Source organism: Janthinobacterium sp. FT14W (assembly GCF_009208755.1).
In the GTDB taxonomy this organism is placed as follows: domain Bacteria; phylum Pseudomonadota; class Gammaproteobacteria; order Burkholderiales; family Burkholderiaceae_D; genus Janthinobacterium; species Janthinobacterium violaceinigrum.
Genome location: NZ_WFLL01000017.1, coordinates 55,937 through 113,607, shown reverse-complemented (window position 1 = coordinate 113,607; position 57,671 = coordinate 55,937). Strand labels below are relative to the sequence as shown.

The window sequence follows — 57,671 nt, the reverse complement described above, 5'->3', positions numbered from 1 at the left end:
CGGCCAACATCAGCAAGGCCACCATCGCCAGCGTTGGCGGCATCGTGGCTGGAAATAAAGTGTATGACGGCAGCGCCGCCGCCAGCCTGAACACGGCGGGTGCCACGTTTGCCGGCATGCTTGGCGGCGACAGCTTGACGGTCTCGGGCGCCAGCGGCAGCTTTGCCGACAAGAACGCGGGCAACGGCAAGACGGTCAGCATCAGCGGCATCGCGCTGGGCGGCGCGGATGCGGGCAACTATAACCTGAGCAGCAGCACGGCCAGCAGCACAGCCGATATCAGCAAGGCCACCATCAGCGGCGTGGCTGGCATCGTCGCCGGCAACAAGGTGTATGACGGCAGCGCCGCCGCCAGCCTGAACACGGCAGGCGCCACGTTTACGGGCATGGTGGGCGGCGACAGCCTGACGGTGTCGGGCGCCAGCGGCAGCTTTGCCGACAAAAATGCCGCCAACGGCAAGACGGTCAATATCAGCGGCATTACCTTGGGCGGCACGGATGCCGGCAACTACAACCTGAGCAGCAGCATGGCCAGCAGCAGTGCGAATATCAGCAAGGCCACCATCAATAGCGTGACCGGCATCGTTGCTGAAAATAAAGTGTATGACGGCAGCGCCGCCGCCAGCCTGAATACGGCGGGCGCTGCATTTGCCGGCATGGTGGCCGGCGACAGCTTGACGGTCTCGGGCGCCAGCGGCAGCTTTGCCGACAAGAATGCGGGCAATGGCAAGACGGTCAGCATCAGCGGCATCGCGCTGGGCGGCACGGATGCGGGCAACTACAACCTGACCGGCACCACGGCCAGCAGCAGTGCCGATATCGGCAAGGCCACCATCGCCAGCGTGAGTGGTTTGGTGGCCGGCAACAAGGTGTATGACGGGAACATGACCGCCAGCCTGAACACGGCAGGCGCCGCTTTCAGCGGCATGGCGGGCGGCGACAATCTGACGGTGTCCAATGCGGTCGGCACGTTCGGCGACAAGAACGCCGGCAATGGCAAAGTCGTCAATGTCAGCGGCATCGTGCTGGGCGGCACGGACGCGGGCAATTACAACCTGGCCAGCGACACGGCCACCAGCAGTGCGAATATCAGCGCCAAGGCATTGACATTGACGGGCTTGAGTGGCGGCAATAAAGTCTACGACGGCACGGTCAATGCGAACCTGACCGGCGGTACCTTGAATGGCCTGGTCAACTCGGAAACCCTGGCCTTTATCGTCCAGGGCGCAAGCTACAGCGACAAGAACGCGGGCATCAGCAAGACCATTACGGTTGGCGGCGTGACCTTGAACGATGGCACTGGCCTGGCCAGCAACTATACGCTGAGTGCGCCTGCCAGCCTGACGGGCGATATCACGAAGGCGACGATTTCCGGTATTAGCGGTTTGACTGCCCTGGACAAGGTCTATAACGGCAACGTCAACGTCAGCCTCAGTCCCAGCCTGGCTGTCATCAATGGCAAGATTGCGGGCGACGACGTGCAATTGTTCAGTGCGAACGGGGCGTTCACGGATAAGAACGTGGGAAGCAACAAGACCGTCAATATCACCAATATCGCCCTGTCTGGTAGCGATCTTGGAAATTATAACTTCACCAACAACACGGCCAGCGCCACGGCCAGTATCACGCCCAAGGCTGTCACGCTCTCCGGTGTGACGGCGGGCAATAAGGTCTACGATGGCACGACGGCCGCCGTGTTGTCGGGCGGGACCTTGAGCGGCATGGTCGCGGGTGAAACGCTGGGCTTCAGCGGCGGCGTCGGGACGTTCAGCGACAAGAACGCGGGCACGGGCAAGCTGGTCACGATCAGCGGTACTGTCTTGCAGGATGGCACTGGCCTGGCCAGCAATTACACCTTCACCAGCCCAGGCAATGTGAGCGCCAACATCGGCAAGGCGACCATCAGCAGTGTGACGAACGTGGGCGTCAATAACAAGACTTACGACGGCCTGGCGGATGCCACGCTCACCGGTGCGGCCACCTTCAATGGCAAGATTGGCAACGACAGCCTGACGTTGTCCGGCAACGGCGCCTTCAGCGACAAGAACGCGGGCAATGGCAAGACTGTCAATGTCAGCGGCATCACCCTCGGTGGCGGGGACGCGGGCAACTACATTCTGGGCAGCAATACCGCCAGCGGCACGGCCGATATCACGCCGAAAGCCCTGACGGTCGTGGGCCAGGTGGCGGGCAACAAGGTCTACGACGGCAATGCGGTGGCGCAACTCACCGGCGGCAGCCTGAGCGGCCTGGTGGGCGACGAAACCCTGGCCATCGGCGGCCAGACGGCAGCGTTCAGCGACAAGAATGCGGGCAGTGCGAAGGCCGTGACGGTCAGCGGTACAACCTTGCTCGACGGCTCCGGTTCGGCCAGCAATTACACGGTCAGCAACCCGACGGGCTTGACGGCCAGCATCACGCCGAAAGCCCTGACGGTCGTGGGCCAGGTGGCGGGCAACAAGGTCTACGACGGCAATGCGGTGGCGCAACTTATTGGCGGCAGCCTGAGCGGCCTGGTGGGCGACGAAACCCTGGCCATTGGCGGCCAGACGGCAGCGTTCAGCGACAAGAACGCGGGCAATGCGAAGGCCGTGACGGTCAGCGGCACCACCTTGCTCGACGGCTCCGGCTGGGCCAGCAATTACACGGTCAGCAACCCGACGGGCTTGACGGCCAGCATCACGCCGAAAGCCCTGACGGTGACAGGCCAGATGGCGGGCAACAAGGTCTACGACGGCAATGCGGTGGCGCAACTCACCGGCGGCAGCCTGAGCGGCTTGGTGGGCGACGAAACCCTGGCCATCGGCGGCCAGACGGCAGCGTTCAGCGACAAGAACGCGGGCAGTGCGAAGGCCGTGACGGTCAGCGGCACCACCTTGCTCGACGGTTCCGGCTTGGCCAGCAATTACACGGTCAGCAACCCGACGGGCTTGACGGCCAGCATCACGCCGAAAGCGCTGACGGTCGTGGGCCAGGTGGCGGGCAACAAGGTCTACGACGGCAATGCGGTGGCGCAACTTATTGGCGGCAGCCTGAGCGGCCTGGTGGGCGACGAAACCCTGGCCATCGGCGGCCAGACGGCAGCGTTCAGCGATAAGAACGCGGGCAGTGCGAAGGCCGTGACGGTCAGCGGCACCACCTTGCTCGACGGCTCCGGCTCGGCCAGCAATTACACGGTCAGCAACCCGACGGGCTTGACGGCCAGCATCACGCCGAAAGCCCTGACGGTCGTGGGCCAGGTGGCGGGCAACAAGGTCTACGACGGCAATGCGGTGGCGCAACTCATCGGCGGCAGCCTGAGCGGCCTGGTGGGCGACGAAACCCTGGCCATCGGCGGCCAGACGGCAGCGTTCAGCGACAAGAACGCGGGCAATGCGAAGGCCGTGACGGTCAGCGGCACCACCTTGCTCGACGGTTCCGGCTCGGCCAGCAACTACACGGTCAGCAACCCGACGGGCTTGACGGCCAGCATCACGCCGAAAGCCCTGACGGTCGTGGGCCTGGTGGCGGGCAACAAGGTCTACGACGGCAATGCGGTGGCGCAACTCATCGGCGGCAGCCTGAGCGGCCTGGTGGGCGACGAAACCCTGGCCATCGGCGGCCAGACGGCAGCGTTCAGCGACAAGAACGCGGGCAATGCGAAGGCCGTGACGGTCAGCGGCACCACCTTGCTCGACGGCTCCGGTTCGGCCAGCAATTACACGGTCAGCAACCCGACGGGCTTGACGGCCAGCATCACGCCAGCGTCCATCAGCGCCATTGCCGGTATCGTGGCAGCGAACAAGGTGTACGACGGCAGCACGACGGCCAGCCTGAACCTGGCGGGCGCCAGCTTCAATGGCATGGTGGCCGGCGATGCCTTGAGCCTGGCCAGCGGCCCCGTCGTTGGCACATTCGGCGACAAGAATGCCGCAGCGGGCAAGACCGTGACCATCAGCGGTCTGGGCCTGGGTGGCGCCGATGCGGGCAACTATGTACTGGCCAGCAACCTGGCCAGTACCACGGCGGATATCACGCCAGCCACCCTGACGGTCAGCGCCAGCGCCCTCAACAAGGTGTATGACGCCACGACGAATGCCGTGGTCACGCTGCGCGACAACCGCATCGGCAATGATCAGCTGAGCATTGCCAGCAATGGCGCCAGCTTCGGCGACAAGAATGCGGGCGTGGGCAAGACGGTGACGGTGGCCGGCATACGCTTGAGCGGCGCGGACGCGGGCAATTACGTGGTCAACAGCACTGCCAGCAGCACGGCCACGATTGCACAGGCGGCGCTGACGGTGAAGGTCGATAACGCTGAAAAAGACCAGGGACGCGCCAATCCCGACTTCAGTGCCGGCTACAGCGGCCTGCTCGGTGGCGACACGCTGGCCGCTGAAGTGAGCGGCAAGCTGGCGTTCAGCACGCCGGCGACGACGGCTTCCGCGGCCGGCAATTATCTGGTATCGGCATCGGGCCAGACGTCGAACAACTACGCACTGAACTATGTTGACGGCGTGCTGAAAGTCAAGCCGACGGAAGCGCTGCAAAGCGCTGTCGCGAACGTGATTGCGGCTGTCGCCGTGGCGCCGTCGCAAGGCAATATGGTGCAGGCCGACATGATCGCCAGTGGCGAGGCGGCGCCAGGCAAGTCCGCCGCCACGCAGGATGCGCCGCGCGAGGCAGAGCAGCGCGCGGCAGGCAGCGCACCGGTGGTGCAGCTGGCGGGCAATGTGGTCGGCAACGTCTTGCCGGGCCTGCGCCTGAGCGTGGTCGACAGCGGGCTGCGCTTGCCGGCCGAAGCTGGTGGCAACACGCGCCAGGACAGCCAGTAAGGCACGCTGCGTCTCCCTGCGGGGATGCGGGAAATGCCGCTTCGTGTTTCGAAGCGGCATTTTTTTATGCCGCCGCGCCGTTGCAACACTCATATAATTGCTGCACCATCCTGTTTTCCTTCAGAAGCGCAGCGCTGAACAGAAAGTACATCGCATGACATCCAATTTCATCGGCGTAGCCGGCCTGCCGCGCGCCGGCTCCACCTTGCTGTGCCAGTTGCTGGCGCAGCATCCCGACCTGCATTGCGAAGGCAATAGTTCCCCCCTGTGCAATGCCTTGCTGGGCATGCGGCGCATGGTCAGCGACGATGCCTTCTTCCTGTCGCAACTCGATACGACGTTCGAGACCAGCTACGGCCACCTGAAGACGGCCATGCAGGGTTTCTTGCGCGGCTGGTACCGGGACTGCGGCAAGCAGGGCGTGGTCGACAAGAACCGTGCCTGGCTGCACTGCGTGGAAATGCTGCTGCAACTGGCGCCGGAAGCGAAAATCATCGTCTGCGTGCGCGAACTGGGGCAAGTCTACGGGTCCATCGAGGCGCAGCACCAGCGCACCATCCTGCTCGACTTCGTCGATCACCTGGCCGACTTCGACCGCCTGGGACGGGCCGACATGCTGTTTGCCAAGGACCGCACCATCGGTGCCCCCTTGAGTTCGCTGCAGGCCGTGCTGGACCTGCCCGTCGAGGTGCAGCAGAAACTGTATTTCGTGCGCTTCGAAGACTTGATGGCGCGGCCCGTGGAATGCATGTCGCACCTGTACGCATGGCTGGGGCTGGCACCATTCCAGATCGACCCGCAGGCGCTGGCGGTGGGCATCCAGGAAAGCGACAGCCACTACCGCATGAAATACACGCACCGCCAGCAAGCCACCATCAGTGCGCCCAAGCAGCATGCGATTCCGCCGCGCATCCAGGCACAAATCGAAAGTGCGTACGGCTGGTTTTATGAGCTGTATTACCCGGAAATAGGGCAATCGGCGCCGAAACCGGCCTGATTCTGGCGCGGCAGTGCTAATACCACTTGCCGCGCCGTCGCCTGCGCGGTATTGCCGGTAGCGCTCGCGGAAGCTTCCTTTTTTTCTTTCCCCATTCTTCGCCTGTCATGGCGTGGCAAGACCGCCTGAAGTCACTGGTATTGTAAATAACAGCGTTATGCAAAACCACTTGACTACCAATTTTTAGCGTCGCATTCTCTGTGCAGAAAGCCGACGCTTCGCTGTGCTTTCTTTACGTACAACATAAAAAGCTACTTCGATAGTTTTCGTATAACGTTCAGGAGACATTGTGAAGACACGGCAAATTAGCCGGCTGGCCTCGCCTTTGATGGCTGGCCTGCTGGGCAGCGCGCTGCTCGCTTGCGGCGGCAATTCCACCACCGAACCCCCATCGACCCTGCTGGCCGCCACGGCCGCCAGCGACAGTTGCGCGGCCTGGAGCGCCAGCGCCGTCTACACGGCAGGGCAGTGCGCCGTCTACGACGGCAAGGTGTACCGGGCCAAATGGTGGGTGCAGGGCACGGCGCCGAACAACGACCAATGGGGACCGTGGAGCCTCGATACCACCACGCCCACTCCAACACCGACGCCGACACCCACTCCGACGCCGACGCCCACTCCAACGCCGACACCGACGCCAGGCGTGCCCACCAAGGCCCAGGCCGAGGCCAACGAGGCGGCGCTGACGAACAACGATTTCTTCCGCAAGGTCAAGGCGTCGATCCGCACCCTGGGCAATGCGGCCGTCGAGGCCGTGCAGCCTGGCCTGGCCAGCAACCCCCTCAACGTCAGGCGCGTCGAACGCCTGCTGCCGGCGGCGAAGTGGGATTACTATTTTGCCGCGCGCGACGCCAGCTACACCTACCAGCGCTTCCTGCAGGCAGTGGCCAAGTTCCCCGCCGTGTGCGACGACTACAGCGACGGGCGCAATGCGGACGCCATCTGCCGCCACAGCCTGGCCACCATGTTTGCCCACTTCGGGCAGGAAACGGGCGACCACAACGCCAGCAGCCCGCTGCCGCAATGGCGCCAGGGCTTGAAGTATTTGCGCGAGCTGGGCTGCGACGAAACGGGCGCCGGCTGCGGCTACAACGTCGAGTGCGCCGACCCCGTCTTCAACAAGGTCTGGACCTGCGGCACGAATGCGGACGGCAGCTTCAAGAAATACTTTGGCCGCGGCGCCAAGCAGCTGTCGTACAACTACAACTACGGCCCCTTCTCGCAAGCCATGCACGACGGCGACCAGTCCGTGCTGCTGAAAAACCCGGACCTGGTGGCCTCGACCTGGCTGAACCTGGCTTCGGCCACGTTCTTCTTTGTCTATCCGCAACCGCCGAAGCCGTCGATGCTGCACGTGCTCGACGGCACGTGGGTGCCGAACGCGGCCGATACGGCGGCCGGCGCGGGCAATAACTTTGCCACCACGATCATGATCATCAATGCCGAATGCGGGCAGGGTACGGAAAAGCAGGCCGCGCAAAACCGCATCGATTACTACAAGCAATTTGCCACGGACATGGGCTGGAATTACTCCGGCGAACAATTGTCGTGCGCCAATATGCAGCGTTTCACCCCGGCCAGTTCCGCTTCCTACAACATCTATTGGGAAAAGAACTGGAGCGCCGGCGGCGACAACCAATGCCAGCTGGTCAGCTATCAAACCCCGTACAGCGCCTTGCAGGCGGGGAACTACGTGAAATGCGTGGAAGCCAACTGGAATGTGAAGTTGCAGTAGCAGTAACGCAGCAAATGCCGGCCAGGGATAACAGTTGACAAGAGCCCCACGAGGGGCCTGCAACAAGCTCGCAATGTACTAGTTGTACAAACCATAATGGAGACAGACACCACATGAAATCGAATGCATTATTGATGGCCCTGCTCAGCGGCGTGCTCGTCGCTTGCGGCGGGGGCCAGGATGGCACCACCGCCACGCCGAGCAGCCTGCACGCCACCGTCGACGCTTGCGCCGTCTGGGATGCCGCCACCGTCTACACGGGCGGCCAGTGCGTGACTTATCAGGGCGTCACCTACAAGGCCAAGTGGTGGACGCAGGGCAATGTCCCCAGCGCCAACGACCAGTGGGGGCCTTGGGCCGTGACGGACACGCCTACACCGACGCCGACGCCGACACCAACACCGACACCGACACCAACACCGACACCGACACCGACACCGACACCGACACCGACACCGACACCGACACCAACGCCGACGCCAACGCCAACGCCAACGCCGACACCGACGCCAACGCCAACGCCCACGGCTTGCCGTCCCGACGGCCTGATCTCGGCCGTGCCGAATGTGCCTTATTGCAAGGTGTACGACACGAATGGCCGCGAAGTGCTGGGCAATGGCTTGAACCGGCGCATCGTCGGCTATTTCGCCAGCTGGCGCACGGGCGTCGATGGCAGTCCCACGTATCTGGTGAATAACCTGCCATGGGACAAGATCACCCACCTGAACTATGCGTTCGCCACCGTCGATGCGGCCACGTCGAAGATCGCCATCGGCAGCGGCGCGGCCAATCCCGACACGGGCCTCACGTGGCCGAACGTGCCGGCCGCCGCCATGGACCCGTCCTTGCCGTACAAGGGCCACTTCAACTTGCTGTCGCAATACAAGAAGAAGTATCCGGGCGTGAAACTGATGATCTCCGTGGGCGGCTGGGCCGGCAGCGGCGGCTTCTACACGGCCACGACGAATGCGGACGGCAGCGTGAACACGGCCGGCATCAATACCCTGGCCGATTCCATGGTGGCGTTCGTGCGCCAATACAACTTCTTCGATGGCGTCGATGTCGATTACGAGCATCCGACCACCAACAATGAAGCGGGCAATCCGAACGACTTCGCCGTCTCGAAACCGCGCCTGGCGGGCCTGATGACGAGCTACAACGTGCTGCTGAAAGTGCTGCGCCAGAAGCTCGACGAAGCGGCCGTGCAGGACAATAAGTATTACCTGCTGACCATCGCCGGTTCCGCCTCGGGCTGGGTCTTGCGGGGCGAGGAAAACATGTCGGGACTGAAATATCTCGATTACGCCAGCCTGATGTCGTATGACTTGCACGGCGCGTGGAACCAGTACGTGGGACCGAACGCGGCGCTGTTTGACGACGGCAACGACGGTGAGTTGCGTGCCGGTAATGCCTACCAGTTCCAGAACATCGGCTACCTGAATACGGACTGGGCCTACCGCTACTACCGTGGCGCCATGCAGGCGGGGCGCATCAATATCGGCGTACCGTTCTATACGCGGGGCTGGAAGGATGTGACGGGCGGCACCAACGGCCTGTGGGGCACGACGCCGTTGATCAGCTCCACGGTCACGTGCGCCGGCACCAAGACGTGCGGCACGGGCGCCACCGGCATCGACAACGTGTGGTTCGACCTGGACTCGCAGGGCAAACCGACGCCCGGCGGCGGCAACCCCATCTGGCATGCGCTGAACTTGCAGAACGGCATCGTGCCGAGCTACCTGGATGCGTATAAAGTCACGGACAAGGCGCTGGTGGGCACCTATGTGCCGTACTACAGCAGCACCATGGTGGCGCCGTGGCTGTGGAATGTGACCAAAAAAGTGTTCATTTCCACGGAAACCACGCAATCGATCGCGGCCAAGGCCCAGTACATCGTCAACAACAACATCGGCGGCGTGATGATCTGGGAAATGGCGGGCGACTATGCCTGGGATGCCACGCGCAATGGCGGCAAGGGCGAGTATTTCATGGGCACCACCCTGACGGACGTACTGTACCAGGCCTTCCGCACGGCTGGCGTGTATGGCAACAAGCGCGCCGAAATCGCCATGCCGGGCACGGCGGCCAATGTCAGCATCACCCTCGGTGGCTGGAAGCTGGGCGATAACAACTTCCCCATCAATCCGGTGATGACGGTGAAGAACAACACGACGACGACCTTGCCGGGCGGCACCGTGGTGGAATTCGACTATCCCGTCTCCGCGCCGTCGGACATGGGCGACCAGTCGGGCTTCGGCTTGACGGTGATCAATGCCGGCTACACGGGGCCGAACAATATCGGCGGCTTCACGAAGAACTACAACCGGGCCCGCTTTGCGATTCCCGCCTGGCAATCGCTGGCGCCGGGCGGTTCCGTGGCGCTGACCCTGAACTATCGTTTGCCGATCTCGGGACCGGCCAACTACACGGTCACCGTGGGCGGCACGAAGTATGCGCTGACGCAGGAGTATCCGGAATTGCCGGTGGCGCTGCCGTAAGGTTGCTGATGTCGTAAAGTAAAAAGGGCGGAACCGCGGTTCCGCCCTTTTTTTGACCCTGATGCAAGTACTGGGGGCGGACTCTCCGGGGCCGCCCCCGGCGTGTTTTTGGGCTCAGCTTAAAACCATGTCTCCACCTGGAAGCCATAGGACGTGCCGCTGGTATTGTTGTTGTAGATCGGGCCGCCGTTGTTCGACGCGTTGACCGAGGCGGTGGCCGCATCGTTCCATTTGCCGTAGGTGACAAAGGCGCGCAGTTCAGGACGCGACCACAGGCCAGGACCGGCCGAGATCGTCGGCGCGATGGTCAGCTTGGTCAGGCGCTTGGCCGGCAGGCCGCCCGCTTGCGTCACGCGGTCCGTGCCCAGTTCGCCCACCAGCTTGAAGTTGTTGGTGAAGGCGTAGACGGGACGCACGCCGACCGAGGTCCAGGTCGAGGAACCGGTGGCGTTGGACTCATCTTTTTGCCACAGGGCAACGAATTCCATGCCGAAATTTTCCATCGGCTGGATCGCCATGTCATTGAAGACGCGGGTGCGCTTGCGGTCCGAACCGAAAGCCGTGTTGCCCGAGGCGCCGAACTGGCCGTTGCCGTCGCCGCCGATACCGGGGCCGACGCCGTACTGCACGCCGAAGGTATTGCCGCCGCCAAACACCTTGCCTTGACGGTGGAAGGCCGACAGTTGCCAGCCGTTATGTTTCGGGCCGTAGATGTCGTTGTCCTTGCCTTCGGCCGTGATGATGGTGGCGGCCAGGTCCAGGGTGCCGTTTTCATTCACGGGAATTTCGCCGTAGATGAAGTTCTGGCGCACGGCCGAACGGGTGCCGAGGATGGCGCCCGTGACGGGATCGCGGGCATTGATGTCGTTATCCTTGAAGAAGGCGTACGAGAATTTGCCCGGGCCGGCGGGAATGCGGTCCAGGCCGGCGCCCGTGCCGTTCATATTGATGTACTGCATATCCAGCATGTGGATGTCGGGACGGTAGTAGAAACGCTTGCCGACCCAGGCCGTGCCGCCGTTCAGGAAGTCGAGTCCCTGTGCTTCGACGTAGGCCTTGACGATGCCCAGCTTGTGGTCGCCGAAGTCGGAATTCGGCGCGTAGGCGTTGACCCAGATGGTGGCCAGGTAGTTCACACCGCCGGACTTGGCGATGGACTTGGTGTAGCCGAACTCCGTGTAGGCGTCGCACTCATTGCCCAGACGGTATTTCATGGTATTGCCGCCCAGGCCGAAGCAGCCTTGCGAGCCGCCATCGCCCGAGGTATTGCTGCCGGCGCCGGCGCGCAGGTAGCCGTGGAAACCTTCGGCATCGGATGGGTACATGGGGTCGGCAAGGGCGGAAGCGCTGGCGATGGCCAGGAGCAGGGCGGGCAAGGTTTTCAATGCTGTGCGGTTCATGCGGTCTCCAGAAGGATGTAGGTGGTAGCGGCGGCGCCTGAGGTCGCCACCGCGCACGGTCTAATGCCGAAAACCAAGTCTAGCAGCGCTTTTTTAACCAGCCTGATACAAAATGAGCAAGTCGCGATACTTTCTTTCAGAGTGTTGTTTTTGCCTCATGTCGATACTCTTGCGCATAGCGGGCCTGCAAAAGAGTATCGAATTGCGGTTTCGGAGTATCAGAAAGTATCAAAGTCCGGTGCTACATTGTGGTCGTGGTGCTAAGTACCTGAGCATTGCCAACGACAAAAAACACTGGAGACACACAATGAAACGTACCGCCATTGCCGCGCTGTGCGCCGGCGCCTTCTGCTTCGCCTCGTCCGCCTGGGCCGCAACCGACCTCGTCATCGCCACCGTCAACAACGGCCACATGATCGAAATGCAAAAGCTCAGCAAGTTTTTCGAGCAAGCCAATCCCGACATCAAGCTCAAGTGGGTGACCCTGGAAGAGGGCGTCCTGCGCCAGCGCATGACGACCGATATCGCCACCAAGGGCGGCCAGTTCGACGTGATGACCATCGGCCTGTATGAAACCCCCATCTGGGGCAAGAAAAACTGGCTGATTCCCATCAAGCCGGACGCCAAGTACGACATCGACGACCTGTTGCCCGCCATCCGCGAAGGCCTGTCCGGCGACGGCAAGCTGTACGCGTCGCCGTTCTACGGCGAAAGTTCGATGATCATGTATCGCAGCGACCTGGTCAAAAAGGCGGGCGTGACGATCGAGGACCGCCCCACCTGGAACCAGCTGCGCGACGTGGCGGCCAAGCTGCACGATCCGGCCAATGGCGTGTACGGCATCTGCCTGCGCGGCAAGCCGGGCTGGGGCGACAACATGGCCCTGATCACCACCATGGCCAATTCCTATGGCGGCCAGCTGTTCGACATGCAATGGAAGCCGCAATTCACGAGCAAGCCGTGGAAAGACGCCGTCACCATGTATGTGGACCTGATGAAGAAATACGGCCCGCCGGGCGCGGCCGCCAACAGCTTCAATGAAAACCTCGCGCTGTTCAACCAGGGCAAGTGCGGTATCTGGATCGACGCGACGATTGCCGCCTCCTTCATCACGGACCCCAAGCAAAGCAAGGTGGCCGACAAGGTGGCGTTCGCCCAGTCGCCCATCGGCATGACGGAGCGGGGCGCCAACTGGCTGTGGATCTGGTCGCTGGCCATTCCCTCGAGCTCCAAGCATCCGAATGAGGCGCAGCGCTTCATCAACTGGGCCACGTCGCCCGACTACGTGAAACTGGTGGCCAAGGAAACGAGCTGGGCCAACGTGCCGACGGGCACGCGCAAGTCGACCTATGCGAGCCCCGAATTCCAGAAAGTGGCGAAATTTGCCGCCGCCGAAGGCAAGGCCCTGGCCACCACGCGCGCCGTGCAGAGCACCTTGCCGCCATCGCCATATGTAGGCGTGCAATTCGCCTCGATCCCCGAATTCCAGGTGATCGGCGTGGCGGCCGGCCAGCAGATGGCGGCTGCGTTGCTGGGCAAGGTGACGGTGGAGCAGGCGCTGGAATTGTCGCAGCAGACGGCTGAGCGGGAAATGCGCAAAGGCGGGTACTACAAGTAAGAGGATAGCCTGACCAAACCTACTGCGCGTCGCGCTTTGCGGCCGGCGATGCTCACCGTACTAAAGTACGGCTGCGCTTCTCGGGCACAAGGGGGCGCCGAGCCTCACTGCCGCTCGCTACGGTTTTGTCAGGCATCTTTGCTGTGCTGTTTGGTTTGTAATACAGGTGATGTGACTGGCCTTGCTATTGCGCTAGATCACTCACCTCACGCCCCAAGAGAAATCCTATGAAACGCATTATCCCCCGGACTTTGCTGACGCCGGCCGTGGTCGCCGTCTCCGTCATTTCCGTGATCCCGTTGTTGATCACCTTGTATTACTCGTTCGTGCGTTATTCGATGCTCGATCCCAGCGGCCATCCTTTCCATGGCCTGGCCAATTTCCACTTTTTCTTTACCGATGCCTCGTTCCTGCCGGCATTGCAGAATACTTTTACTTTGCTGTTTTCCGTCATGCTGGTCACAGTCATGCTGGGCACGGCGCTGGGCTTGCTGATCAATGAAGCGTTTCCGGGGCGCGCCGTCGTGCGCGTGCTGCTGATCTCGCCGTTTCTTGTCATGCCGGCCGTCAATGCCCTGATGTGGAAGAACATGCTGCTCAACCCGATATACGGCCTGTTCGCGCAGATCAGCATCTTCTTTGGCAGCACGCCCGTCGACTGGCTGTCGGCCCACCCCCTGTTTTCCATCATCATGATGGTCTCCTGGCAATGGCTGCCGTTTGCCTGCCTGATCTTCATGACGGCCCTGCAATCGATGGACCGCGAGCAGCTGGAAGCGGCCCGCATGGATGGCGCCACGTATGTGCAGCAGTTGCGCTACCTCTACATTCCCCACCTGGGCCGCGCCGTCTCGGTGGTGCTGATGATCGAGATGATCTTTTTGCTGTCGATCTTTGCGGAAATCTTTACCACCACGGGCGGCGGTCCCGGCTTCGACACGACCACCATCACCTTCATGATCTATCAGCAGGCACTGCTGTCCTATGACGTGGGAGCGGCCTCGGCCGGCGCCCTGTTCGCCGTGCTCATCGCCAACATCGCCGCCTTCTTCCTGATGCGCGTCATCGGCAAGAATCTGTCGAAATAAGGAGACCTTGATGCATAGCAAACTCAATCTGTATGGCCGCACGGCCGCCGCCTGGCTGTGCGCGCTGCTGCTGTTCTTCCCCATCTTCTGGCTGGGCCTGATGGCCTTCAAGACGGAAGGGCAAGCCATTTCCACGCCGCCCCTGCTGTTTTTCACGCCCACCCTGGACAGCTTCCGCGAAGTGCTGGCGCGCGACAATTACTTCGGCTACGCGTGGAATTCGCTGTTTACCAGCGTCGTCTCGACGGCCATCGGCCTGTTGATCGCCATCCCGGCCGCGTATTCGATGGCCTTCTTTCCCACGGGCGGCACCATCGGCTTGCTGAAATTCATGCTCAGCTCGCGCTATATGCCGGGCGTGGGCGCCCTGATGCCCATCTATATCTGCTACCAGTACTTCGGCCTGCTCGATACGCGCATCGGCCTGACCATCATGTTCATGCTGATGAATTTGCCCATCATGATCTGGCTGCTGTACACGAGCATGAAGGAGCTGCCGCGCGAAATCCTGGAAGCGTCGCGCATGGATGGCGCCACCGTGTGGGACGAATTCCGCCATGTGGTGCTGCCCCTGTCCGTGGGCGGCATCGCGTCCACGGCCCTCGTGTGCATGGTGTGGTCGTGGAATGAATCGTTCTGGTCGCTGAACCTGGGCGCTTCCAACGCGGGCACCCTGGCCTGGCTGATCGCCTCGTATTCGAGCCCGGAAGGCTTGTTCTGGGCCAAATTGTCGGCCGCGTCGCTGATGGCGATCGCGCCCATCATGGCGCTGGGCTGGTTCTGCCAGAAACAATTGGTCCAGGGTATGACCTTTGGCGCAGTCAAGTAAATGATGCCTCCATAAACCTACTGCGCGGCCCAATTTCGGCACTCCGTTGCTCACTGTGCATGCGCACAGCTCCGCTACTCAAACCGAACTTGAACCGCTCGCTACGGTTTCTGGAAGCATCGAAAACAAATTAGAAATGAGACTATCATGGCTTACCTTCAACTGAGCAATATCGAGAAATTCTTTGGCGAGCACCGCGCCATCAAGGGCATCGACCTGGAGATCCGGCAGGGCGAATTCGTCGTCTTCGTGGGGCCGTCGGGCTGCGGCAAGTCCACTTTGCTGCGCCTGATCGCGGGCCTGGAACCGATCGACGGCGGCAAGCTGTCGCTCGACGGGCGCGACATCACGGCCCTGCCATCGTCCAAGCGCGACCTGGCGATGGTGTTCCAGTCGTATGCGCTGTACCCGCACATGACGGTGTTCCAGAACATGTCGTTCGCGCTGAAACTGGCCGGCGTCGATCCGGCCATCATCCGCGAGAAAGTCGACAAGGCGGCCGCCATCCTCGACCTGGGGAAATACCTGGAACGCACGCCGAAGGAACTGTCGGGCGGCCAGCGCCAGCGCGTGGCCATCGGCCGCGCCATCGTGCGCGACCCGAAGGTGTTTCTGTTCGATGAACCGCTGTCGAACCTCGATGCGGCCCTGCGCGTGCAGACGCGCATCGAGATCGCCAAGCTGCACCGCGAGCTGGGCGCCACCACCATCTATGTCACGCACGACCAGGTCGAGGCGATGACCCTGGCCGACCGCGTGGTGGTGCTGCGCGACGGGCAGATCGAGCAGCATGGCTCGCCATTGGAACTGTATGACCGTCCCGCCAACCGCTTTGTCGCGCAATTCATCGGCACGCCCAGCATGAACGTGGTGCCCGCCGACGCGGCGCCGCAGCTGCTGGCGCAGGCGGGCAGCGCGGCGCAGGCCGACGGCTTTGTCGGCATCCGTCCCGAACACGTGCACCTGGGCGCGGCGCAGGCGGGCAGCGTGCCCGTCACCGTCGACCTGGTCGAATCCCTGGGCGTGGAAACCCTCACCTACGTGCGCCTGCCGAACAATGTGCAGGTGGTGTCGCGCGGTGCGGAACGCAGCAGCCTGCAGCCTGGCCAGCAGACGCACCTGACGTTCGAGCCGGGCTTCGTCCATTATTTCGACCGCGCCGGCAAGACCTATGCGGCCGCGAAAGGAGCGCTGTAATGGAAGCCATCGCATTGAACCAGGCGAACCTGGCACGCCTGCCCGCAAGCGTTGCCGTGCCCGCGTATGCGCGCGGCGCGCTCGTGGCCAGCATCGTGCATATCGGCGTGGGCGGTTTTTTCCGCGCCCACCAGGCCGTGTACCTCGACGATTTGCTGGCCTTGTCCGGCCATGAGCACGCGCAGTGGGGCTATTGCGGCGTGGGCCTGCTGGCGCATGACGCGGCCATGCGCGACGCCATGCAGGCGCAGGATGGCTTGTACACGGTGGTCGAGCGCAGCGCCGCCGGCGATAGCGCGCGCATCATCGGCAGCATCGCCGAATACCTGTATGCGCCCGACGAGCCGCAGGCCGTGCTGGAAAAACTGGCCGACCCCGGCACGCGCATCGTCGCGCTCACCATTACCGAGGGCGGCTACTACGTGAACCAGGGCACGGGCGAGTTTGACGCCGGCCATGCCGACATCGTCTACGAACTGGCGCACCCCGAGGCGCCGCGCTGCTCGTTCGGCTACCTGGCCGCCGCCCTGGCCCTGCGCCACCAGCGTGGCCTGGCGCCGTTTACCATCATGTCCTGCGATAACCTGCAAAACAACGGCGACGTGACGCGCAAGATGCTGCTGGCCTTTGTCGCCCTGCGCGACGGGGAGCTGGCGCGCTGGCTGGCCATGCATGGCAGCTTCCCCAACAGCATGGTCGACCGCATCACGCCGGCCACCACGGACGAACACCGGGCACTGGTGCGCGAGCGTTTCGGCATCGTCGACGCCTGGCCCGTCGTGTGCGAACCGTTCCGCCAGTGGGTCATCGAAGATGAATTCCCGCAGGGCCGGCCGGCCTGGGAAAAGGTGGGAGCGCAGATGACGCACGACGTGCTGCCATATGAAAAGATGAAGCTGCGCCTCTTGAATGCCAGCCACCAGGCGCTGTGCTATATCGGCATGCAGCTCGGTTACACGTTTGCGCATGAAGCGATGGGCGATCCCGGCATCCGCCGGCTGGTGCGGCGCATGATGGATGAGGAAGTGACGCCGCTGCTGGGCGCGGTGGACGGCATCGACCCGACGCAGTACAAGGACACCTTGATCGAGCGCTTCTCGAATCCGGCCGTGCGCGACCAGCTGGCGCGCATCGGCACGGAGGGTTCCGCGCGCATCCCGAAATTCGTGCTGCCGTCCGTGCGCGAAGCGCTTGCCCAGGGCGGCGCGATCAAGCTGCTGGCCTTCACGGTGGCGTGCTGGTTCCGCTACCTGGAAGGCCATGACGAGCAGGGGCGCGAGATGCCATTGAACGATCCGTATGCGGCGCGCCTGCGCGCGCTGGCGCTGCAGGGCGGCGCGGATGCCGCGGCGCTGCTGTCCCTGCGCGAGCTGTTCGGCGACTTGAGCGACACGCCGGCGTTCACGCAGGCGGTGGGCGAGGCGCTGGCCAGCCTGTACGGGCTGGGGGCGCGCGCGGCGCTGGAACAGCGCGTCGCCTGACGGGGAGGGCGCGCCATGCCACGCAAGGCCGATGCCGCATTGCCGCAGATGGAGCTGGAACAGCAGCGCGACGCCACGCCCGGCTTCGAGCCGAAAGGCAGTTTCGGCTTCATCCGCTATCTGGAGCACGGCTTTCCGAATTCGCTGGTGCGCTGGCACTATCACGACGAGTACGAACTGCACCTGATCGTCGAGACGAGCGGCAAGGTCTTCGTGGGCGACTACATCGGCCAGTTCACGCCCGGCCACCTGGTGCTGACGGGGCCGCGCGTGCCGCACAACTGGGTGTCGCTGGACACGCCGGCTGAAGGCGTGGCCCTGCGCGACATGGTGATCCAGTTTTCGCACCCGCCGCTGGCCTCGATGGCGGCCGTCATCCCGGAATTGAAGGGGATTTTCCCGCTGCTGCAGCGCGCGCTGCACGGCGTGGAATTCTTCGGCGTCAGCGAGCTGTCGCTGCGGCGCTTCCAGCGCATCCGCGACAGCAGCGGCCTGCCGCGCTTCATCGAGTTCCTCACCCTGCTGGGCGAACTGGCGCAGACCAGCGACTACCAGCTGCTGTCGACGGTGCCCATGCAGTCGAGCGACGACGACGTGGCCCTGGCGCGCATCAGCTCGGCCATCAACTTCATCGTGCACAATTACAGCAGCCAGTTTTCGCTGAAACAGCTGGCCGAACAGGTGGACATGCCGGAGCGGACGTTTTCGCGCTTCTTCCGCAGTGCCACGGGCAACAGCTTCACGGACTTCGTCAACCGCCTGCGCATCAACAAGGCGTGCCAGCTGCTGATGGAGACGGAGCGCTATGTCAGCAACATCTGCTATGAGGCGGGATTCAACAACGTGGCCAATTTCAACCGGCGCTTCCTGGAATTGAAGGGCATGACGCCGAAGGAATTCCGCCAGCAGGCACTGGGACGTTTTGGCGCATGAGGCTTTTTGAGGTACATTGGATGGCACAGGCGGGGACAGCCTGGGAGAGACGAACATGGAATACCTGTGGCAGAAGGACAGCGAGCGCAAGGCGCCCGAACTGGAACGCGAAAGCTACGACGGCATCATCAATTACCTGGAACATGGCTATCCCAGCTCGCGCGTGCGCTGGCACTGCCATGAAGAGTACGAGCTGCACCTGATCGTCGCCACCAGCGGACGATTGTTCGTGGGCGACTATATCGGCGAGTTCTCGCCCGGCCACCTGGTGCTGACGGGGCCGCGCCTGCCGCACAACTGGATTTCCAACGTGATGCCGGAAGGGGGCGTGGCCCTGCGCGACATGATCGTGCAGTTCGCCCATGCGCCGCTGGCGGGCGCCGCGCGCGCCATCCCCGAACTGCGCGAACTGCTGCCGCTGCTGGAGCGCTCCAGCTACGGCGTGGAGTTTTTCGAGATGGGCGCGGAAGCGGAGCAGCACCTGGCGCGCATCCGCGCCACGCATGGCGCCGAGCGCTTCGCCGAATTCGTCCAGCTGATGAGCAAGCTGGCGCGCACGGCCAACTACCGTTTGCTGTCGAGCGCTTCCCTGCGCTCGTACGACGATGACGCCACCCTGGCCAAGGTCAATTCCGTCCTCAACTACATCACGGACAATTACCGCGAGCCGATTTCGGCGGAAATGCTGGCCGAGCAGGTGGGCATGTCGCTGAGCAAGTTCTCGCGCTTCTTCCGCAAGGCCACGGGCAACAGTTTTACGGATTTCATCAGCCGGCTGCGCATCAACAAGGCGTGCCAGCTGCTGATGGATACCGATCACTATGTGTCGAACGTCTGCTATGACGTGGGTTTCCAGAACGTGGCCAACTTCAACCGCCGCTTCCTGCAGGTGAAGGGCGTCACGCCCAAGGAGTTCCGGCGCCAGGCCGACGGCCGCTTTGGCGGCATCGGCGGCCCCGTGGCGGATGCGCCACAGGCCTAGCCGCTGTCATTGCCTTGTCACTTTGATTAGTTATGCTCCACGGCTGACCCCACCCACCTTAGCCGAGGAATGCATGAAGATTGCCGTAACGCCCATCCCGAAATTGACCCTGCTGGCCCTGGCCGCCGGCCTGACCCTGGCTGCCTGCGGCGGCAGCGATAATGCGCCGGCGGAGCCTTCCAAGCCCGTGGCGCAGACGGGCGTGTTCCTGGACGGCGCGGTGGAAGGCCTCGATTACGTGGCCGGCAGCGCGGCCAAGGCCAGCACCAATGCCAAGGGCGAATTCATTTGCAATCCCGGCGACACGGTGGCCTTCAGCGTGGGCGGCCTGGCCCTGGGCTCGGCGCCATGCGGCGCCATCGTCACGCCGCTGGCCCTGGCCGCCAGCACGAACGTGGCGGACGACAAGGTCGTCAACCGCCTGCTGGCGCTGCAACTGCTCGACGACGACAGCGATCCGTCGAACGGCATCAGGCTGACGGCCGAAGTGAAGGCGGCGCTGGCCGGCAAGACCCTGGACTTTGCCGGCGCCCCGGCCGTCTTCAACGCGGCCCTGGCCGCGCACCTGGGCAGCGTGGGCGGCAAGTTCGCCGGCCGCACGGTCGATGCCGAGCGCCGCGCCCTCGTGCGCGAGCATTTCGAAGATACCCTCGCTTCCAAGGCGGGCGCCCCCGTCAACGAGGCGCTGACGCAGGCCAATCCCGTGGGCGAAGTGAAAGTCACGGTGACCCGTTACCAGATCCAGGCGGCCGACAAATACTACGTGCCGTATGAAGGCGCGAATGCCAAGATCAAGGGTGAATTCCCGAACGGCTTTTTGCCGTCGTACGGTTCCGGCCTGGCCTACAAGGGCAAGAACGCGGCCGGCGACCTGGAATTCTACGGCTTGACGGACCGCGGCCCGAACGGCGACGGCCCGCTGGTGCCCGATCCATCGGGCAAGGGCACCATCGGCAGCAAGATCTTCCCGTCGCCCAGTTTTACCCCGTCGTTTGGCGTGATCACGGTGGGCAAGAATGGCGCCGTGCTGGCATCGAGCACGCCGATCAAGGTGTCCGCCACGGTCAACAGCTCGGGCTTGCCCGTGCCCGTGGGCTCGGTCGGCAACTCGGCCGAGATTCCCGTCATGGATGCGATGAAGTTCGACGCAAGCGGCAAGGCCGTCTTCAATGCGGGTGGCCTCGATTCGGAAGCCATCGTTGTCGATGCCAAGCGCAATGCGCTGTGGGTGTCGGATGAATACGGCCCCTTCATCGTCAAGCTCGACGCCGCCACGGGCGTCATCCAGGCCAAGTACGAGCCGGGCAAGGGCTTGCCGGCGCTGTTCGCCAAGCGCCGCGCGAACCGCGGCATGGAAGGCATGACCCTGGACGCGAGCAACGACAAGCTGTACGCCTTCCTGCAAAGCCCCCTGTCCGACGGCACGGCCATGTATTCGGTGACGAAGAAGGCCGAGCAGGTCGAGCGCTTTGCCCGTTTCACGCGCTGGATCGAATTCGACCCGACCACGGGCACCAGCGGCAAGATGTATGCGTATCCGCTCAATGCCGCCGACTACCAGGATGGCCGCACGGGCAACGCCAAGCTGGGCGACATGGTGGCGCTGGGCGGCGGCAAGTTCCTCGTCATCGAGCAGGGCGCCGCGCCGTCGGGCAAGGTATTCAACAAGCTGATGCTGGTCGAATTGAAGGGCGCCACCGATATTGCGGCCGCCGCCTTCAACGCGACGACGTCCGACCTGGAAAAGAGCAGCATGGGCGGCGCGGCCGTCAATGGCGCCGACTGGGCGGCTGTCACGCCGCTGAAGAAAACCCTGCTGCTGGACTTGAACGCCATCGGCTGGGCAGCGGAAAAGGCGGAAGGCCTGACCCTGGTCGACGACTCCACCATCGCGCTGGCCAACGACAATGACTTCGGCCTGAAAACCAAGATCTTTGACGCGAATGGCGTGGAAGTGGCGGACGCCGACGTGACCAAGTGCACGGTCGACGCCAACGGTGCCATCGTCACCAGCAGCGCTGTCGGTTGCACCGCGGGCAACACCATCCGCGTGGCGCGCGGCGACGACCGCGAACGCCCAAGCCGGCTGTGGATCGTGAAGTTCGCCAAGGCGCTCACTGCGTATTGAACGATGGTGGATGTGTCGGATTACGCGGCGCGCGCGCCGCTAATCCGACCTACGCATGGAAAAAGCCGCGCGGTGCTGGGATGCACCGTGCGGCTTTTTTGTCATGAAGAGCGAACGTAGGTCGGATTGGGCGGGGCCGCCGAGGCCAAAGGCCGTAATCCGACATTCATCCGATTACTTCTTGGTGTAGGTATTGAGCCAATCGAGCACCGTGTGATGCCACAGCAGCGAATTGGCCGGTTTCAGCACCCAGTGGTTTTCGTCCGGGAAGACCAGCAGCTTGCTCGGGATGCCCCGGCGCTGCAGCGCCGTGAAGGTGCCCAGGCCCTGTGCGGTGGGGATGCGGAAGTCCAGGTCGCCCTGTACCACCAGCATCGGCGTCTTCCAGTTCTTCACGAAGTTCACGGGATTGAACTGCTCGTACTTGGCCGGCGCATCGTAGTAGGTGCCGCCGTTTTCCCACTCGGTGAACCACAGTTCTTCCGTCGCGTAAGCCATGCCGCGGTTGTCGAACACGCCGTCGTGGTTGACCAGGCATTTGAAGCCGTCCGGCCAGTTACCGGCGATCCAGTTCATCATGTAGCCGCCGTAGGACGCGCCCAGCGCGCAGCTGCGCTCGCGGTCCAGCCATGGGAACTTCCTGGTGGCCGCTTCCAGGCCTTTTTGCAGGTCGACCAGCGGCTTGCCGCCCCAGTCGCCGCTGATGGCGTCCGTGAATTTCTGGCCATAGCCGGTGGAGCCGTGGAAGTCGATGAAGACGGTGGCGTAGCCGGCGCCCGCATACACTTGCGGATTCCAGCGGTAGCTCCAGCTGTTGCCGAAGCTGCCCTGCGGGCCGCCGTGCACGAGGAAGGCGATCGGATATTTTTCGCCGGCCTTGGCATTCCATGGCTTCATCACGTGGCCGTAGACGGTTTCGCCATCGGCGCCCGCGAACGAAAACTGCTCGTATTCGCCGAAACGCACGTCGGCCAGGGCCGCCGCATTCTGTTTCGTCAGCTGCACCATCGGCGCCGTTTCCGACTTCGCATCGAGCTTGCGCGTGTACAGCTGCGCGCCCGACGACAGGCTGGCTTGCGCCAGCACGATGGTATTGCCGCGCACGTCGAAGCCGCCCACGGCGCCCTTGCCCGTCAGCGCGGCGACCTTGCCGCTGGCCGCGTCGATGTGGAACAGGCGGTGCTGGCCCACGTCATCGGCGGCGACGAGGAAGGCCTTGCCGTCCGGCGTCCAGCGGAAGTCGGCCACGGAGCGGTCCCAGTCGTCGGCCACGGTGCGCTTCTTGCCCGTGGCGACATCCATCAAGACCAGGTGGAAGCGGTCCGCCTCGAAGCCAGGCTTGGTCATGGCGACATAGGCCAGGGTGCGGCCGTCGGGCGAGTAGGTGGCCTTGGCATCCCAGGCCGGATTGTCGGCCGTGAGATTGCGCGGCGCCTGGCCGCCGATAGCCGGAATCGTGTAGACGTCGAAGTTGGTCGACCACGATTCCGTGCGGCCCGCCACGCGCACGGAGAAGGCCACGGTCTTGCCGTCCGGGCTGAAGTTGTATTCGCTGTTGTCGCCGAACGGCTTCGACGGCGCGTCGCCATCGAGGGTGCCGCTCAGGCTGACGGGTGCGGCGCTGACCTTGCCGGTGGCGTCGATGGGCGCCGAGTACAGCGCGTTGCGGCGGCCGTCGGCCCAGGTATCCCAGTGGCGCACGAACATCTGGTCGTAGACCATGCCGCTGGCCTTGTTCTTGGCTTTTTCATCGAGGCGCTTCTTCGTGCAGGCGAGGTCCGCGCAATCGAGGAAGACGCCCATGCTGAAGGCCAGGCGGTCGCCCTGCGGCGACAAGCGGTAGGTGTCCACGTCCAGCGCCAGATCGGTGACCTTGGCCGCTTCGCCGCCGTTCAGGGGCAGCTGCCACACTTGCGAGGAGCCGGAACGGCCGGACAGGAAGTAGATGGCGTCGCCGTTCGGCGACCATTGCGGGTCGCTGGCGCTGGACTCGCCGCGCGTGAGCTGGCGCGGTGCCGCGTTGGGCGCGCGCAGGTCGATCATCCACAGCTGCGTGTTGCCGCGGTTCTTGTCCAGGTTGGTGGTGCGCACCGTGTAGACGACGCGCGTGGCGTCCGGCGACAGCACGGGGCTGCCCACCCGTTCCATGGCAACCATGTCTTCCACGGTGAAGCCGCGCGGCGCGGCCAGCGCAGGCAAGGCGGCGGTGGTGGCCATGGCGGCACCGAATGCTCCCAAGAGCAGCAGACGTAAACTCATTCAAACTCCCGATTTTTATGACGACGTTATCGATATGGTATTGACGTGGCCGGCTGTACCGCCGGCAGCCCGACATCATAGCAATAAAGCGGGGTCAACTGCGGGAGTTGACCGCCGGTTATCCGGCTGGCAGTGCCAGTTGGTCGAGCGGCACGTGGCCCAGGAAGCCGCCCTGGCTGGGTGCCGGCACGCCGTGCTCGATGGCGTGGGCAAAGCGGATGCCGGGGTCCGTTTCCAGCGCCGCCAGCACGCGCGCCACGTGCGGATAGCTTGCCAGGCTGGCCAGCTGCAGCGGTTCGGCCCAGCGCGCCGTGGCGGCCAGGTAGGCGTCGGCGATGCCTGGCGCCGTGTCCGAGGCCAGCCAGCCGCGGCCAGTCAGCAGGCGCTCCAGGTAGGCCAGGCCTTTGTTGACCTTCTCGATGGCCATCTCGCGCCAGACGGCCGCGCGCGCATCGGTTGCCGGCGCGCGCGCCGCCTGGAAGGCGGGCATGAAGGCCGCGTGAAACGTCGTGTGCAGGAAAGCCAGCACGCTGTTCAGGCGGTCGTAGCCGGGCGTGCCTTGCACATAGCCCAGGCTTTTGTGCGGCGCGCGCGCGGCGATATGCAGCAGGATCGCCATGCTTTCCAGCAGCGGCGTGCCCGCGTGCGTGAGCAGGGCCGGCGTCTGGCCCAGGGGATTGATGGCGAGAAAGGCGGGATGCTGCTTGCTGGCCGGATCGCGCGCTTCCACGCGGGCCAGGCGATACGGCATGCCGCTCCATTCGAGGGCGGCGATGGCGGCAAACGAGCAGCCGAACGGCACGCTGTAGATCAGGGTGGTTTCCAAGTCGAGACTCCATGTGGGCTGAGGGAAGGGCAGTCTAGCTTCTATGGTTACTATTTGGAAGAAGGCAGAATAATGTGGTATAGGTACATTTTTTATACCAGATGGGGTCTCCACATGAAAGACAATGTCTCCGGCTGCGCCGTGGAAGAAGCCATGCGGTTGCTGGGCGGGCGCTGGCGCATCGTGCTGCTCAGCTATCTGATGGGGGGAGCAAAGCGCTTCAGCGAAATCCGCCGCGCCGTGCCGAATATCTCGCAGCGCATGCTGACCCTGGACTTGCGCGCGCTGGAAGAGGCGGGCTTGCTGACGCGCACGGTCTACGCGGAAGTGCCCGTGAAGGTGGAATACCGGCTGACGGACGAGGGATTGCGTCTGCAGGAGCTGGTCGAGATGCTGCGCGCCATCGGCCTGCGCCTGCGCGGACAGGCGGACGGGGGCGGGGCTTTTCTCGCACCCGATGCGGTGGATCATTCTCAATAGAAACAGCTGTCTTTATGCAAAGTGCTAGACTGCCGGCCTTTGCTCACTATTCTCGACACCCATGCGCCTGACTTCCCTCGCCCTGACCGCCGCCGCCCTGTTTGCCATCCTGCCAGCCCAGGCTGCAAGCACGCCGACGCTCGAACAAATTCACGCCGCCGTGCAGGCGGGCGTCGCCAAGACCCAGGCCAAAATGCAATCGAATGTGACGGTACCGATCGCCGTCAAGGTCACCAGCCTGGCCGGCTGCCAGGATTCGCAGGAAGTGCCGGGCGAAGTAGTGTGCCTGGTCGCCATGAGCGCGGGCATGCGCGATGCTTTCATGGTGCTGCCGCTGCGCAACGAGAACGGTACCTGGGTGGGCGTCGAGCGCAAGAACGCCAAGTTCGCGGGACCGTCGCCGGCCGAGGCGCAGGCGATGATACGCGCCTGGGCCAAGGAAGAAGTGGCGCGCAATCCGGAAGCGGCCAAGGATGTGCAGATGCAGGAAGCGCAGAGCACCATGCAGGTCAAGGCCATCAACGACTGCGAGGTCAAGCGCAAGACGGGCTACCTCGTATGCGATACGGAGTTGAGCGTGCCGAGCCGCCCGGACGGCATCAAGACGGAACTGACCTTCATGCTGGAAAGCGCCGGCTGGCGCTACGTGCCCCGTTAAGCGCCGCGCCGTTTGCCGCCGGGACAGCCACGCTGTTCCGGCACCGCCCCGCCATTCCCCTGCGGCCACGCTGCCGCCTGCAATATTTACAGATTCGCAAGGCAATTTCGCAAGTAAAAATTGCCGATTTAAATTAATAATCAGATATTAAAATTAAGATATCGGTGCAGACTGCCGCCGGCTTCCTGCCGTCTGGCATTTGCCCGCTTCCCCGTGCCTGCACGGGCTACAGCCAAGGATCCGACCATGCGACTCAATCTTCCCGTCAGCGATACCGAGATCAATCTGAGCGATACCGAGACCATCGTCTCGACTACCGACTTGCAAGGCAATATCACGTATGCGAACCCGTATTTCATCGCCGTCAGCGGCTACAGCGCCGAAGAATTGATCGGCGCGCCGCAAAACATCCTGCGCCACCCGGACATGCCGGTCGAAGCGTTTGCCGATTTCTGGGCCACCATCCGCTCGGGGCGCTCGTGGAGCGGCATGGTGAAAAACCGCTGCAAGAATGGCGATTACTACTGGGTGCTGGCCAATGTCACGCCCGTGGTCGAGGATGGCGTGGCCGTCGGCTACATGTCCGTGCGCACCAAGCCCACGCGCCAGCAGGTGGCGCAGGCGTCCGCCCTGTATGCGCGCATCAAGGCGGGGCAAGCCGGCGGCATCGTCATCAGCCAGGGCGCGGCCGTGCGCACGGGCTGGCTGGCCCGGCTGGCCAGCTTGCGCGACTTGCCGCTGGGCAAGCGCATCGGCTGGAACCTGGGCTTGCTGAGCCTGGTATTGCTGCTGCAGCTGGCGTGGAATGCGGGCGTGCTGCCGGCCAGCGCGGGCGGCTGGCTGACGGGCTTGTCCGTGGCGGGCTTGTGCGCAACCCTGTATTTCTGGCACAGCCTGCACCGCGCCGTGCTGCAGCCGCTGCAGCAGGCGCGCCAGGCTTGCGACGTGATGGCGGGCGGCGACCTGACGGGCGAGCTCGATACGACGCGGCGCGACGAGATGGGACAACTGCTGCGCTCGCTGCGCCAGTTGCGCGTAAATCTGCACTCCATCGTGGGCGATGTGCGCGGTAATTTCTTGCGCATCAGCATGGCCAGCCAGGAAATCGCCGCCGGCAATATGGACTTGTCGGGGCGCACGGAAGCGCAGGCGTCCGCCCTGCAGCAGACGGCTTCGAGCATGGAGCAGCTGGCCGCCACGGTGCAGCAAAACAGCGGCAACGCCGTGCAGGCCAGCGACATGGCGGGCAAAGTGCATGGCCTGGCGGGGCGGGGCGGCGAGATCGTCGGCCAGATGGTGAGCATGATGGCGGACATTGACGCCTCGTCGAAGAAGATCGGCGACATTACGGGCATCATCGAGGGCATCGCCTTCCAGACGAATATCCTGGCCTTGAACGCGGCCGTGGAAGCGGCGCGCGCGGGCGACCAGGGACGGGGCTTTGCCGTCGTGGCGGGCGAGGTGCGCAGCCTGGCGCACCGCAGCGCGGCAGCCGCCACGGAAATCAAGCAATTGATCACGGCGTCTTTGGCGCAGGTGCAGGCGGGCGCGAAGCTGGCGCAGCAGGCGGGCGCCAGCAGCGCCGAGATGCTGGGCGCCGTGCAGGGCGTGCACGGCATCATGGAAGAGATCGCTTCCGCTTCGCGCGAGCAAAGCCACGGCATCGGCCAGGTCAACATGGCCGTCACGCAGATGGATGAAGTGACGCAGCAGAACGCGGCGCTGGTGGAGGAATCGGCGGCCGCCTCGGCGTCCTTGCAGGACCAGACCTTGCAGCTGGAGCAAGCGATGGCCTTGTTCAAGCTGGACCGGCGGCGCGGCGGCCAGGCAAGCGCCGCCACTTCCCCGCGCACGGGGGAGCGCCGCCGCGCTACAGCAGGCGCTCTGACAACGCCTTGAACGGGATCTTGCGCACGAGGAAGGCAAACGGCGGCGACAGGGGCGGCAACTGCCCCAGCAAGCCGCAATCGGCGCGCAAGGCCGCCAGCGCTTGCACTTGATCCAGATCAACGGGCAAGTCGATTTCGCCGAAGACCAGCTTGCCGTTGCGGGGCACGTGCGCGATGGCCGCATCCTGGCAGGCGAGGAAGGCGACGGCGTCGTGCCAGTTGCCGAACAGTTGCTGCCAATCCGTATCGAGCGCGCGCTCCGCGGCGATGTCCGCCTGCACGTCCAGCGGCGGGGCGCTGCCGGCGCCGCCGGCAATGCTGCAGCGGGCCTGCGTGGCAGTGACGTCCAGGGTCATGCCGGCAGCCAGGTGCGTGGGCAGGATATCGCTGAACAGCCGCGTGCCCAGCGCATGGGGCAGGCTATCCATGATGTTTTTCAGGAAGTAGACGCAGGGTACGGCGGGCGCGCCTGGCGGCGTGTGGTCCAGGTACAGGCGCCAGTTGCTTTGCAGGGGCGATGGCAGCAGGCGGCGCAGCGGGCCCGGCAGGGCAGGACCGAAATGCCCGTGGCGGTAGGTCAGCACCGTGAACGGCGTCTTGCCGTCGCGCTGCCACAAGGTCACGCCGGCGGGCAGCAGTTGCTGCGCGGCCTGCGCGTCGACCAGCCAGCTCACGTACACGACGTCGCGCACGTCGCTATGCAGGGTGACGAAAGGCAGGCGGGACAGGATGGCCTGGCGAATGTTGGCAAAGTGCGTGCAGTTGGCGAGCGCGGCAAACAGGCGCCCCGGCCAGCCCGCGCGCGGGTGGCGGTAAGTGTTGTCTTGCAATGGAAAAGCTTTCGGGTGGAATACGGAAAGGTGAATGCGCTTGCGCGGCAACGCCCGCCCACATCACTGCCGCGCAGCCGATGCGGGCGGGCGTGACGATTACTGCATGTGCCAGCCGTGGCTGACGACGATGGACTGGCCGCTCAGCGCCGTCGACGGGAACGCTGCCAGGAACACGGCCGTTTGCGCCACGTCCTGCGTGGTGGTGAATTCGCCGTCGATGGTTTCCTTCAGCATCACATTCTTGATCACTTCCTCTTCCGTGATCTTCAGCTGGGCCGCCTGTTCGGGGATTTGCTTGTCGACCAGCGGCGTGCGCACGAAGCCGGGGCAGATGACGTTGGCGCGGATATGGTCTTTCGCGCCTTCCTTGGCCACCACCTTGGCCAGGCCCAGCAAACCGTGCTTGGCGGCCACATAGGCGCTCTTGAACGGCGAGCCTTCGTGCGAGTGCACGGAACCCATGTAGATGATGGCGCCGCCGCGGCCCGCCTTGATCATTTCGCGCATGCAGGCGCGCGTGGTGAGGAAGGCGCCGTCCAGGTGGATGGCCAGCATCTTTTTCCACTGGTCGAACGGGTAGTCGACGACGGGGCTGATGATCTGGATGCCCGCGTTGCTGATCAGGATATCGATGCCGCCGAAGTGGGCCGCGGCATCCGCCACGCCCTGGTCGACTTGTGCTTCGCTGGAAACATCCATGGCGACGGCAAACGCCTGGCCGCCCGACTGCTTGATTTCCTCGGCCGTCTTGCTGGCCGCTTCCAGGGCCAGGTCGGCGATGACGACCTTGGCGCCCTGTTTCGCGTATTCAATAGCCATTTCCTTGCCGATACCACTGGCGGCGCCGGTAATCAGTGCGACTTTGTCTTTGAGTTGCATATTAATCCTTTGCATTGCGGGTTGGAGTGATCGTGGGAGGTCAGACTATGCCAGTATAGCCAGAAAACGCGCCAGGCATGGCCCGCGCACGCCTATACGTCCGCTTGCCTGGCCTGCAATTCCTGCAGGCGCCAGGCGCCGGGATTGGTGCCCGTCCACACGCGAAACGCATGGTTGAAGGCGCTCTGTTCCTGGTAGCCCAGCAGGAAGGCGATGTCGACCAGCGACAGGCCCGGCTGGCGCAGATAATCGCGCGCCAGGCCGTACCTGGCCTGGTCCAGCAGGGCCTGGAAACTGGTGCCCGCGTCGGCCAGCTTGCGCTGCAGGGTGCGCGGCGTGACGGCCAAGGCGGCGGCAACGGTAGCCAGGCGCGCGGAACCCTGGCGCAAGCCGCCCACGATGGCCGCATGCACCTGCGCTTCGATGCCGCCGCCCGTCCCGGCTGCGGCCTGGCGCTGCGCCAGCAACTGCTCCGCATGCTGGCACAGCACGGGGTACAGGCTGACGTCGGCGTTCGGCACGGGCCAGTCCAGCAATTGCGCGTCGAAGGTGGCGGTGTTGGCGGGGGCGTTGAAGGCGGGCAGGCTGCCCAGCACGCGCACGTATTCGTCGCGGTGCGCCGCGTGGCGCTGCAGCTCGCCGCCGCCATCGTGCGTGAACGCCAGCCGGGCCGGCGGCAGCGGCATGCCCGCCAGCCAGTCGCCGCACACGCGGATGCCGGCAAAGACGCTGTCGACCAGGTGCCGGCTGGCGCCCGGATAGTTGCTGGCCCAGCGGTAATGCGCGACGGCGCCGTCGCGCTGCAGGGTCGAGCGGCCCAGGTCGTGCGCCAGCCGTTCGTAGCGGGCCGTCTGTTCCAGCGCCTGGCCCACGTTGCTGCAACTGAGCAGTATCAAACCGTAGGCGCTGTAGGTGCCCATGCGCACGCGCTGGCCCACGTGCAGGCCGAAATGCGCGTCGCCCGCCAGCTGGGCGCCCGCATCGAGCAGGCGCACGTAGTCGCGCGCGGCCAGGCTGGGCGCGGACGCTTCCAGGTTGTGCGGCGCCACGCCGGCCGCCTGCGCCAGGGTGGCCGCTGCGATGCCGTGCGCGCCGGCCGCTTCCAGCAGCGGCTGCAGATAGGCGCCGGCGACCCGGCCTTCCGCGTGGTGGCTGTCAGCGCCTGGCATGATGGAACAATGCGATTGTCATGAAAAACCAATACCCCTGGCCTGTGGCGGCATATGCTGTTGATCTGGCAAGGACAGTATAGCAAGCCGCCGTGGCGCGCAACTGGGACTGCACAGGGAGAAACCGATGCAACGCTGGAATGGCTGGGGGGACGAGAGCGTCACGTACGCGCTGAGTGCGGAGGCGCTGGCATTCCTGGGCGCGCGCCTGGGACCGGGCAGCCCCATGCTCGACGCGACCTTTGACGACGCCTGCGCGCAGGTGCCCGCGTCGCGCCTGGCGCCGCATCCGCTGATCGATACCCGGCCTGCCACGCGCGTGCGCCATGCACTCGGCCAAAGCCTGCCCGACTGGTTCAAGCTGCGCCACGGGCGCATCGGCGCGGTGCCCGATGGCGTGGCCTTTCCCGACAGCGCGCTGCAGGTGCGCCAACTGCTCGAGTATGCGCGCCACGCCTGCGTGGCCGTGATACCGCACGGCGGCGGCACCAGCGTGGCCGGGCACCTGACGGTGGCGGCGGGGCCGCGTCCCGTGCTGTCGCTGAGCCTCCAGCGCTTATCTGCGCTGGGCCACCTGGACCGCGAGGCGCAGCTGGCCACGTTCGGCGCGGGCGTCTACGGCCCCGACCTGGAAGCGCAGCTGCGCGCGCATGGCTATACGCTGGGCCACTATCCGCAGTCGTTCGAATACTCCACCCTGGGCGGCTGGATCGCCACGCGCTCCTCGGGCCAGCAATCCTTGCGCTATGGCCGCATCGAGCAGCTGTTCGCGGGCGGCGAGGTGGAAACGCCTTGCGGCACCCTGAGCATCCCCACGTTTCCCGCTTCGGCGGCCGGCATCGACCTGCGCGAAATGGTGCTCGGCTCCGAAGGGCGGCTGGGCATCCTGACGCAAGCCACCGTGCGCGTCTCGCCGCTGCCGTCCCATGAAGCGTTCCACGCCGTGTTTTTCGCCGACTGGGGCCAGGCGCAGGCGGCCGTGCGGGCGCTGGCCCAGGCGCGCCTGCCCCTGTGCATGCTGCGCCTGTCGAACGCGCTGGAAACGCAGACCATGCTGACCCTGGCCGGCCACAGGAAGCTGGTGGGCTGGCTGGAGCGCTACCTGTCCCTGCGCGGCTGCGGCGAAGGCAAATGCATGCTGATGGTGGGCGTCAGCGGGGAAGAAAAGCCGGCGCGCGCGGCCCTGCGCGGCGCGCTGGCGCTGGCCCGGCGGCACAGGGGCGTGCATGTGGGGCGCCACATGGGCGAGAAGTGGAAGCAGGGGCGCTTTCGCAACGTCTACCTGCGCAATGGCGCCTGGGAACACGGTTACGTCATCGACACGGTGGAAACGGCCGTCGACTGGTCCCGCGTGGCGCCGATGATGGCGGCGCTGGAGCAGGCGGGGGCGGGCGCGCTGGCCGCGCACGGCGAGCAGGTGCACGCCTACACGCACCTGTCGCACGTGTATGCGCAGGGCGCCAGCGTATACACCACGTATGTATACCGGCTGGCGCCCACGTACGAGGAAAACATGGCGCGCTGGCGCAGCCTGAAGGATGCGGCCAGCGCCGCCATCGTCGCCAACGGCGGCACCATCAGCCACCAGCATGGCGTGGGCACGGACCACGCGCCGTGGCTGGCAGCGGAAAAAGGGGAACTGGGCATCGCGGCCATGCGCGCGCTGTTCCGCCAGTTCGACCCGCAGGGCATGATGAACCCCGGCAAACTGCTGCCCGAGGCGGGAGGCGGCTTGTGAACGCCGCCGCGCCGCGCAGGGCGGATCTGCCTGGCGTGCTGGCGCGCGAATGGGATGTGCTGATCGTGGGCGGCGGCATCACGGGCGCCGGCATCCTGCTGGAAGCGGCGCGCCGCGGCTTGACGGCGCTGCTGGTGGAGCAGCGCGATTTCGCCTGGGGCACGTCGAGCCGCTCCTCGAAGCTGGTGCACGGCGGCTTGCGCTATCTGAAGCAGGGCCAGTTTGCGATGACGCGCGAGTCGGTGCATGAGCGGCAAGCCTTGCTGGCGGATGCGGCAGGGCTGGTCGAGCCGCAAGGCTTTGCCTTCGGCGACTACGCGGGCAGGAAGCCGGGCCGGCGCCAGTTCATGCTGGGCCTGGCCATCTATGACGTGATGGCGGGCCGGCGCGCGCGCCGCTATGTCGATGCGGCGGATTTTTGCATGCTGGCGCCGCACGTCCAGCGCGAGGGGCTGCGGGGCGGCATGCTGTACCAGGATGCCAAGACGGACGATGCGCGCCTGGTGCTGCGCGTGCTGCAGGAAGCGCGCCGCCATGGCGGCGTGGCCGTCAATTACCTGGGCGTGGCATCGCTGCTGCGCGAAGATGGCAAGGTCGTCGGCGCCACGTTGATCGATGCGCTCGATGGCGCGGCGCCCGCCGTGCGCGCGCGCCTGGTAATCAGCGCCACGGGCGCCTGGGCCGATGGCTTGCGCGGCCAGGCGGGAGAAAAACCGAAGCTGCGGCCCCTGCGCGGCAGCCATCTGCTGCTGCCCGCCTGGCGTTTGCCGCTGGCGCAGGCCGTCAGCCTGATGCATCCGCGCGATGGCCGGCCCGTCTTCGCCTATCCCTGGGAGGGCGTGACCCTGGTGGGCACCACCGATGTGGACCACCGCGCCAGCCTGGACCTGGAACCGGCCATCACGCGCGCCGAACTCGATTACCTGCTGGCGGCGCTGCGCTGGCAATTCCCGCAGCTGGCGCTGGGCGAAGACGATGTGCTGGCCACGTTTGCCGGCGTGCGTCCCGTGATCGACAGCGGCCAGCTTGACCCGTCGAAGGAAGCGCGCGAACATGCGCTGTGGCTGGAAAACGGCTTGCTGACGGTGGCGGGCGGCAAGCTGACGACGTTCCGCGTGATCGCCCTCGACGCGCTGCGCCAGGCCGCGCCGCTGCTGCCGGGCTGGCAGGCGGATTTGCGTCCGCAACCCATTTTCGATGCCGCGCCGCCCCTGTCGGGCAAGGCCCTGGCGCTCGATGGCGAACAGCGCGCGCGCTTGCTGGGCCGCCACGGCGCGGCCGCGCAGGCGCTGTGCGATGCGGCGCACGAGGGCGAGCTGGCGCCGGCTCCCGGCACGCAGACCCTGTGGGCGCAGCTGCGCTGGGGCGCGCGCAACGAAGACGTGCAGCACCTGGACGACCTGCTGCTGCGGCGCACGCGCCTCGGTTTGCAGCTGGCCGGCGGCGCGCTTGCTATCATGCCGCGCCTGCGCAGTATCTGCCAGCGCGAACTGGGGTGGGATGATGTGCGCTGGGATGCCGAGCAGGCGCGCTACCTGGCCCTGTGGCGCAGTCATTACAGCGTGCCGCAAGGCGAATGACGCAATGATAAAAGCAGCGATAAAAACAGCGATAAGACTATAAAAGAGGAGAGCATCATCGAGACCACCTTGTTTGGCCAGCCCCTGGCGCTGGGCGACGCCCGCATCACCTATGACAGCCTGTCGCCGCTGGACCTGCGCCAGAGCGTGGCCGCCCTCATCGACGACCTGGGGGAAGACCTGCTGCAGATCACGTGCGCGAATGGCGACATCGTCGACGTGGGCTGGTATCCGGCCTGGCATGCGCAGGGGCGCTTGCGCGTGGTGGCCGTGCGGGGACAGGACTGGGAAGCGCCCGTGTTCAGCGCGCAGCCGGAAAAAGATCCGCAGGCGCTGCTGCAGGCGCTGCGCGCCGCGCTGGCCAGCGTGGCCTGAGATGGCCGCCGCACAGGGCAATGGCCCGTATATCCTCTCCATCGACAATGGCACGCAAAGCGTGCGCGCGCTGCTGTTCGACCGGGACGGCACGCTGGCGGCCAAGGCGCAAGTCTTCCTCGAACCGTACTACTCCGAGCACCCGGGATGGGCCGAGCATGACGCCGGCGGCTACTGGCAAGCCGTGTGCGAAGCGTGCCAGCAGCTGTGGCGCGGCACGGACATAGCCAGGTCCTTGGTGGCCGGCGTGGCCGTGACCACGCAGCGCGGCACGGTGGTCAATGTGGACCGGGAGGGCCAGCCTTTGCGGCCCGCCATCACCTGGCTGGACCAGCGCAGCACGCGCCAGATTCCCCGGCTGGCGCCGTGGTGGCGCGCCGCTTTCCGCGTCACGCGCCTCGATGGCACGATTGCGTATTTCCGCCGCGAGGCCGAAATCAACTGGATCAGCGCGCACCAGCCCGACATCTGGCGCCGCACGCATAAATTCCTGCTGCTGTCGGGTTTTCTGAATCACCGCTTGTGCGGCAATTACGTCGATTCGACGGGTTCGCAGGTGGCGTATATCCCGTTTGACTACAAGCGCCACGCGTGGGCCGGGCGCTTCGACTGGAAGTGGCAGGCGCTGGCGATTCAACGCGCCATGCTGCCCGAGCTGGTGACGCCGGGCACACGCATGGGCGCCATCACGGCCGCGGCGGCCGCGGCGACGGGCATCCCGGAAGGTACCCCCCTGCTGGCGGCCGCCGCTGACAAGGCGTGCGAAGTGCTGGGCGCCGGCTGCGTCGAGCCGCACGTGGCGTGCCTCAGCTACGGCACCACGGCCACCATCAACACGACCAACCGCAAGTACGTGGAAGTGACGCGCTTCATTCCCCCGTATCCGGCCGCCATGCCGGGCGCCTACAGCACGGAAGTGCAGATCTTCCGCGGCTACTGGATGGTCAACTGGTTCAAGGAGCAGTTCGGCGACCGCGAACGGGCGGCCGCCGCCGAAGATGGCACGGGTTTGTCCGCCGAGGCGCTGTTCGACCGCCTGGTCGAGGCCGTGCCGCCCGGTTCCATGGGCCTGATGCTGCAGCCGTACTGGAGCCCCGGCATCAAGGTGCCGGGACCGGAAGCGAAGGGCGCCATGATCGGCTTTGGCGACGTGCACACGCGCGCGCACATCTACCGCGCCATCCTCGAAGGCCTGGCGTATGCGCTGCGCGAAGGCAAGGAGCGCATCGAGCAGCGCAGCGGCATTGCCATCACGGAGCTGCGCATCGCGGGCGGCGGCTCGCAAAGCGACGCGGCCATGCAGCTGACGGCCGACATCTTCGGCTTGCCCGCCGCGCGCGCCCACGTGTATGAAAGCTCGGGCCTGGGCGCCGCCATCGCCGCCGCCGTGGGCCTGGGCTGGCATGCGGATTTCCCCGCCGCCGTGCAGGCCATGACGCGCAAGGGCAGGGTATTCCAGCCGCATCCCGGGCACAGCCAGACTTACGAGCAGCTGTACCGGCGCGTGTACCGCAAGATGTATGCGCGGCTGCAGCCCCTGTACCGCGAGATTGCCGACATCACCGGCTATCCTGAATAAGTAGTCATCAAATCGTATTGCGAATCATTCGCATTGGAGTTATGATGTGTTCCGCATTTCACTAAGGCAATATATCCCCGGTGAGTGCGCTACGCCGCCGGCCCCGCGCCGGCGCGTTTTCGCGCGGGCAGAATGCCGCCGCCACGCTTCCTTCAACGCCGCCGCTTGATCGTGCACTGTCTGTTCCCTCTGCCCAGCATTTTTCATTCCAGAAGCATAAGTAGTGGGCAACCCCAGGCAAGGATAGCAATGAAGATCAGCAGCAAACAAGGATGGCGCGCCACGGCGCGTACGGGCGGCTTGACGCCGATGGCCGCCGCGCTGGCACTGGTGCTGGGCAGCGTGGGCGGCGCCGCCTGGGCGGCCGACAAGGCCGGGAAGGACGACGCGGCGAACAACGACACGCAGATGCCCGCCATCAGCGTGTTTGGCGACGCCATCAGCGCCGGCACGGCCGGACGTTCGTACATCAGCAGCGCCGACATCGAACGCCAGCAAGCGGACAACGTCGCCTCGCTGCTCGACACCTTGCCCGGCGTGGACCTGGCCGGCACGGCCCGTCCCAGCGGCCAGAGCCTCAATATCTGGGGCTTCAATAAAGTCCAGGACGTGAAGGTCATCCTCGACGGCGTGCCCAAGGGGTTCGAAAAATACCGCCAGGGTTCCATCTTCATCGAGCCGGAACTGATCAAGCAGATCGAAGTCAACAAGGGTGCGCATACCAGCCTGTATGGCAATGGCGGCTTTGGCGGCGTCATCACGGTCGAGACCAAGGATGCGCAGGACTTGCTGGAAGGCGGCGAGAACGTGGGCGCCATGGTGAAATATTCGCGCCACTCGAACAATGGGGAAAACGACGCCACCGTGGCCGTCTACGGCCGCACGGCCGATGGCCGCTTCGATGCGATGGCTTTTACCACGCAGCGCAAGTCCGACGATTTGCGCAAGCCCGATGGCAAGCCGTTCCGCTTTTCCGCCATCGACGCGCCATCGAGCCTGGCGAAGCTGAATATCCGTTTGACGCCGGAGCAGTTGCTGACACTGACGGCGATGAAGAGCGGCAGCACGGGCTGGGGGCCGTTCGCCGCCATGGGCGAGGACGTACCCACGCCGACCGAGGCGGAAATCAGGAAATACGGCCTGGAAGAAGCGTGGCAGCGCAAGGCCGTCTACCGCGACCAGAACGACGACACGTATTCCGTGAAATGGCAGTACGCGCCGCAGGACAACCCGTGGATCAAGCTGACGGCCAGCGCCGGCTATTCGCACACGGACCAGCACGACAAGCGCCTGCCGTCGGCCTCGCTGGGTTCCTACCTGGGCTCGCTGGGCAACGAGAGCTGGGCTTCGTATGTGGACCGCATCGCCGAAGTGCGCAACGAAAGCGTGTTTTCCACGGGCGCCGTGTCGCACGTGCTGCAAACGGGCCTGCAATGGCACAAGAACGTGCGCGACACCCTGATGTACTACCCGTCGTCGACGGCGCTGAAGGACCCCACGTATAACTATGGCTACTTCCAGCCCTACTACATGCCGGCCGGGCGCCAGGAAACCACGGGCCTGTACCTGCAGGACGCGATGACCTATGGCAGCCTCACCCTGACGGCGGCGCTGCGCCATGACCGCGTCGTCTCCGAGGGCGTGCCGAACAAGGCGTCGCGCTACAACAGCCCGCTGCCCGAGGCGGGCCACGATTTCAGCGAGAAGGCGCACGAGGACTGGTCGCCCCGCCTGGGCCTGTTCTGGAAGGCGTCCGGCACGCTGGCGCTGTTCGGCGACTTGAGCCGCACCTGGCGCGCGCCGACGATCGACGAGATGTATTCGAATGAATACTATGTCTCGTCCAGGCTGGGTTCGTCCACGCCGGGCACCAGCCGCGACCTGGCCGTGGAGCGCGTGACGGCCGTGCGCATGGGCGCCATGCTGCACCGCCAGAACGTGTTCATGGCGCGCGACGACGTGCAACTGCGCCTGACGGCTTACCGCAACAAGGTCAGCGACAACATCGGCCCGCGCCTGGGCATCCTGATCGAAGGCTATGTGCCGGGATCGGGCAAGGTGCCGCCGGCCCTGTCCGACTACCGCAACCTGGCCGGCTTCCATACGCAGGGCGTGGAAGTCGAGTCCTATTACAACTCGCCGCGCCTGTTCGCCAGCGCCTCGCTGTCGAAGCAGCGCGGCACGCGCAGCGGCTCCCAGCGCGACCCGTGGGGTGCGGACGAACCCGTGTCGACGATCGCGCCGGACAAGCTGATGGCGGGCCTGGGCTGGCGCATGCCGGACCTGGGCGCGAGCATCGGCTGGCAGGGCCGTTTTGTCGCCAAACAGGACCGCGTCCTGCCGGTGGGCAATGTGTACCGCTTGCCGCCGTCGAAAGGCTATGCGCTGCATACCCTGTTCGCCTCGTGGAATGGCCGGCAGGGCATCTGGCGCGGCACGGAAGTGCGCCTGACGGTGGACAATGTCTTCAACCGCAATTACATGCCCTACCTGAGCGAGGCGGTGACGGGCGTGGGACGCAATGCAAAGCTGAGCGTGTCGAGGATGTTCTGATTTACGTCAAGAACGGCGGGCCGGAGACACGGGCCTGAGAAAATACCGATGGCAGCGTTGCAGCTCCTTGCCGTACATGCGTACTGTCTGCGTCGCTGCGCCTTGCCCTCGCTATTTTTCAGGCCCGCTTGGCCCTGGCCCGAAAACATCAACGAAGCACGAGCGCCTTGACCGTCTCCCAGGCCGTGCTGCCGGAATGCGTGGCGCGCACCTGGTTGCGGCCCCCTTCCTTGGCCGCGTACAGGGCGCGGTCGGCGGCCACGAACAGGGCCTTGCGGTCGTCCAGCTGGTGCGGCTCGATGGTGGCCACGCCGATGCTGACGGTGATCCATGGCGAGGTGCTGGAGCGCGGGTGCGGCAGTTGCAGCGCTTCGATGTGCGTGCGGATGGCTTCGGCCAGCAGCATGGCGCTGCCGGCATCCGTGTCGGCGAACAGCAGGACGAACTCCTCGCCGCCGTAGCGGGCCGCCAGGTCGCCGGGGCGCGCGGCGTGCGAATCGATGGCTTGCGCCACCTGCTGCAGGCAGCTGTCGCCGGCCGGGTGGCCCAGGCTGTCGTTGTACAGCTTGAAGTGGTCAACGTCGAGCACCACCAGCGACAGGGCGCTGCCGCCGCGCACGGCGCGCTGCCACTCCTTTTCCAGGAAGCTGTCGAAATGCCGGCGGTTGGCGATCTTCGTCAGCGGGTCGAGATAGGCGGCGCGCTGCAGCGCGTCTTCCGACTGCTTGTGGTGCGTGATGTCGTGCAGCAGGCCGATATACAGGGGCTGGCGCAGATACATGGGCGTCAGGGTCAGGTCCATGCTGAGCGCCTCGCCGTTGCGGTGGCGGATCGCCACTTCGCGCGTGCCGTGGTTGTGCGCCGTCTCCGGGTTGGCCGCGTACATGGCAAAGTAATCGAGGTACTCCTGCGTCACGAGAGGGCTGAGCAGCTCGGCGATGGAGCGCCCGGCCAGTTCGTTTTCGCGGTAGCCCAGGTACTGGTCGCAGGCGGGATTGGTGTACTGGATGCGCCCGTCGGCCTCGATGATCAGCAAGCCCTCGGCCATGTTGTTGACGATGGTGCGCAGGCGCTCGGCCTGTTCCTGCTGCGTCTCATTGTTGCTGCGGATTTGCAGCTGGGCGCGCACGCGGGCGCACACTTCGGCCATGCGCAGCGGCTTGCCGATGTAATCGACGGCGCCGCAGTCGAAGCCGGCCACCACGTCTTCCGTCTCCGTCTTGGCGCTCATGAAGATGACGGGAATGCGCTGCGTCAGCGGGTGCTGCTTGAGGCGGCGGCAGGTTTCGATGCCATCCATGTCCGGCATCAGCACGTCGAGCAGGATCAGGTCGGGATGGGCGCGCTGGGCGATGGCCAGCGCCCGTTCGCCGGACGTGGCGACATAGGTTTGATAACCTTGTTCGCTCATCAGCTTGCGCAGCAGCTCAAGGTTGGCCGGCGCATCGTCGACAATCAAAATGGCGTCTACACGCCGCTGGGTATGCCCCACACTGCCTGGACTCATTGCTTCCGGCCTTCTCGGATGTACTCTGCGATGCCAGCATTTGCTGCACTGTCGGCGCTGCCGAAGCCCCGCATGCCATGGCCGCCGCGGATGGCGGCAGGCAGGGTGGCAGCGGGAGTGTGGCCCTGGCCGCGGATCGCGGACCGCGAGCGCATGTACACGTGCAGTCAAGGGCTGACCGGGTTCAAATCTGATACAGCGCTCAAATCATACCGCTTTGCCAATTTTTTGGGTGAAAAATCGCAGCCGCGCGAGATGATGAAATGTTATCTTTATGTTATTTTTAAAAATAAATCCACGAAGTTGCTGTCGTGAAAGCGGTTTTTGGGCGAAAAAGATGCGTGCCCGTTGGCGCCTGGGGCAGCAGGGATGCGCCCCGCGGCATGCGGGGCGCAAGGGAGGCAATTACATTTTTGCGGCGATCAGTCTGCCCAGGATGGCGATGCCTTCGCGGATGCGTTCCGGCGGCACCGTCACGAACGACAGGCGCAAGGTGTGCGTGTCCGGCGTGTTCGCGTAGAACGGCGCGCCCGGCACGAAGGCGACTTTGTTGGCGATGGCTTCGTCGAGCAGCTGCATCGCGTCGATGTGTTTCGGCAGGGTGACCCAGATGAACATGCCGCCTTCCGGCCTGGTCCAGGTGACGCCGGCCGGGAAGTGCTCTTCCAGCGCCGACAGCATGGCCTGGCACTGGTTGCCGTACAGGCTGCGGATGCTGGGGATATGGCGGTCCAGGAAACCATCCTTGATCACTTCATGCACGACCATCTGCGTCAGCTGCGAGGTATGCAGGTCGGCCGCCTGCTTGGCCAGTTCCAGGCGGCGCACCAGCGGTGGCGGGGCCACCACGTAGCCGAGGCGGATGCCTGGCGTGAGCACCTTGGAGAACGAACCCATGTAGATCACGCCGTCCGGATTCATGTTGACCATCTTCGGATACGGCTCGCCGCTGTAGCTGAGGGCGCCGTACGGATCATCCTCGATCAGGGGCAGGCCGTGGCGGGCGCAGGTTTCCACCAGTTCCACGCGGCGCGCCACGGACAGGCTGCGGCCCGTGGGGTTCTGGAAGTTCGGCAGCGCGTACAACAGGCGCGCGCCATCGGCGACGGGGTTGACCGACGACGGCACCAGGCCTTCGTCATCGGTATCGACGGAAACGAATTCGGGACGGTAGACGGAAAACGCCTGCAGCGCGCCCAGGTAGCTGGGGGTTTCCACCAGCACCTTGCTGCCTTCGTCGATCAGGACCTTGCCCAGCAAGTCCAGCGCCTGCTGCGAGCCGGACGTCATCAGCACCTGTTCCGGCGCGATGCTGCTGCCATTGCTGGAGAGCGAGTCGGCGATCCACTGGCGCAGCGGCAGGTAGCCGTCGGTGGGGCCGTATTGCAGGGCCACCTTGCCATTGTTCGACAGGACCTTGTCGAAGGCCGTCTTCATTTCTTCCACGGGGAAGGTGGCGGGCGAGGGCAGGCCGCCGGCAAACGAGATGATCTCGGGACGCTGCGTGATCTTCAGGATTTCGCGGATGAACGAGCTTTGCAGCTGTTCCGCGCGTTCGGCAAAGCGCCATTGGATCGGATTCGGATTTTCAATTTTCATACGAGTCTCACGGAAGATGCCGAGCTGCGCCGGCTGGATTTGTTGGCCCGCTTGTGGCGGTGCGTGCGCGAGCGGCGCCGGATAGGCGCCGCCATGGTGCTGCGGTATTGTACGGCTTGCACGCCGCTCTGCCCATCCGCACGCGCAAGGGCGTTGCAAATGGGCGTCAAGCAGCGTTACTTCAGCTTGCGTCCGATCGCCACCACGGCGATCACGGCGCCGGCAAACAGCAGGCTGGCGCCTTCGAGCGGTTCATGCAGCAGCACGGCCGCGCCCACCAGGGTGAGGAAAGGCTGCAGCAGCTGCGTCTGTCCCACGCGGGCCACGCCGCCCAGCGCCATGCCCCGGTACCAGAAAAAGAAGCCGATAAACATGGAAAACACGGAGATGTAGGCAAAGCCCAGCCAGGCCACGGCGCTGGCCTGCGCCATCAGCGCGCGCTGCGGCCAGGCGCTCCACAGCACCACGGGCAAGACAAAGGGCACGGCCAGCAGCAGCGCCCAGGAAATCACGTGCTGGCCCGGCATGGCTTGCGCCAGGCGGCCCCCTTCCGCGTAGCCGAGCGCGCCCAGCAGCACGGCGGCGAACATCAGCCAGTCGGCCAGGTGGAAGCTGCCGCCGCCCTGGCGCAGGGCGAAGGCCACCACCAGCGCCGTGCCGAGCAGGGCCATCAGCCAGAACGCGGGGGACGGGCGTTCCTTGCCGCGCAGCACGGCAAACACGGCCGTGGCCAGTGGCAAGATGCCCACCAGCACGGCGCCGTGCGAAGCGGGCAGGCTGCGCATGGCAATCGACGTCAGCCAGGGGAAGCCCAGCACGCAGCCCAGCGAGACGAGCGCCAGCGGCAGCCACTGCTCGCGCCGCGGCAGGGGCGCGCGCTGGTGCCAGAGCCACAGTCCGGCCAGGATGGCAGCCACCAGGGCGCGGCCCAGGGCGACAAAGGTGGGGTCGAGTTCGGCCACGGCCAGGCGTGTAAACGGCAGGGTCAGGCTGAAGAGGGCGACGGCGATCAGGCCCAGCAACAGGCCTTGGCGGTCGGCGCCGAGGCGCAGGGAGTGACGGGAGGAAGTGCTGGCGTGCGATGGCATGGGTATCCTGGGACGGTGGCATGGGGCAACGGCGGCGGGGTGGATGAATGCGCCCCATCCTGCTATCCTAGAACCGAATAGCAATACAGTACAAATACACTTCCGCGCATAATTTCACATACTGTCATGGTCAAATGAGTCATACACTTCCTTTGCTGTCGCGCGCCTCGGGCGAAACCCTGATCGACCAGATCGCGCGTTCGCTGGCGGCGCGCATCGACGACAAGCTGCTGCGCGGCGGCGCGCGCATGCCGTCGATCCGCCAGTGCGCCGCCACGCTGGGCGTGTCGTGCGCCACGGTGGTGGCCAGCTATGACAAGCTGGTGGCGCGCGGCTACCTCGAATCGCGGCGCGGCGCCGGCTTTTTCGTGCGCGAGCGCTCGCCTCTGAATACGCCCGCGCCGCCCGCTGGCGTGCAGGACGCGGCGGCGCAGCCGATGGACGTGGTGTGGCTGATCCGTAATATGTTCCGCCAGACGCCGGCCATTCCCGCGCCCGGCTCCGGCATGCTGCCCGCCGAATGGCTCGATGGCGACCTGGTGGCGCGCGCCTTGCGCGACGTCAGCCGCCAGCCCGGCAATTTGCTGCTGGGCTACGGCGCGCCGCAGGGTTTCCTGCCGCTGCGCCAGCAGTTGCAGCTGAAGCTGGCGGAGATGGAAATCGCCTGCCCGCCCGAACAGATCGTCACCACGGTGGGCGTGATGCAGGCGCTGGACCTGGTGGCGCGCGAGTTCGTGCGTCCCGGCGAAACGATTTTCGTCGACGATCCCGCGTATTGGCTGATGTTCGGCGCGTTTGCCGCCATGGGCATGCACGTCATCGGCATCCCGCGCCTGGCCGACGGCCCCGACATCGCCGTGCTGGCCGAACTGGCGGCGCTGCACCGTCCCAGGCTGTACGTGATCAATTCGGTGCTGCACAACCCCAGCTCGACGTCGCTGTCGGCGGCCAAGGCTTTCCAGGTGCTGCGCCTGGCCGAACAGCACGATTTCCTGCTCGTCGAAGACGATATTTATTGCGACATGCACCCGGGCGGCGCCGTGCAGCCGGCCACGCGCCTGGCTGCGCTGGACCAGCTGCGCCGCGTGATTTACCTGGGCGGCTTTTCCAAGAGCCTGGCGGCGAACCTGCGCGTGGGCTACATCGCCACCTCGCCGGAGCGGGCGCAGCGCCTGGCCGACCGCAAGATGCTGGCCACCTTGACCACCAGCGACATCGGCGAGCGCGTGGCGTATAAAATCCTCTCGCAGGGGCTGTATCGCAAGCATGCGGAGCGCCTGCGCGCGCGGCTCGACAAGGTGCGCGAGGCCACGTACCGCAAGGTCGAACAGGCGGGCCTGCGCTTCGATCCTGCGCCGGCCGGCATGTTCGTGTGGGCCGATGCGGGCTGCGACACGAACCTGCTGGCCGAAAGGGCGCTGGCCGAGGGGCTGGTGCTGGCGCCGGGCAGCCTGTTTTCGCCGCGCCAGCTGCCGTCGACCCGCATGCGCCTGAACCTGGCCACCGTGCAGGATGAGCGCATCTGGGCATTCCTGGCCCGCGCACTGCGGTAAACTGGAGATTCCATGACATTCGGCTGGGGCTCTTGAAATCGCCTGTACCATCCCCAACTCCGTAAAATCCGTCCGATCCACAAGACTATGAGGTAAAAATGGCTGTCTCCGAAAAGCAAACCCTGGGTTTTCAGACCGAAGTGAAGCAAATGCTGCACCTGATGATCCATTCCCTGTACTCGAACAAGGAAATCTTCCTGCGCGAATTGATCTCGAACGCGTCCGACGCGGCCGACAAATTGCGCTTTGAAGCGATCGATAACGACTCCCTGTACGGCAACGATCACGAATTGAAGATCAAGGTCAGCTTCGACAAGGATGCGCGCACCATCACCATTTCCGACAACGGCATCGGCATGACCCGCGACGAGGCGATCTCGCACCTGGGCACCATCGCCAAATCGGGCACCAAGGAATTCTTCGGCAAGCTGTCGGGCGACCAGCAGCAGGACGCGGCCCTGATCGGCCAGTTCGGCGTGGGCTTCTATTCCGGCTTCATCGTGGCCGACAAGATCACCGTCGAAACGCGCCGCGCCGGCGTGGACGCCTCGGAAGGCGTGCGCTGGGAGTCAAGCGGCGAAGGCGATTACAGCATCGAATCGATCGACAAGCCATCGCGCGGCACGGACATCATCCTGCACCTGCGCGAAGGCGAGGACGAATTGCTGTCGAGCTGGAAGATCAAATCCATCATCCGCAAGTATTCGGACCATATCTCGCTGCCGATCGTGATGCGGAAGGAAGAGTGGGACGAGGAGAAAAAAGAAACCGTCCTGAAAGACGAATTCGAAACCGTCAACCAGGCCAGCGCCCTGTGGGCCCGCAACAAGGCCGACATCACCCAAGAACAGTACGACGAGTTCTACAAGCATGTGTCGCACGACTTCCAGGCGCCGCTCACGCACACGCACAACCGCGTCGAAGGCCGCAGCGAATACACGCAGCTGCTGTACATCCCTGCCAAGGCGCCGTTCGACATGTGGGACCGCAACAAGCGCGGCGGCATCAAGCTGTACGTCAAGCGCGTCTTCATCATGGACGATGCCGAACAATTGATGCCGACCTACCTGCGCTTCGTGCGCGGAGTGATCGACTCGGCCGACCTGCCGCTGAACGTATCGCGCGAGATCCTGCAGGAATCGCGCGACGTGAAAGTGATCCGCGAAGGCTCGACCAAGCGCGTGCTGGGCATGCTGGAAGAACTGGCGAACGCGGACGAGCAGGACAAGAAAGACAAGTACGCCGTCTTCTGGAAGGAATTCGGCCAGGTGCTGAAAGAAGGCATCGGCGAAGATGCGGCCAACAAGGAACGCCTGGCCAAGCTGCTGCGCTTTGCCTCGACGGCCAACGACAGCGACGAACAGATCACCTCGTTCGCCGACTACGTGGCGCGCATGAAGGAAGGCCAGGACAAGATTTACTACGTCACGGCCGACAACTACGCCGCCGCCAAGAACAGCCCGCACCTGGAAATCTTCCGCAAGAAGGGCGTCGAAGTGCTGCTGCTGACGGACCGTGTCGATGAATGGATGCTGTCCTTCCTGCAGGATTTCGAAGGCAAGGAACTGGTCTCCGTCGCCAAGGGTGGCCTGGACCTGGGCGCGCTGGAAGACGAAGCGGAAAAGAAAGAGCACGAAGAAACGGAAACGTCGTACGCCGACCTGGTGGGCAAGATGAAGACCGTGCTGGCCGACAAGGCCAAGGACGTGCGCGTGACGTTCCGCCTGACCGATTCGCCAGCCTGCCTGGTGGCCGATGAAAACGAATTGTCGGGCAACTTGCTGCGCATGCTCAAAGCTGCGGGCCAGAGCGCGCCGGAATCGAAGCCGATCCTGGAAATCAACCCGAACCACCCGCTGGTGACGCGCTTGAAATATGAAGACGCGGAAGGCGGCAAGTTCGGCGACTGGGCCAACATCCTGTTCGACCAGGCCATGCTGGCCGAAGGCGGTTCGCTGGCCGATCCTGCCAGTTTCGTGAAACGCCTGAACGAATTGCTGCTCAATACGGCGAAGTAATCTCCTTGTCGTAGACGCAGCCAAGCCGGCTCTTTCCTCGTGAAAGGGCCGGCTTTTTTTATGCTACAGTGCGCGATTATTTTATTTTATGGAAAAAGCAATGGCGCATTGCCCGGCATGTGACAGTTCCAACGTTCAACGCCTCTCCATGGTGCATGCTTCCGGCATTTCAGGCACATCGACCCATATGTCGGGCAGGATCGATGGTGATTTCATCCACGGCCATGCGCATACGCACAGCCAGACCTTGTTGTCACGCCAGGCCGCCGGGCCGACGATGCAGACCCACCAGAAGGCAGGGCTGATCGTGCTGGGCGTGATCATTTTTGTCATCGCCGCAGTCGTCTTTTACCAGGCTGGCGCGAATGGCCTGTTCTGGATCTTCGTGGCAGGGGGCGTCGTCTCCATCGCCTTGTCGCAAACGACCTTCGTCGCCAATTGGGACAAGGAGGCCGCCGCCTTGCAGGACAAGTATGCGCGTACCTTCATGTGCCATGCCTGCGGCCATCGCTTCATTCCTGTACTTAAGCAACCGTGAAAATTCGCCTGATGGCGGGCCTGGGCGCGCATGCGCTGGGCTGCCTGCTGTTTATCGCGTTGAGCTGGCTGGGATTTTTCCTGTACACGCAGCTGTTCGGCAGCCTGGGTTCGCGCGGCGTGGCGGGCGGCCTGGCCTTGCTGCTGGTGTTTTATGTGTATGCGGGTACGAATCTGCTGCTGGCGCTGCTGCCGCCTGGCAGGATGAAAGCGCTGCTGTGCGGCGCGCTGGGGGCGGCCGTGCTCGCGTACCTGCTGCCCCAGCATCCGTTGCGCGCCATCTACTTCAGCGTGCTGTCGGGCGGCTTGAGCTGGCTGGCCGTGCTGGCCAGCGTGCGCCTAAGCCGGTATTTGCGCGCCTGACAAGCCCGCGGCAAAGGCGGCAATCGCGTCGGCCGCCGCGGCCGGTGCCGCCTGCAGCAGCATGTGCGGCGCGTCGATGTCGACCAGTTGCGCGCCGGGAGCCAGGCGCAGTATCTGCTGGGCGGTCGCCGGCGGCACCAGGCGGTCGTGGCGGGCGCGCAGGTACAGCACGGGCAGGCTGCCGCGCGCCAGCTCCGGCGTGGCATCGGCCATGATCACGGCACGCAGGCGCTGACGCAGCACGCCGGAAGGTAGCTGCGCCAGCGCGCCGGCTAGTTCCGCCTGCAGGTCCGGCGTGGCGAAGGGGGCCAGCAGCGCCTGGCGCAGGGCGAAGCCGGGCAGGGCGCCGAGGGGAACCAGGTCCAGCAGGTGGCGCAGCGGCGCCAGCATCGGGCGTGGATTGCGCACGAAGGAACAGCACAGGATCAGGGCGCGCATGCCGGGTGGCGGATCGGCGCGCAGGGAGGCGCCCAGCGGTCCCGAAAACGATTCGGCCAGGACGATGAAAGGGCGGTCGCGCGGCAGGCGCTCGCGCACGAACGCTTCCAGCGCGGGATAACCGAGCGGCGTGGCCGGGTAGGCGATGGCGAGGCTGGCCATGTCGGCTTGCGTGCGCAGGAGCGCGTCAAAACGCTGGAACAGCCGGCCCGTGCCATCCATGCCGGGCAGGAGGACAAGCAGGGGGAAGGCGTGGGCAGGTGGCGTCATGGCGGCCATGATAGCAGCAAGGCCGCCGCGCACGCCGCCGGCCTGGCGCACGGCATGGGCGCTGGCGCCATGCTAGAATCACCGACGCGCCACGCGTGGCCGGAATAACGGGTAGATCCCGGGCAGACAGAAACATGCATATCACTTTACCGACTTACCGTTCCCTGGGCGGGGCCTTGTTGATGGCCGCCAGCTTCCTTTCTCAGCCTGCCTGGGCCAGCGCCAGTACGGCGTCGGCGCCGGCGGCCGCGAAAAGCCTGGCCTCGCTGCTGACGGGCGGCCCCTTGCCGCGCCTGAGCGATGATGCGCAGGTGCGCGCCGCCCTGTTCGATTTCTTCGGTTACGCGCGCGGCAGCTACACGGAAGACGATGAGCTGGTGCTGGCGCAGGCGCTCGAAGCGATCAGCGAAAAGCGCGACGCCACGCGCACCGTGCTGGCCGATGGCCGCCAGTTGCTGGCGTCGATGAATGACCGCAAACAGGGGCGCGAACGGGGCGCCATGCTGCTCGACAAGCGCGGCGCCATCATCGCCTTTGGCCTCGTCAACGGCCATTGCCACCTCGAGGGGCAGCCGCTGGCGAAAGTCTGCAATCCCGATCCGAACGCGGTGCTGACGGTCTTTCACCGCAAGGGCATGCTGGTCGGCGAAGCGGCGCCCTTGCTGGCCTGGGCCCGGCAATTGCCGCCCATGCTGGCGCTGATCGCGGGCGACAAGGAAGCGGGCGCCGACGGGCAGAAGATCGCCACGGTCGAATATGTGCTGGCGCAGCCGGCCTTGCCGGGCTGGAACCGCGCCCAGCTGCCGCCCGCGTATCCGCCCGCGCTGCTGCCGCTGCTGCTCGATAAATCCACGGTGCTGACGTCGGCCGGCGCGGGTGTGTTTGCCTATCCGCTCACCTTGAAGGGCAAGAAACAGAACAATGTGCTGGACCATGCCGAAGGCCGCCCGCCGCGCGACTTGGAAGTGGCGCTGCGCAGCTATGCCAGTTTCGACACGGTGGTGGAGCGCTACCGCCAGCTGGCCAAGGGTGCCCGGCTGCAGCGCAACGAGCGCACGGCCTACCTCGATGGCGACATGGGGCAGGGCAGCTACCGCGTCTACATCCGCAACACGGGCCCTGACGGCGTCATGATCGACGTGGCCTTGTGGCAGCGCAAGCTGGCGGCCAGCCGCTGATTTCAATGTCGTTTTCAAAACGCCGTTTTCAATAGTAGGGCGCCTTGGCGTAACCGAGCTGCGTCAATTGCGCGTCGATTTCCTCGTCGCGCTGTCTTTTCCCCGTCCCAAAGCTGAACTGCCGCAGTGCGCGCGGCAAGCCCTCGGCCACCAGCATATCGAAATCGAGCTGCGTCTGGCTCACTGCCAGGGCGCGTAGCGCAGGCAGCGCCGCGACGCCGCGCAAGCGCTGCAGCGTCTTGCAGTTGCGCAGAACCAGCCATGCGAGCATCGGATTGGCGCCCAGGCTGATTTCCGTCAATTTGATCTGCTCCTCCACCGATAGCCGCGCCAGCAGTGGAAAGCGGCCAACATCGCCCAGGTTTTCCATGCCGCGCACGCGGACCACTTCCAGCTCCTCCAGCCGCGGCGCCGTGATGTGGGCGATCGATGCGCGTCCACCGAGGATGAAGCGCAGCCGCGTCAGCGCCGGCATGGCGCTGACGAAGTCCACCTCATCCCGGCTCTTGACCTGCGACAGCGACAGTCGTGTCAGCGCGGGCAGGGCCGTGATGGCGTCGATGTTTTTCATGTGGCCCGTCGTGTGCAGCTGCTCCAGCTGCGGCCAGTGACGCAGCGGCGCCAGGTCGATCTGGCCCTTGCCCGTTTCGCCCAGGCTCAGTGCTTCCAGGCTGCGCAGGCTGTCCAGCGCCAGGATGTCGAGTTCTGCCAGGTGATGCACGCCCAGGTGCAGGCGCTTCAAGCGGCCCAGCTCGCCCAGCCGCTCGAGGTGAATGGCGCGCATGTGGCAGTCGAGCGACAGGTTGACGGCATGCGGCAGCGCGCGCAGCACGTCGGCGTCGAACGGTTCGGTACTGGCGCCGAAAAAGCGGATTTCCAGCGCCGGCCCGCAGGTGGCGGCCAGCGCGTCCAGGTCGGCCAGCAGCGGCGCCGGCAAGCGGTCCTGCGTAAACTGGACGATGACTTGCTCGCCGTTGCCGATGAGCGTGCGGATGGCCGCCGCGTCGATGCGCGCGGGCTGGTGGATGCGGTGCTGGGCGGGAGGCTGGTACATGGGGCGATTCCTGTGCGAGAAGAGCGATGCCTTACAGTCGCGCGTTGCTGTAGCCGCGCTCCGCCAGCTGCGCGGCGATGGCATCGTCGCGTGTCTTCCTGCCGGTGCGCAGGCGCGCATGCGTCAGGGACGCGGGCAAGCCATGCGCCAGCAAGGCGTCGATGTCGAGCATGGTCTCGGACGCCGACAGCTGGCGCAGGGCGGGCAAGGTGGCGAGGCCGGGCAGGCTGTCGAGCGTCTTGCAGGTGTGCAGGTTCAGGCGTTCGAGCACGGGATTGGGGCCCAGCGCGATCTGCCGCAGCTTGATCTGGTCTTCCACCCATAGCGCCTGCAGCAGCGGGAAGCGGCCGATGTCGCCCAGCGTTTCCAGGCCGCGCACGCGTATCACTTCCAGTTTCCTCAGCAGCGGCGCCTCGATGTGCGCCAGCGATGCGCGGCCGCCCAGCTGCAGCAGCAGCCGGTCCAGGCGGGCCATCTGCGAAATGAAATCCAGCGGCACCTTGTTCTTGATGCGGTACAGCGACAGCTCGTGTAGCGCGGGCAGGCCGGCCACGGTGTCGATGTGCTGGTGGTGGCCCTCGATGACCAGGCTGGCCAGGTGCGCATAGTGGCGCAGGGGCGCCAGGTCGATATTGTCCCTGGCCGACTCGCCCAGATGCAGGTATTCGAGGCCGCGCAAATTCTCCAGCTGCAGGATGTCGGCTTGCGCCAGTTCGTACACGCCCAGGCTCAGGCGCTTCAGGTGGCGTAGTTCACCCAGCGCTTCCAGGTGAATGGCTTGCCGGTGGTAGTCGATGGACAGGCTGGCCACATGCGGCAGCGCGCGCAGGATGCGGGCATCGAACACCCTCGGGTCGTAACCGTAGATGCGGATGGTCAGCGCCGTGCCGCAGGTGGCGGCCAGGGCGTCGAGGTCGGCCAGCAGCGGTTCCGGCTCGGCCAGGGTATTGAACTGCACCAGCACCTGCTTGCCATCGGCAATGGCGGCGCGGATCGCCGCGGCGTCGATGCGCTCGGGGTTCTGGATGCACTGCGGTCGTTCTGCTTGCGTCATCGTCACAGTCCTATGGGGTAGGTTACCTGCCTGGGGGGCGGACAGCCTTCCGGCCCCGGGAACGTCTGCTTGCCCGTGTCGTCGTAGCGCTTGCCGCAATCGACGAGCACGCGCTTGCGGAAGGTGAAAATGCTGGCCACCTTGCCGTTCGGGTGGTAGCAGATATTGTCGCCGTCGCGGTCGGTCGACGCGTAGCTGCTCATGGTTTGGCCATTCACCGTGCGCGTGCTGTGGCCGCTGCGCGGCTCCGTGCATTTGAGCTGGCCGCTTTCGTAATACACGTTGAAGACGGAGGTGTCGGCGGCGCGGTCGACCAGCAGTTCGTCCTTGCGCTTGCCGTTCGGGTAGTTCGAAAACCCTTCCTGGCGCTGGCCGTACTGGAAGGCGTAGTAAGACTGCGGCTTGCCGTCCGGGTAGTACATGTGGTGGTACTCGCACACGTCGTCGCGCGTGCTGCCGTACTCCTGGAAGGTGCAGCGGTGGATGTCGTTGAACAGCTGGCCGTCTTCATAGTATTCGCGCAGGTGCGTGAGCAGGCGGCCCTGGTCGATGACGGCCAGGCGTTCCGGTTTGCCGTTCGGGTAGTAGCGCGCGTCCAGGCCCTGCTTCTTGCCGTTGTCCCACAAGGTGTCGAGGCGCAGGATCTTGCCGCTGTCGTCGAACGCCTGTTCGCGCCCGTCCAGCTGGCCGCTGCGGAAGGTGGCCGTGTAGACCACGTATTCCTTGCCGGCGGGGCCCAGGTAGCGCGTGCGCGCGCCCTCCAGCACGCCCGCCTGGTAATGGTCGCGCAGGCGCAGCGCGCCGCCGGCGTCCGTGTCGACGGCCTCGCCCTGCTTCTTGCCGTTCACGAAAGTGACGCTTTGCGTGGCCTTGTCCTTGAGCTTGAGCTTCCACGGGCCGTCGCGCAAGCCGTCGATGAAGTTGCCGTCGCCGTCTTCCGTGATCCACGGCCCCTGGCGCGTGCCGTTGACGTAGTTGCCGCGCGTGCGCAGATGGCCTCCCATGCTGCGTTCGTGCGGGCCATTGAGCTGGCCGCCCGCATAGGTATCGAAACCCGTGACTTCGTCTTCGTCGGCATAGTTGACGACCGTCCAGCGGCCTTCGCGCTTGCCGGCCCGGTACATGCCGCTCTCGCTCTGCCTGGGGTAGTCGAAGCGCCACAGGCCTTCCTGCAGGCCGTCGACGAAATGGCCTTTTTCGCGGCCTTCATGCATGCCTTCGCGCACCCACAGACCCTGGCGCTTGCCTTTCACGTACTGGCCCCGTTCGACCACCGAGCCGTCGTCCCAGGCCAGGCTGTAGAAGACGGACGGGCCGTCTTCGCTGCCCGTGAACTGCTGCGGCGCCGTTTCCCACGTCACTTGCCACAGGCGGTAATTGGGCAGGATGCCGGCGCCCGCATCGCTGTACAGGGTATAGCTGGCCGTCAGGTAGCGCTGGCCTTTTTTCAGGAAGGTTTTCTTGTAGGTGATGGCGTCCGTGCCGCCGGCGGCCACGGGCTTGCCGTCATCGCTGTAGTAGCCGACGATGGTGCCTTGCGTATGGTCGATGGCGTCGAAGTCCGCATTGCCGCTCTTGCCCCGCGCGACGCTGTAGTCCATGGGCGCCAGCTTGGCCAGCGCCGCCTTGACTTGCCCTGCATTGGGACTGGCGCTTTGCGCCGCGATGCGGTTCAGGGCCGGCTGCAGGCCGTCGAGGCGCCGGTATTTGCCGGAACTGCGGTGGTAGCGGTAGGCGCGCAAGCCATTTTTGTCGCCCTGGCGGAACAGCACCAGCATGGTTTGCACGCTGTCGTTCGTCTCCTTGTCCAGCGAGGCGTAGAAGACGGAGCGGATGACGGCGTTGCCGAACTGGTCGAGCAGGACGGGTTTCGCGCTGCCGCCCTTGCACTCGCAATAGTAGCCATTCACGCCATCCTTTTCCTTGAGGAAGGCGATATCGAAGCCGCTGTCCTGCGAGGCGCTGATGGCGGGATGGGCGAGGCTCTTGCCTTCATAAAAGGGCGCGCCGTGGGCCAGCGCAGAGCAGAGGAGCAAGGGCAAAAGCAGACGTTTCATCGTGGGGCTGGCGCCGGGCGCCGCAATGGAAAGGCCACGATTCTGCCTGCGTTCTTACTTGTGGGCAAATACGGGCCTATCGTGCGCGCCCCGGTTCAGGCCTGGTGCGCGGCGCAGAAGTCCAGCAGCAGCTGTTCGCCTTCCGGCCAGGGGCCGTAGCCCGCACCGCCGTTGATATGCCCGGCGTCGCCGATCATGGTCAGTTCGCTGCCCCAGGCGGCGGCAAACGCGCGTGCGCGCGCGAAGCTGACGTAGGGATCATCGCCGCTGGCCACCACCAGGCTGGGGAAGGGCAAGGCTTGCAGCGGCATGGGGGCAAAGCCCGTCGTGCCGGCAGGGTAGGAGGGCGCTTCCACGTCGCTGGGGGCGACCAGGAAGGCGCCGGCAATCCTGTGCGGCGAGCCGCTGGCAGCCCAGTGGGCCACCAGCGCGCAGGCCAGGCTGTGCGCGGCCAGCACGGGCGGGCGGTGGCAGGCGGCGATGGCGCGGTCGAGTTCCATCACCCACTCGTCCTTGTCCGGCGTCTGCCATTGCCCGTGCGGCACGCGCGACCATTGCGGGTGCCGCGTTTCCCAGTGGGTTTGCCAGTGCTGTGGCCCGGAATTCCACAGGCCGGCCAGGGTCAGGACCAGAGGCGACATCATTTCTCCTTATAAAATGCCAGACAAAATCGTAGCGAGCGGCAACGTATTGTGGCCGAGACGCGCAGCTGTGCGCATGCGCAGTGAGCATCGCAGGCCGCAAGGCGCGCCGCGCAGTAGATTTGGTCTGGCATTTTTATAACTCCGTGCGCAGGGCGAACAGCTCCGGGAACAATACCACGTCGAGCATCTTGCGCAGGTAACTCACGCCCGCCGTGCCGCCCGTGCCCGTCTTGAAGCCGATGATGCGCTCCACCGTCGTCACATGGCGGAAGCGCCAGAAGCGGAAGGCCGTTTCCAGGTCCACCAGTTTCTCGGCCAGTTCGTACAAAGCCCAGTGTTTCGACGGGTCGCGGTAGACTTCCAGCCAGGCCGCCTTGACCGAGGCGTCGGCGCTGGTCGGCAGGGTCCAGTCGGCATCGAGGCGCCCGGGAGCGATGGGCAGGCCGCTGCGCGCCAGCAGCTTGATGGCTTCATCGTAGACGGACGGCGTGCGCAGGGCGGCGTCCAGCACCTTGTAGGTGTCGGGCGCCGTCGTATGTACGTTGAGCAGGGCGGCGTTCTTGTTCCCCAAGATGAATTCGATTTCGCGGTACTGAAAGGACTGGAAGCCGGACGAGGCGCCCAGGTAGGGCCGGATGGCCGTGTATTCGGGCGGCGTCATGGTGGCCAGCACGTCCCAGGCATGCACCAGCTGGTCCATGATGCGCGCCACGCGGGCCAGCATCTTGAAGGCGGGCGCCAGGTCGCCGTTTTGCAGGTTGGCGCGCACGGCATGCATTTCGTGCAGCATCAGCTTCATCCACAGTTCGCTGGTCTGGTGCTGCACGATGAACAGCATTTCATTGTGGTTGGGCGAAAGCGGATGCTGGGCCGTGAGGATGCGGTCCAGCGCCAGGTAGTTGCCATAGCTCATGGATTCGCTGAAATCCATCTGCGCGCCATGCCACTCGGCGCCCTGCTGGGCGCCAGCGTGCATGGGGCAGCCGCTGCTGTTTTCCTTGTTCATGTTCTTGTCGTCGCTCATGGGATGGATCAGGTGACGGCGTCGCGCTTGGCGGCGATGTCGTAGGCTTGGGTGTCGAGGATGTCGCGCAGGATTTCCACGGCATCCCACACGTCGGCAAAGCTCGTGTACAGGGGCGTGAAACCGAAGCGCATGATGGCCGGTTCGCGGTAGTCGCCGATCACGCCGCGCGCGATCAGCGCCTGCATCACGGCATAGCCGTGCGGGTGCGTGAAGCTGACCTGGCTGCCGCGCCGCGCATGCTCGCGCGGCGTGACGAGGCCCAGCGGATGGCTGGCGCAGCGCTGTTCCACCAGCGCGATGAACAGGTCCGTCAGGGCCAGCGACTTGTGGCGGATGGCTTCCATGCTCGTCTGCGCGAAGATCTCCAGGCCGCATTCGACCAGGGCCAGCGAGAGAATCGGCTGCGTACCGCACAGGGCGCGGGCGATGCCGTCGGCCGGCGCAAAGCCCGGGTCCATGGCGAACGGCGTGGCGTGGCCCCACCAGCCGGACAGCGGCTGGCGGAAGCGCGCCTGGTGCTTTTCCGGCACCCAGATGAAGGCGGGCGAGCCGGGGCCGCCATTCAGGTATTTGTAGGTGCAGCCGACGGCCAGGTCGGCGCCGGCGCCGTTCAGGTCCAGCGGCACGGCGCCGGCCGAATGGGCCAGGTCCCACAGCGCCAGTGCCCCTTGCGCGTGGCAATGGCTGCTGATGGCGGCCATGTCGTGCTGGTAGCCGGTGCGGTAGTTGACGTGCGTGAGCATGGCGACGGCGCAATCGGCGTCGATGGCTTGCGCCAGTTCCTCGGGGCTGTCGACCAGGCGCAGCTGGTAGCCCCGGTCCAGCCAGGCCGCCAGGCCTTGTGCCATGTACAGGTCGGTGGGGAAGTTGCTGCGTTCGCTGACGATGCTCCTGCGCGCGGCATGGGCGGGATCGGCGGCCTGCATCTGCAGGGCGGCGGCCAGCGCCTTGAACAGGTTGACGGACGTGGTGTCGGTGATCACCACTTCGCCCGTGCCGGCGCCCAGCAGCGGGGCCAGGCGGTCGCCCAGGCGCTTGGGCAGGTCGAACCAGCCAGCCGTATTCCAGCTGCGGATCAGGTCCGTGCCCCATTCGGCCGTGATGACGTGCTGGGCACGGGCCAGGGCTGCCTTCGGCCGCGCGCCCAGGGAATTGCCGTCGAGGTAAATCACGCCTTGCGGCAAGTCGAATTGCTGGCGCAGGGGCGCCAGACGATCATCGAGGTCGCGCGCGCTGCAGTCATGTCGAGAAATCATGGTGGCTTTCATTTTGGTACTTATCTGAATGGCAGGATATTGCTTGAAGCCTAAAGTATTGTGCGGAAGCAGGCAGTGTAGCAAATCCATGCCGCAAAACGGTATTTCTGCCCCGGATGCCGCGTGAAAATAGCCGCCCTGCGGGGCGTCAACGAAAAAAATCACGATTTTTCAAAATATTTTCAAATAACCCTAAAGTTTTGCCAGGCGCCGCCGTCAACGATTACATGAGCGGTGTCGGACCGGTCAAAAAAGCATGGGACCTTTGAAAATATTTTTCAAAAAAGCCCTAAAGTTCCTGCCAGGGCGGCCGTTATCTAGGTAGGCAGGTTTGATTTCGGTCAAGTTGTTGTAAAAAAGTGATATTTATTGCAGGCCTGAAGCGGGGTAAATCCCGCGCTGTGCCCAAGCCCCACATCCGCGCCGTTGCTGGCGTGCGACCATGATCGCGCAGTGTTTGTCAGACAAACACCTACGATCCCATCCGCCATTTCCCGACCAAAAATACAGTGCTTTGCCTCTGTTGCGTTTGATGTTGCTCCTGCAGAATGTATCTCACTGGCAACAAACAACGCCAGCTGAATTCAACGGATTGAGGAGATGGAAATGACTGCTAACGATATGATGGCTGAGATTCGCGACGCTAACCTGAGCTACCTGATGCTGGCCCAGCAAATGATTCGTGCAGACAAGGTAACGGCCATCTTCCGTTTGGGCATAGCCGCCGACATCGCCGAGCTGATCGAAGGCATGAGCAATGCGCAGATCCTGAAACTGGCTGGCGGCAACATGATGCTGGCCCGCTTCCGCTTCGACGACAGCGCCATCCTGGGCATGTTGACGAACTACAATAAAGACCGCTCGCTGGCCCAGTCGCACGCCGCCATCCTGATGGCTGGCCAGGGCGTCGAAGAAATCGCTTAACGTCAGTCTCGTCATTCAGAGTCGGTATCAGTCAGTAGTGGAGTGCACAGCATGGCCAAGAAAAGTGTCGTATCGGAAGCGCAAGAAATCCAGCTGGCCATCGAATTGATACAGCTGGGCGCGCGCCTGCAACTGCTGGAGACGGAAGTCTCGCTGTCGCGCGAACGCCTGCTGAATCTGTACAAGGAATTGAAGGGCGTCTCGCCGCCCAAGGGCATGCTGCCGTTTTCCACCGACTGGTTCCTCACCTGGCAACCGAATATCCACTCCTCGCTGTTCATCAATATCCACAAGTTCCTCGTCGAGCACGCGGGCGCCACCGGCATTGAAGCGGTGATGAAGGCATACAAGCTGTATCTGGAGCAGATGCCGCCCGAAGCGGGGGAAGAGCCGCTGCTGTCGCTGACGCGGGCCTGGACGCTCGTGCGCTTTTTCAGCAGCAAGATGCTGGACATGGCGCCCTGCGGCAAGTGCGGCGGCAAGTTTGTCGTCAACTGCCTCGACCTGAACGCCGATTATGTCTGCGGCCTGTGCCACATGCCTTCGCGTGCCGGCAAGACCAAGAAGGCGCGCGATGAGGCGGCCG

The 57,671-nt window shown here is 64.8% G+C and carries 44 protein-coding genes (2 of these 44 running past the window's edge); 28 read left to right on the top strand and 16 right to left on the bottom strand.

The features are described from left to right. From GCN74_RS13845 to GCN74_RS13830, 4 genes are all read left to right on the top strand, one after another. Positions 1-4,814 carry the 3' portion of a YDG domain-containing protein gene (locus GCN74_RS13845; protein ID WP_226939030.1) on the top strand. 3,823 nt of this gene lie to the left of the window's left edge, so 4,814 of the gene's 8,637 nt are visible here — the last part of the coding sequence; its start codon lies off the left edge, out of view; its stop codon occupies positions 4,812-4,814. 154 nt (positions 4,815-4,968) lie between these two features. Beyond that, on the top strand, positions 4,969-5,811 hold the full coding sequence (locus tag GCN74_RS13840) for a sulfotransferase family protein (RefSeq protein WP_152257208.1): 843 nt from the start codon (positions 4,969-4,971) through the stop codon (positions 5,809-5,811). Positions 5,812-6,100: 289 nt separating this feature from the next. Further along, entirely contained in the window at positions 6,101-7,546 is a 1,446-nt protein-coding gene (locus tag GCN74_RS13835) for a glycoside hydrolase family 19 protein (RefSeq protein ID WP_264372887.1), read from the top strand. Positions 7,547-7,659: 113 nt separating this feature from the next. After that, the gene (locus GCN74_RS13830) at positions 7,660-10,044 is read left to right on the top strand and encodes a chitinase C-terminal domain-containing protein (RefSeq protein WP_152257207.1); all 2,385 of its coding nucleotides are present in this window, start codon (positions 7,660-7,662) and stop codon (positions 10,042-10,044) included. Between the two features lie 119 nt (positions 10,045-10,163). Here GCN74_RS13830 and GCN74_RS13825 read toward each other — a convergent pair whose 3' ends face one another. Then, positions 10,164-11,444 (bottom strand): maltoporin, encoded by a 1,281-nt coding sequence (locus GCN74_RS13825; protein ID WP_152257206.1) that lies wholly within the window; start codon positions 11,442-11,444, stop codon positions 10,164-10,166. 307 nt (positions 11,445-11,751) lie between these two features. On the opposite strand from GCN74_RS13825, the gene GCN74_RS13820 reads away from it, so the two are divergent. The 8 genes from GCN74_RS13820 to GCN74_RS13785 all read left to right on the top strand — a co-directional run bounded on the left by GCN74_RS13820 (position 11,752) and on the right by GCN74_RS13785 (position 21,700). After that, on the top strand, positions 11,752-13,062 hold the full coding sequence (locus GCN74_RS13820; RefSeq protein ID WP_152257205.1) for an ABC transporter substrate-binding protein: 1,311 nt from the start codon (positions 11,752-11,754) through the stop codon (positions 13,060-13,062). A gap of 227 nt (positions 13,063-13,289) precedes the next feature. Continuing rightward, a complete protein-coding gene (locus GCN74_RS13815; RefSeq protein ID WP_152257204.1) occupies positions 13,290-14,150 on the top strand; it encodes a carbohydrate ABC transporter permease in 861 nt (286 codons plus the stop codon). A gap of 10 nt (positions 14,151-14,160) precedes the next feature. After that, the gene (locus GCN74_RS13810) at positions 14,161-14,979 is read left to right on the top strand and encodes a carbohydrate ABC transporter permease (protein WP_070219870.1); all 819 of its coding nucleotides are present in this window, start codon (positions 14,161-14,163) and stop codon (positions 14,977-14,979) included. 147 nt (positions 14,980-15,126) lie between these two features. Beyond that, a complete protein-coding gene (locus tag GCN74_RS13805) occupies positions 15,127-16,176 on the top strand; it encodes an ABC transporter ATP-binding protein (RefSeq protein WP_152257203.1) in 1,050 nt (349 codons plus the stop codon). Continuing rightward, on the top strand, positions 16,176-17,657 hold the full coding sequence (locus GCN74_RS13800) for a mannitol dehydrogenase family protein (protein ID WP_193317071.1): 1,482 nt from the start codon (positions 16,176-16,178) through the stop codon (positions 17,655-17,657). Before GCN74_RS13805 ends, GCN74_RS13800 begins: the two co-directional genes overlap by 1 nt. 15 nt (positions 17,658-17,672) lie before the next feature. Beyond that, positions 17,673-18,590 (top strand): helix-turn-helix domain-containing protein, encoded by a 918-nt coding sequence (locus GCN74_RS13795; protein ID WP_152257202.1) that lies wholly within the window; start codon positions 17,673-17,675, stop codon positions 18,588-18,590. Positions 18,591-18,645: 55 nt separating this feature from the next. Then, the gene (locus tag GCN74_RS13790) at positions 18,646-19,572 is read left to right on the top strand and encodes a helix-turn-helix domain-containing protein (protein ID WP_152257201.1); all 927 of its coding nucleotides are present in this window, start codon (positions 18,646-18,648) and stop codon (positions 19,570-19,572) included. Positions 19,573-19,645: 73 nt separating this feature from the next. Next, positions 19,646-21,700 (top strand): esterase-like activity of phytase family protein, encoded by a 2,055-nt coding sequence (locus tag GCN74_RS13785; RefSeq protein ID WP_152257200.1) that lies wholly within the window; start codon positions 19,646-19,648, stop codon positions 21,698-21,700. Between the two features lie 174 nt (positions 21,701-21,874). On the opposite strand, the gene GCN74_RS13780 is transcribed toward GCN74_RS13785, so the two are convergent. Both GCN74_RS13780 and GCN74_RS13775 read right to left on the bottom strand, forming a co-directional pair. Continuing rightward, complete coding sequence (locus GCN74_RS13780; RefSeq protein WP_152257199.1) at positions 21,875-23,959, bottom strand: alpha/beta hydrolase family protein; 2,085 nt, start codon at positions 23,957-23,959, stop codon at positions 21,875-21,877. A 118-nt stretch (positions 23,960-24,077) separates the two neighbouring features. Further along, complete coding sequence (locus GCN74_RS13775) at positions 24,078-24,785, bottom strand: glutathione S-transferase family protein (RefSeq protein ID WP_152257198.1); 708 nt, start codon at positions 24,783-24,785, stop codon at positions 24,078-24,080. A 114-nt stretch (positions 24,786-24,899) separates the two neighbouring features. On the opposite strand from GCN74_RS13775, the gene GCN74_RS13770 reads away from it, so the two are divergent. The 3 genes from GCN74_RS13770 to GCN74_RS13760 all read left to right on the top strand — a co-directional run bounded on the left by GCN74_RS13770 (position 24,900) and on the right by GCN74_RS13760 (position 27,822). Beyond that, positions 24,900-25,265, top strand: a complete 366-nt coding sequence (locus GCN74_RS13770; protein ID WP_152257197.1) for a winged helix-turn-helix transcriptional regulator — start codon at positions 24,900-24,902, stop codon at positions 25,263-25,265. Positions 25,266-25,326: 61 nt separating this feature from the next. Further along, the gene (locus tag GCN74_RS13765; RefSeq protein WP_152257196.1) at positions 25,327-25,923 is read left to right on the top strand and encodes a hypothetical protein; all 597 of its coding nucleotides are present in this window, start codon (positions 25,327-25,329) and stop codon (positions 25,921-25,923) included. A gap of 246 nt (positions 25,924-26,169) precedes the next feature. Next, a complete protein-coding gene (locus GCN74_RS13760; protein WP_152257195.1) occupies positions 26,170-27,822 on the top strand; it encodes a PAS domain-containing methyl-accepting chemotaxis protein in 1,653 nt (550 codons plus the stop codon). On the opposite strand, the gene GCN74_RS13755 is transcribed toward GCN74_RS13760, so the two are convergent. From GCN74_RS13755 to GCN74_RS13745, 3 genes are all read right to left on the bottom strand, one after another. Beyond that, positions 27,794-28,642: a DUF2071 domain-containing protein gene (locus GCN74_RS13755; RefSeq protein ID WP_152257194.1), complete on the bottom strand. Its 849-nt coding sequence runs from the start codon at positions 28,640-28,642 to the stop codon at positions 27,794-27,796. The two genes, GCN74_RS13760 and GCN74_RS13755, sit on opposite strands and share 29 nt — an antisense overlap. Before the next feature lie 99 nt (positions 28,643-28,741). Further along, positions 28,742-29,524 carry a 3-hydroxybutyrate dehydrogenase gene (locus GCN74_RS13750; RefSeq protein ID WP_152257193.1) on the bottom strand — a complete coding sequence of 261 codons (783 nt, stop codon included), beginning with the start codon at positions 29,522-29,524 and terminating at the stop codon, positions 28,742-28,744. 92 nt (positions 29,525-29,616) lie between these two features. After that, complete coding sequence (locus tag GCN74_RS13745; RefSeq protein WP_152257192.1) at positions 29,617-30,693, bottom strand: AraC family transcriptional regulator; 1,077 nt, start codon at positions 30,691-30,693, stop codon at positions 29,617-29,619. 127 nt (positions 30,694-30,820) lie between these two features. On the opposite strand from GCN74_RS13745, the gene GCN74_RS13740 reads away from it, so the two are divergent. From GCN74_RS13740 to GCN74_RS13720, 5 genes are all read left to right on the top strand, one after another. Then, positions 30,821-32,431, top strand: a complete 1,611-nt coding sequence (locus GCN74_RS13740) for an FAD-binding oxidoreductase (RefSeq protein WP_152257191.1) — start codon at positions 30,821-30,823, stop codon at positions 32,429-32,431. After that, complete coding sequence (locus tag GCN74_RS13735; protein ID WP_152257190.1) at positions 32,428-34,011, top strand: glycerol-3-phosphate dehydrogenase/oxidase; 1,584 nt, start codon at positions 32,428-32,430, stop codon at positions 34,009-34,011. The genes GCN74_RS13740 and GCN74_RS13735 overlap by 4 nt, the downstream gene beginning before the upstream one ends. A 69-nt stretch (positions 34,012-34,080) precedes the next feature. Continuing rightward, positions 34,081-34,386 (top strand): hypothetical protein, encoded by a 306-nt coding sequence (locus GCN74_RS13730; RefSeq protein WP_152257189.1) that lies wholly within the window; start codon positions 34,081-34,083, stop codon positions 34,384-34,386. Position 34,387: 1 nt separating this feature from the next. Beyond that, positions 34,388-35,965, top strand: a complete 1,578-nt coding sequence (locus GCN74_RS13725) for an FGGY-family carbohydrate kinase (RefSeq protein ID WP_152257188.1) — start codon at positions 34,388-34,390, stop codon at positions 35,963-35,965. A gap of 249 nt (positions 35,966-36,214) precedes the next feature. Further along, positions 36,215-38,518, top strand: coding sequence for a TonB-dependent hemoglobin/transferrin/lactoferrin family receptor (locus GCN74_RS13720; protein ID WP_193317070.1), 2,304 nt, complete (start codon positions 36,215-36,217; stop codon positions 38,516-38,518). A gap of 148 nt (positions 38,519-38,666) precedes the next feature. Here the strand turns inward: GCN74_RS13720 and GCN74_RS13715 are convergent, their stop codons facing one another. After that, a complete protein-coding gene (locus GCN74_RS13715) occupies positions 38,667-40,025 on the bottom strand; it encodes a diguanylate cyclase domain-containing protein (protein WP_152257187.1) in 1,359 nt (452 codons plus the stop codon). Here GCN74_RS13715 and GCN74_RS28740 point away from each other — a divergent pair. Then, complete coding sequence (locus tag GCN74_RS28740) at positions 39,918-40,340, top strand: hypothetical protein (RefSeq protein ID WP_193317074.1); 423 nt, start codon at positions 39,918-39,920, stop codon at positions 40,338-40,340. The two genes, GCN74_RS13715 and GCN74_RS28740, sit on opposite strands and share 108 nt — an antisense overlap. Positions 40,341-40,430: 90 nt before the next feature. On the opposite strand, the gene GCN74_RS13710 is transcribed toward GCN74_RS28740, so the two are convergent. Together GCN74_RS13710 and GCN74_RS13705 are read right to left on the bottom strand one after the other, a co-directional pair. Further along, positions 40,431-41,624: a PLP-dependent aminotransferase family protein gene (locus tag GCN74_RS13710; protein ID WP_152257185.1), complete on the bottom strand. Its 1,194-nt coding sequence runs from the start codon at positions 41,622-41,624 to the stop codon at positions 40,431-40,433. Positions 41,625-41,800: 176 nt separating this feature from the next. Next, a complete protein-coding gene (locus GCN74_RS13705; RefSeq protein ID WP_152257184.1) occupies positions 41,801-42,712 on the bottom strand; it encodes a DMT family transporter in 912 nt (303 codons plus the stop codon). A gap of 134 nt (positions 42,713-42,846) precedes the next feature. Here GCN74_RS13705 and GCN74_RS13700 point away from each other — a divergent pair, with 134 nt between their 5' ends. The 4 genes from GCN74_RS13700 (at position 42,847) to GCN74_RS13685 (ending at position 47,183) form a co-directional block, all read left to right on the top strand. Continuing rightward, on the top strand, positions 42,847-44,265 hold the full coding sequence (locus GCN74_RS13700) for a PLP-dependent aminotransferase family protein (protein ID WP_226939029.1): 1,419 nt from the start codon (positions 42,847-42,849) through the stop codon (positions 44,263-44,265). A 98-nt stretch (positions 44,266-44,363) separates the two neighbouring features. Then, complete coding sequence (gene htpG, locus GCN74_RS13695; protein WP_152257183.1) at positions 44,364-46,283, top strand: molecular chaperone HtpG; 1,920 nt, start codon at positions 44,364-44,366, stop codon at positions 46,281-46,283. An 88-nt stretch (positions 46,284-46,371) separates the two neighbouring features. Next, positions 46,372-46,821: a hypothetical protein gene (locus tag GCN74_RS13690; RefSeq protein WP_152257182.1), complete on the top strand. Its 450-nt coding sequence runs from the start codon at positions 46,372-46,374 to the stop codon at positions 46,819-46,821. After that, a complete protein-coding gene (locus GCN74_RS13685) occupies positions 46,818-47,183 on the top strand; it encodes a hypothetical protein (protein ID WP_152257180.1) in 366 nt (121 codons plus the stop codon). The genes GCN74_RS13690 and GCN74_RS13685 overlap by 4 nt, the downstream gene beginning before the upstream one ends. On the opposite strand, the gene GCN74_RS13680 is transcribed toward GCN74_RS13685, so the two are convergent. Next, positions 47,160-47,891: an alpha/beta fold hydrolase gene (locus GCN74_RS13680; RefSeq protein ID WP_152257179.1), complete on the bottom strand. Its 732-nt coding sequence runs from the start codon at positions 47,889-47,891 to the stop codon at positions 47,160-47,162. The genes GCN74_RS13685 and GCN74_RS13680 overlap by 24 nt on opposite strands. Positions 47,892-48,025: 134 nt before the next feature. Between GCN74_RS13680 and GCN74_RS13675 the strand changes: the two genes are divergently transcribed. Then, positions 48,026-49,069, top strand: a complete 1,044-nt coding sequence (locus tag GCN74_RS13675; protein ID WP_152257178.1) for a hypothetical protein — start codon at positions 48,026-48,028, stop codon at positions 49,067-49,069. A 28-nt stretch (positions 49,070-49,097) separates the two neighbouring features. On the opposite strand, the gene GCN74_RS13670 is transcribed toward GCN74_RS13675, so the two are convergent. From GCN74_RS13670 to kynU, 6 genes are all read right to left on the bottom strand, one after another. Further along, positions 49,098-50,123, bottom strand: coding sequence for a hypothetical protein (locus GCN74_RS13670; protein ID WP_152257177.1), 1,026 nt, complete (start codon positions 50,121-50,123; stop codon positions 49,098-49,100). Positions 50,124-50,154: 31 nt separating this feature from the next. Then, positions 50,155-51,177 carry a hypothetical protein gene (locus tag GCN74_RS13665; RefSeq protein WP_152257176.1) on the bottom strand — a complete coding sequence of 341 codons (1,023 nt, stop codon included), beginning with the start codon at positions 51,175-51,177 and terminating at the stop codon, positions 50,155-50,157. 2 nt (positions 51,178-51,179) lie between these two features. Beyond that, positions 51,180-53,234 (bottom strand): hypothetical protein, encoded by a 2,055-nt coding sequence (locus GCN74_RS13660; RefSeq protein ID WP_152257174.1) that lies wholly within the window; start codon positions 53,232-53,234, stop codon positions 51,180-51,182. 95 nt (positions 53,235-53,329) lie between these two features. Next, positions 53,330-53,875 (bottom strand): RBBP9/YdeN family alpha/beta hydrolase, encoded by a 546-nt coding sequence (locus GCN74_RS13655; RefSeq protein WP_152257173.1) that lies wholly within the window; start codon positions 53,873-53,875, stop codon positions 53,330-53,332. Positions 53,876-54,011: 136 nt separating this feature from the next. Continuing rightward, positions 54,012-54,902, bottom strand: a complete 891-nt coding sequence (gene kynA / locus GCN74_RS13650) for a tryptophan 2,3-dioxygenase (protein WP_152257172.1) — start codon at positions 54,900-54,902, stop codon at positions 54,012-54,014. Between the two features lie 8 nt (positions 54,903-54,910). Continuing rightward, entirely contained in the window at positions 54,911-56,161 is a 1,251-nt protein-coding gene (kynU, locus tag GCN74_RS13645) for a kynureninase (RefSeq protein WP_152257171.1), read from the bottom strand. Positions 56,162-56,767: 606 nt separating this feature from the next. Here kynU and flhD point away from each other — a divergent pair. Further along, complete coding sequence (flhD, locus tag GCN74_RS13640) at positions 56,768-57,085, top strand: flagellar transcriptional regulator FlhD (RefSeq protein ID WP_010396649.1); 318 nt, start codon at positions 56,768-56,770, stop codon at positions 57,083-57,085. A gap of 51 nt (positions 57,086-57,136) precedes the next feature. Further along, on the top strand, positions 57,137-57,671 hold the 5' portion of the coding sequence (flhC, locus tag GCN74_RS13635; protein ID WP_152257170.1) for a flagellar transcriptional regulator FlhC. The gene runs 29 nt beyond the window's last position; 535 of the gene's 564 nt are visible here — the first part of the coding sequence; the start codon lies at positions 57,137-57,139; the stop codon falls past the right edge of the window.

What these genes read in the sequence shown, in the direction of transcription:
- GCN74_RS13840 (WP_152257208.1), top strand. Translation starts at nt 4,969, where the DNA reads ATGACATCCAATTTCATCGGCGTAGCCGGCCTGCCGCGCGCCGGCTCC.
- GCN74_RS13830 (WP_152257207.1), top strand. Translation starts at nt 7,660, where the DNA reads ATGAAATCGAATGCATTATTGATGGCCCTGCTCAGCGGCGTGCTCGTC.
- GCN74_RS13825 (WP_152257206.1), bottom strand. Translation starts at nt 11,444, where the DNA reads ATGAACCGCACAGCATTGAAAACCTTGCCCGCCCTGCTCCTGGCCATC.
- GCN74_RS13820 (WP_152257205.1), top strand. Translation starts at nt 11,752, where the DNA reads ATGAAACGTACCGCCATTGCCGCGCTGTGCGCCGGCGCCTTCTGCTTC.
- GCN74_RS13815 (WP_152257204.1), top strand. Translation starts at nt 13,290, where the DNA reads ATGAAACGCATTATCCCCCGGACTTTGCTGACGCCGGCCGTGGTCGCC.
- GCN74_RS13810 (WP_070219870.1), top strand. Translation starts at nt 14,161, where the DNA reads ATGCATAGCAAACTCAATCTGTATGGCCGCACGGCCGCCGCCTGGCTG.
- GCN74_RS13805 (WP_152257203.1), top strand. Translation starts at nt 15,127, where the DNA reads ATGGCTTACCTTCAACTGAGCAATATCGAGAAATTCTTTGGCGAGCAC.
- GCN74_RS13800 (WP_193317071.1), top strand. Translation starts at nt 16,176, where the DNA reads ATGGAAGCCATCGCATTGAACCAGGCGAACCTGGCACGCCTGCCCGCA.
- GCN74_RS13795 (WP_152257202.1), top strand. Translation starts at nt 17,673, where the DNA reads ATGCCACGCAAGGCCGATGCCGCATTGCCGCAGATGGAGCTGGAACAG.
- GCN74_RS13790 (WP_152257201.1), top strand. Translation starts at nt 18,646, where the DNA reads ATGGAATACCTGTGGCAGAAGGACAGCGAGCGCAAGGCGCCCGAACTG.
- GCN74_RS13785 (WP_152257200.1), top strand. Translation starts at nt 19,646, where the DNA reads ATGAAGATTGCCGTAACGCCCATCCCGAAATTGACCCTGCTGGCCCTG.
- GCN74_RS13780 (WP_152257199.1), bottom strand. Translation starts at nt 23,959, where the DNA reads ATGAGTTTACGTCTGCTGCTCTTGGGAGCATTCGGTGCCGCCATGGCC.
- GCN74_RS13770 (WP_152257197.1), top strand. Translation starts at nt 24,900, where the DNA reads ATGAAAGACAATGTCTCCGGCTGCGCCGTGGAAGAAGCCATGCGGTTG.
- GCN74_RS13765 (WP_152257196.1), top strand. Translation starts at nt 25,327, where the DNA reads ATGCGCCTGACTTCCCTCGCCCTGACCGCCGCCGCCCTGTTTGCCATC.
- GCN74_RS13760 (WP_152257195.1), top strand. Translation starts at nt 26,170, where the DNA reads ATGCGACTCAATCTTCCCGTCAGCGATACCGAGATCAATCTGAGCGAT.
- GCN74_RS13750 (WP_152257193.1), bottom strand. Translation starts at nt 29,524, where the DNA reads ATGCAACTCAAAGACAAAGTCGCACTGATTACCGGCGCCGCCAGTGGT.
- GCN74_RS13745 (WP_152257192.1), bottom strand. Translation starts at nt 30,693, where the DNA reads ATGCCAGGCGCTGACAGCCACCACGCGGAAGGCCGGGTCGCCGGCGCC.
- GCN74_RS13740 (WP_152257191.1), top strand. Translation starts at nt 30,821, where the DNA reads ATGCAACGCTGGAATGGCTGGGGGGACGAGAGCGTCACGTACGCGCTG.
- GCN74_RS13725 (WP_152257188.1), top strand. Translation starts at nt 34,388, where the DNA reads ATGGCCGCCGCACAGGGCAATGGCCCGTATATCCTCTCCATCGACAAT.
- GCN74_RS13720 (WP_193317070.1), top strand. Translation starts at nt 36,215, where the DNA reads ATGAAGATCAGCAGCAAACAAGGATGGCGCGCCACGGCGCGTACGGGC.
- GCN74_RS13715 (WP_152257187.1), bottom strand. Translation starts at nt 40,025, where the DNA reads ATGAGTCCAGGCAGTGTGGGGCATACCCAGCGGCGTGTAGACGCCATT.
- GCN74_RS13710 (WP_152257185.1), bottom strand. Translation starts at nt 41,624, where the DNA reads ATGAAAATTGAAAATCCGAATCCGATCCAATGGCGCTTTGCCGAACGC.
- GCN74_RS13705 (WP_152257184.1), bottom strand. Translation starts at nt 42,712, where the DNA reads ATGCCATCGCACGCCAGCACTTCCTCCCGTCACTCCCTGCGCCTCGGC.
- GCN74_RS13700 (WP_226939029.1), top strand. Translation starts at nt 42,847, where the DNA reads ATGAGTCATACACTTCCTTTGCTGTCGCGCGCCTCGGGCGAAACCCTG.
- htpG (WP_152257183.1), top strand. Translation starts at nt 44,364, where the DNA reads ATGGCTGTCTCCGAAAAGCAAACCCTGGGTTTTCAGACCGAAGTGAAG.
- GCN74_RS13690 (WP_152257182.1), top strand. Translation starts at nt 46,372, where the DNA reads ATGGAAAAAGCAATGGCGCATTGCCCGGCATGTGACAGTTCCAACGTT.
- GCN74_RS13680 (WP_152257179.1), bottom strand. Translation starts at nt 47,891, where the DNA reads ATGACGCCACCTGCCCACGCCTTCCCCCTGCTTGTCCTCCTGCCCGGC.
- GCN74_RS13675 (WP_152257178.1), top strand. Translation starts at nt 48,026, where the DNA reads ATGCATATCACTTTACCGACTTACCGTTCCCTGGGCGGGGCCTTGTTG.
- GCN74_RS13670 (WP_152257177.1), bottom strand. Translation starts at nt 50,123, where the DNA reads ATGTACCAGCCTCCCGCCCAGCACCGCATCCACCAGCCCGCGCGCATC.
- GCN74_RS13665 (WP_152257176.1), bottom strand. Translation starts at nt 51,177, where the DNA reads ATGACGCAAGCAGAACGACCGCAGTGCATCCAGAACCCCGAGCGCATC.
- GCN74_RS13660 (WP_152257174.1), bottom strand. Translation starts at nt 53,234, where the DNA reads ATGAAACGTCTGCTTTTGCCCTTGCTCCTCTGCTCTGCGCTGGCCCAC.
- GCN74_RS13655 (WP_152257173.1), bottom strand. Translation starts at nt 53,875, where the DNA reads ATGTCGCCTCTGGTCCTGACCCTGGCCGGCCTGTGGAATTCCGGGCCA.
- kynA (WP_152257172.1), bottom strand. Translation starts at nt 54,902, where the DNA reads ATGAGCGACGACAAGAACATGAACAAGGAAAACAGCAGCGGCTGCCCC.
- kynU (WP_152257171.1), bottom strand. Translation starts at nt 56,161, where the DNA reads ATGATTTCTCGACATGACTGCAGCGCGCGCGACCTCGATGATCGTCTG.
- flhD (WP_010396649.1), top strand. Translation starts at nt 56,768, where the DNA reads ATGACTGCTAACGATATGATGGCTGAGATTCGCGACGCTAACCTGAGC.